Source organism: Pseudoclavibacter sp. RFBG4 (assembly GCF_002931515.1).
Classification (GTDB): Bacteria; Actinomycetota; Actinomycetes; order Actinomycetales; family Microbacteriaceae; genus Pseudoclavibacter.
This window is the reverse complement of record NZ_PSYC01000028.1, coordinates 1-56264: the sequence shown is the minus strand read 5'-3', so window position 1 is coordinate 56264 and position 56264 is coordinate 1. Positions and strand designations below refer to the sequence as shown.

Annotated in this window: 51 protein-coding genes (1 of these 51 running past the window's edge); 31 read left to right on the top strand and 20 right to left on the bottom strand. The window is 69.5% G+C overall.

Annotation, left to right across the window (positions count from 1 at the left end; translation table 11 throughout):
* The 3 genes in view from C5E10_RS10855 to C5E10_RS10845 are tightly spaced (at most 21 nt apart) and all read left to right on the top strand, a layout consistent with a single transcriptional unit that may run on beyond the window.
* Positions 1-901 carry the 3' portion of a PDR/VanB family oxidoreductase gene (locus C5E10_RS10855; RefSeq protein ID WP_104331648.1) on the top strand. 62 nt of this gene lie to the left of the window's left edge, so the window shows 901 of its 963 coding nt (coding positions 63-963); the start codon falls outside the window, past its left edge; its stop codon occupies positions 899-901.
* Positions 898-1929, top strand: coding sequence for a DUF3445 domain-containing protein (locus C5E10_RS10850; protein WP_104331647.1), 1032 nt, complete (start codon positions 898-900; stop codon positions 1927-1929). The genes C5E10_RS10855 and C5E10_RS10850 overlap by 4 nt, the downstream gene beginning before the upstream one ends.
* A gap of 21 nt (positions 1930-1950) precedes the next feature.
* Complete coding sequence (locus tag C5E10_RS10845; RefSeq protein ID WP_104331646.1) at positions 1951-2151, top strand: hypothetical protein; 201 nt, start codon at positions 1951-1953, stop codon at positions 2149-2151.
* Positions 2152-2228: 77 nt separating this feature from the next.
* Here the strand turns inward: C5E10_RS10845 and C5E10_RS10840 are convergent, their stop codons facing one another.
* The 3 genes from C5E10_RS10840 to C5E10_RS10830 all read right to left on the bottom strand — a co-directional run bounded on the left by C5E10_RS10840 (position 2229) and on the right by C5E10_RS10830 (position 4832).
* Positions 2229-2981, bottom strand: a complete 753-nt coding sequence (locus C5E10_RS10840) for a sulfite exporter TauE/SafE family protein (RefSeq protein WP_104331645.1) — start codon at positions 2979-2981, stop codon at positions 2229-2231.
* Positions 2982-3162: 181 nt separating this feature from the next.
* Positions 3163-4218: a carbohydrate kinase gene (locus C5E10_RS10835; RefSeq protein WP_104331644.1), complete on the bottom strand. Its 1056-nt coding sequence runs from the start codon at positions 4216-4218 to the stop codon at positions 3163-3165.
* Entirely contained in the window at positions 4215-4832 is a 618-nt protein-coding gene (locus C5E10_RS10830; protein WP_104331723.1) for a maleylpyruvate isomerase family mycothiol-dependent enzyme, read from the bottom strand. Before C5E10_RS10830 ends, C5E10_RS10835 begins: the two co-directional genes overlap by 4 nt.
* 169 nt (positions 4833-5001) lie before the next feature.
* Between C5E10_RS10830 and C5E10_RS10825 the strand changes: the two genes are divergently transcribed.
* A complete protein-coding gene (locus C5E10_RS10825) occupies positions 5002-6195 on the top strand; it encodes a zinc-dependent alcohol dehydrogenase (RefSeq protein WP_104331643.1) in 1194 nt (397 codons plus the stop codon).
* Between the two features lie 228 nt (positions 6196-6423).
* On the opposite strand, the gene C5E10_RS10820 is transcribed toward C5E10_RS10825, so the two are convergent.
* The 5 genes from C5E10_RS10820 to C5E10_RS10800 all read right to left on the bottom strand — a co-directional run bounded on the left by C5E10_RS10820 (position 6424) and on the right by C5E10_RS10800 (position 11110).
* The gene (locus C5E10_RS10820) at positions 6424-6882 is read right to left on the bottom strand and encodes an SRPBCC domain-containing protein (RefSeq protein WP_104331642.1); all 459 of its coding nucleotides are present in this window, start codon (positions 6880-6882) and stop codon (positions 6424-6426) included.
* A 203-nt stretch (positions 6883-7085) separates the two neighbouring features.
* Positions 7086-7829 (bottom strand): SCO1664 family protein, encoded by a 744-nt coding sequence (locus tag C5E10_RS10815; RefSeq protein ID WP_104331722.1) that lies wholly within the window; start codon positions 7827-7829, stop codon positions 7086-7088.
* 122 nt (positions 7830-7951) lie between these two features.
* Positions 7952-8560, bottom strand: coding sequence for a DUF3090 domain-containing protein (locus tag C5E10_RS10810; protein WP_104241000.1), 609 nt, complete (start codon positions 8558-8560; stop codon positions 7952-7954).
* A 16-nt stretch (positions 8561-8576) separates the two neighbouring features.
* On the bottom strand, positions 8577-9314 hold the full coding sequence (locus tag C5E10_RS10805) for an MSMEG_4193 family putative phosphomutase (RefSeq protein WP_104331641.1): 738 nt from the start codon (positions 9312-9314) through the stop codon (positions 8577-8579).
* Between the two features lie 146 nt (positions 9315-9460).
* Complete coding sequence (locus tag C5E10_RS10800; RefSeq protein ID WP_104331640.1) at positions 9461-11110, bottom strand: ABC-F family ATP-binding cassette domain-containing protein; 1650 nt, start codon at positions 11108-11110, stop codon at positions 9461-9463.
* Between the two features lie 359 nt (positions 11111-11469).
* On the opposite strand from C5E10_RS10800, the gene C5E10_RS10795 reads away from it, so the two are divergent.
* Positions 11470-12660, top strand: coding sequence for an alpha/beta fold hydrolase (locus C5E10_RS10795; protein WP_104331639.1), 1191 nt, complete (start codon positions 11470-11472; stop codon positions 12658-12660).
* A gap of 418 nt (positions 12661-13078) precedes the next feature.
* Positions 13079-13288 (top strand): hypothetical protein, encoded by a 210-nt coding sequence (locus C5E10_RS10790; RefSeq protein WP_104331638.1) that lies wholly within the window; start codon positions 13079-13081, stop codon positions 13286-13288.
* 350 nt (positions 13289-13638) lie between these two features.
* On the opposite strand, the gene C5E10_RS10785 is transcribed toward C5E10_RS10790, so the two are convergent.
* From C5E10_RS10785 to C5E10_RS10750, 8 genes are all read right to left on the bottom strand, one after another.
* Positions 13639-13884 (bottom strand): hypothetical protein, encoded by a 246-nt coding sequence (locus tag C5E10_RS10785; RefSeq protein ID WP_104331637.1) that lies wholly within the window; start codon positions 13882-13884, stop codon positions 13639-13641.
* A 387-nt stretch (positions 13885-14271) separates the two neighbouring features.
* A complete protein-coding gene (locus tag C5E10_RS10780; protein ID WP_104331636.1) occupies positions 14272-15021 on the bottom strand; it encodes an SGNH/GDSL hydrolase family protein in 750 nt (249 codons plus the stop codon).
* Between the two features lie 333 nt (positions 15022-15354).
* On the bottom strand, positions 15355-15666 hold the full coding sequence (locus tag C5E10_RS10775) for a hypothetical protein (RefSeq protein ID WP_104331635.1): 312 nt from the start codon (positions 15664-15666) through the stop codon (positions 15355-15357).
* Positions 15663-16373 (bottom strand): DsbA family oxidoreductase, encoded by a 711-nt coding sequence (locus tag C5E10_RS10770; RefSeq protein WP_104331634.1) that lies wholly within the window; start codon positions 16371-16373, stop codon positions 15663-15665. The genes C5E10_RS10775 and C5E10_RS10770 overlap by 4 nt, the downstream gene beginning before the upstream one ends.
* Positions 16374-16503: 130 nt before the next feature.
* A complete protein-coding gene (locus tag C5E10_RS10765; RefSeq protein WP_104331633.1) occupies positions 16504-17964 on the bottom strand; it encodes an HNH endonuclease signature motif containing protein in 1461 nt (486 codons plus the stop codon).
* A gap of 316 nt (positions 17965-18280) precedes the next feature.
* A complete protein-coding gene (locus C5E10_RS10760; protein WP_104331632.1) occupies positions 18281-18646 on the bottom strand; it encodes a DUF5956 family protein in 366 nt (121 codons plus the stop codon).
* A gap of 45 nt (positions 18647-18691) precedes the next feature.
* Positions 18692-19672 (bottom strand): SDR family NAD(P)-dependent oxidoreductase, encoded by a 981-nt coding sequence (locus C5E10_RS10755; RefSeq protein WP_104331631.1) that lies wholly within the window; start codon positions 19670-19672, stop codon positions 18692-18694.
* Positions 19673-19728: 56 nt separating this feature from the next.
* Complete coding sequence (locus tag C5E10_RS10750; protein WP_104331721.1) at positions 19729-21711, bottom strand: beta-galactosidase; 1983 nt, start codon at positions 21709-21711, stop codon at positions 19729-19731.
* Positions 21712-21801: 90 nt separating this feature from the next.
* Between C5E10_RS10750 and C5E10_RS10745 the strand changes: the two genes are divergently transcribed.
* Complete coding sequence (locus C5E10_RS10745; RefSeq protein WP_104331630.1) at positions 21802-22821, top strand: aldo/keto reductase; 1020 nt, start codon at positions 21802-21804, stop codon at positions 22819-22821.
* A 26-nt stretch (positions 22822-22847) separates the two neighbouring features.
* On the opposite strand, the gene C5E10_RS10740 is transcribed toward C5E10_RS10745, so the two are convergent.
* Complete coding sequence (locus C5E10_RS10740) at positions 22848-23777, bottom strand: LysR substrate-binding domain-containing protein (protein WP_258071090.1); 930 nt, start codon at positions 23775-23777, stop codon at positions 22848-22850.
* Between the two features lie 289 nt (positions 23778-24066).
* Between C5E10_RS10740 and C5E10_RS10735 the strand changes: the two genes are divergently transcribed.
* From C5E10_RS10735 to C5E10_RS10700, 7 genes are all read left to right on the top strand, one after another.
* On the top strand, positions 24067-25365 hold the full coding sequence (locus C5E10_RS10735; protein WP_104331628.1) for an NAD(P)/FAD-dependent oxidoreductase: 1299 nt from the start codon (positions 24067-24069) through the stop codon (positions 25363-25365).
* Entirely contained in the window at positions 25362-25796 is a 435-nt protein-coding gene (locus tag C5E10_RS10730; RefSeq protein ID WP_104331627.1) for a RidA family protein, read from the top strand. The genes C5E10_RS10735 and C5E10_RS10730 overlap by 4 nt, the downstream gene beginning before the upstream one ends.
* Complete coding sequence (locus tag C5E10_RS10725; protein WP_104331626.1) at positions 25793-26464, top strand: DUF1028 domain-containing protein; 672 nt, start codon at positions 25793-25795, stop codon at positions 26462-26464. Before C5E10_RS10730 ends, C5E10_RS10725 begins: the two co-directional genes overlap by 4 nt.
* Positions 26457-27638, top strand: a complete 1182-nt coding sequence (locus C5E10_RS10720) for a M20 family metallopeptidase (RefSeq protein WP_104331625.1) — start codon at positions 26457-26459, stop codon at positions 27636-27638. Before C5E10_RS10725 ends, C5E10_RS10720 begins: the two co-directional genes overlap by 8 nt.
* A gap of 15 nt (positions 27639-27653) precedes the next feature.
* The gene (locus C5E10_RS18860; RefSeq protein ID WP_146080235.1) at positions 27654-28136 is read left to right on the top strand and encodes a hypothetical protein; all 483 of its coding nucleotides are present in this window, start codon (positions 27654-27656) and stop codon (positions 28134-28136) included.
* A gap of 190 nt (positions 28137-28326) precedes the next feature.
* Entirely contained in the window at positions 28327-29820 is a 1494-nt protein-coding gene (locus tag C5E10_RS10705; protein WP_104331622.1) for an aldehyde dehydrogenase family protein, read from the top strand.
* 92 nt (positions 29821-29912) lie between these two features.
* Positions 29913-31919, top strand: coding sequence for a primary-amine oxidase (locus tag C5E10_RS10700; protein ID WP_104331621.1), 2007 nt, complete (start codon positions 29913-29915; stop codon positions 31917-31919).
* 180 nt (positions 31920-32099) lie between these two features.
* Here the strand turns inward: C5E10_RS10700 and C5E10_RS10695 are convergent, their stop codons facing one another.
* A complete protein-coding gene (locus C5E10_RS10695; RefSeq protein ID WP_104331620.1) occupies positions 32100-33536 on the bottom strand; it encodes a cytosine permease in 1437 nt (478 codons plus the stop codon).
* Positions 33537-33905: 369 nt separating this feature from the next.
* Between C5E10_RS10695 and C5E10_RS10690 the strand changes: the two genes are divergently transcribed.
* The 5 genes from C5E10_RS10690 (at position 33906) to C5E10_RS10670 (ending at position 38733) form a co-directional block, all read left to right on the top strand.
* On the top strand, positions 33906-35444 hold the full coding sequence (locus C5E10_RS10690) for a GMC family oxidoreductase (RefSeq protein ID WP_219820353.1): 1539 nt from the start codon (positions 33906-33908) through the stop codon (positions 35442-35444).
* 127 nt (positions 35445-35571) lie between these two features.
* Complete coding sequence (locus tag C5E10_RS10685; RefSeq protein ID WP_104301053.1) at positions 35572-36069, top strand: Asp23/Gls24 family envelope stress response protein; 498 nt, start codon at positions 35572-35574, stop codon at positions 36067-36069.
* Between the two features lie 127 nt (positions 36070-36196).
* Positions 36197-36379: a hypothetical protein gene (locus C5E10_RS10680; RefSeq protein ID WP_104331618.1), complete on the top strand. Its 183-nt coding sequence runs from the start codon at positions 36197-36199 to the stop codon at positions 36377-36379.
* Positions 36380-36583: 204 nt separating this feature from the next.
* Entirely contained in the window at positions 36584-37525 is a 942-nt protein-coding gene (locus C5E10_RS10675) for an alpha/beta hydrolase (RefSeq protein WP_104331617.1), read from the top strand.
* 149 nt (positions 37526-37674) lie between these two features.
* On the top strand, positions 37675-38733 hold the full coding sequence (locus tag C5E10_RS10670; protein ID WP_104331616.1) for a magnesium and cobalt transport protein CorA: 1059 nt from the start codon (positions 37675-37677) through the stop codon (positions 38731-38733).
* A gap of 37 nt (positions 38734-38770) precedes the next feature.
* Here the strand turns inward: C5E10_RS10670 and C5E10_RS10665 are convergent, their stop codons facing one another.
* Positions 38771-39622, bottom strand: coding sequence for a Cof-type HAD-IIB family hydrolase (locus C5E10_RS10665; RefSeq protein ID WP_181062725.1), 852 nt, complete (start codon positions 39620-39622; stop codon positions 38771-38773).
* A gap of 329 nt (positions 39623-39951) precedes the next feature.
* Between C5E10_RS10665 and nirB the strand changes: the two genes are divergently transcribed.
* The 6 genes from nirB (at position 39952) to C5E10_RS10635 (ending at position 47078) form a co-directional block, all read left to right on the top strand.
* Positions 39952-42537: a nitrite reductase large subunit NirB gene (nirB, locus tag C5E10_RS10660; RefSeq protein WP_104331614.1), complete on the top strand. Its 2586-nt coding sequence runs from the start codon at positions 39952-39954 to the stop codon at positions 42535-42537.
* Entirely contained in the window at positions 42534-42923 is a 390-nt protein-coding gene (gene nirD, locus C5E10_RS10655) for a nitrite reductase small subunit NirD (RefSeq protein WP_104331613.1), read from the top strand. The genes nirB and nirD overlap by 4 nt, the downstream gene beginning before the upstream one ends.
* Entirely contained in the window at positions 42920-44155 is a 1236-nt protein-coding gene (cobA, locus tag C5E10_RS10650) for a uroporphyrinogen-III C-methyltransferase (RefSeq protein WP_104331612.1), read from the top strand. Before nirD ends, cobA begins: the two co-directional genes overlap by 4 nt.
* Entirely contained in the window at positions 44152-45333 is a 1182-nt protein-coding gene (locus tag C5E10_RS10645) for a uroporphyrinogen-III synthase (RefSeq protein WP_104331611.1), read from the top strand. Before cobA ends, C5E10_RS10645 begins: the two co-directional genes overlap by 4 nt.
* Before the next feature lie 27 nt (positions 45334-45360).
* Complete coding sequence (locus C5E10_RS10640; RefSeq protein WP_104331720.1) at positions 45361-46074, top strand: sirohydrochlorin chelatase; 714 nt, start codon at positions 45361-45363, stop codon at positions 46072-46074.
* A gap of 149 nt (positions 46075-46223) precedes the next feature.
* Positions 46224-47078, top strand: coding sequence for a formate/nitrite transporter family protein (locus tag C5E10_RS10635; protein ID WP_104331610.1), 855 nt, complete (start codon positions 46224-46226; stop codon positions 47076-47078).
* A 215-nt stretch (positions 47079-47293) separates the two neighbouring features.
* Here the strand turns inward: C5E10_RS10635 and gndA are convergent, their stop codons facing one another.
* On the bottom strand, positions 47294-48766 hold the full coding sequence (gene gndA / locus C5E10_RS10630; protein ID WP_104241661.1) for an NADP-dependent phosphogluconate dehydrogenase: 1473 nt from the start codon (positions 48764-48766) through the stop codon (positions 47294-47296).
* A 212-nt stretch (positions 48767-48978) separates the two neighbouring features.
* Between gndA and C5E10_RS10625 the strand changes: the two genes are divergently transcribed.
* The 6 genes from C5E10_RS10625 (at position 48979) to C5E10_RS19405 (ending at position 56198) form a co-directional block, all read left to right on the top strand.
* Complete coding sequence (locus tag C5E10_RS10625; protein ID WP_104331609.1) at positions 48979-49812, top strand: hypothetical protein; 834 nt, start codon at positions 48979-48981, stop codon at positions 49810-49812.
* Between the two features lie 175 nt (positions 49813-49987).
* Positions 49988-50587 (top strand): 50S ribosomal protein L25/general stress protein Ctc, encoded by a 600-nt coding sequence (locus C5E10_RS10620; RefSeq protein WP_104331608.1) that lies wholly within the window; start codon positions 49988-49990, stop codon positions 50585-50587.
* A 96-nt stretch (positions 50588-50683) separates the two neighbouring features.
* Positions 50684-51277, top strand: a complete 594-nt coding sequence (gene pth / locus C5E10_RS10615; protein ID WP_104331607.1) for an aminoacyl-tRNA hydrolase — start codon at positions 50684-50686, stop codon at positions 51275-51277.
* Entirely contained in the window at positions 51274-51711 is a 438-nt protein-coding gene (gene dtd, locus C5E10_RS10610; protein WP_104331606.1) for a D-aminoacyl-tRNA deacylase, read from the top strand. Before pth ends, dtd begins: the two co-directional genes overlap by 4 nt.
* A gap of 72 nt (positions 51712-51783) precedes the next feature.
* A complete protein-coding gene (gene mfd, locus C5E10_RS10605) occupies positions 51784-55398 on the top strand; it encodes a transcription-repair coupling factor (protein WP_374953502.1) in 3615 nt (1204 codons plus the stop codon).
* 2 nt (positions 55399-55400) lie between these two features.
* Positions 55401-56198 (top strand): MazG nucleotide pyrophosphohydrolase domain-containing protein, encoded by a 798-nt coding sequence (locus C5E10_RS19405; RefSeq protein WP_258071089.1) that lies wholly within the window; start codon positions 55401-55403, stop codon positions 56196-56198.
* Positions 56199-56264: the final 66 nt, after the last annotated feature.

The window sequence follows — 56264 nt, the reverse complement described above, 5'->3', positions numbered from 1 at the left end:
CGCCATCGAGCTGCGGGACGCGGCGGGCCGCGTGCTGCCGTCGTTCGCGCCGGGGAGCAGCATCGCGGTGCGGCTCGGCGACGGGTCGCGCAACTCCTACTCGCTGACCGGCCCCGGTCGCCGCCCCGGCCACTACTCCGTCTCGGTGCGGCTCGACGACCGCGGGCGGGGCGGGTCGCGGTGGATGCACGACCGCAGGATCGGCGACCCCGTCACGGTCAGTGCGCCCTCGAGTGCGTTCCCGCCCGTGCTGTCCGCGCGCCATCACCTGCTCGTCGCGGGCGGCATCGGCGTCACGCCGATCCTGTCCCACGCGAGGGCGGCGGCCGAGTGGGGTCGCTCGTTCGAAGTGGTCTACGCGTTCGGCGCCGGCGGGGGTGCGCACCGTGAGGAGCTCGAGCGCCTCAGCGGCGGGCGTCTCACCGTCTGCGGCAGCAGGACCGCGTTGGGCGAGCACCTTGACCACGCGCTCCTCGACCAGCCCCTCGGCACCCACCTCTACGTGTGCGGGCCGGTGGCCATGATCGACGCCGTCCGCGACGCGGCGCTCACCGCCGGGTGGCCCGAGGCGCGCATCCACGCTGAGGCCTTCACGGCTCCAGAGCTCGAGCCAGGCGAAGCGTTCGACGCGCGGCTCCTCGGCCTCGGTCGGACGATCCGCGTCGAGTCGGGCACGACGCTCCTCGACGCCCTGCTCGCCGAGAACGTTCCGGTGCCGAACCTCTGCAGGCAGGGCGTCTGCGGGGAGTGTCGCGTCGGCGTCAGACCGGCGCGCGGCGCGGAGACGGCCGGCATCGAGCACCGCGACAGCTTCCTCACCGAAGAGGAGAAGGGCCGCGGCGACTGCCTCATGCCGTGCGTCTCCCGCCCGAGAGGCGAGATCCTGGAGCTTGAACTGTGACCGCATTCGCCGCCAGCGAGGTCGACCATTCGGTCGCCGTCGCCGGATTCCCCTTCCCGTTCCCCAAGGAGACCTACCGGTACAGCACGAACGTGGAGCCCGCCTCGGTGCCCCGCGCGACACCGGTCGGCACCTGGGGCGAGCATCCGGTCGATATCGACCATGCCTACCGTGGCGAGCTCGCTGAGCGGGCCCGCATCCTCAGCGCCGACCCCTCGCGGCTGCAGTGCCTGCCGCACATGGTGCCCGCCGCGTGGGATGCGATGTTCGTGCTCATGGAGCGGCTCTCCGAGGCCTACCCCGAGCACATGAGCCTCACGCGTGAGGGCGGTGGCTGGCACTGGCACAACGGACTCCTCGGCATCGACCGCTGCTTCGCGGTCGGTGAGTCCTCCTCGATGCCGGAGGGGCCCCTCGGGTTCATCGGCCAGCAGATGCAGGAGGACGTCGTGCTCCTCGACCAGCGCGACGACGAGCTCTGGGCCGACGCCGGGCTCGTGACGTTCGCCGCGGACTGGTCGTTCGGCTTCGACGTGGGCATGTCGTTCCTCGAGATCCACGGACCGGTGCCTCGCGTGCACGAAGAGGGGGTCATCCCTCGGGCCCAGGCGTTTCTCATGCGGCTCGAGCCTGGACAGAGCTACCGGCGCACGAACTGGACTCTGACCGTGGATGGGAAGCTGGACACGTCGACGGAGACGTACCCCGAGTGGGGGCCGGACAGGACCTCGCTCGTCGATGGGCCGCTCGCGGACGTCGGCACGCGACTCCACCTGCGAACCGAGGTGCAGCACCTCATCCGCCTGGCAGAGTCGAACGCCATCATGTTCCTGATCCGCAGCTACCTGCTGCCGTTCGCGGCGCTCGCGACGGTGCCGGAGTGGGCGGCGCGGACGGCGGATGTGCTCGAGGAGCTCCCGGAGGACATGGCCGAGTACAAGGGCGTCAGTCGCACGCGCGAGGCGGGCATCCGCTGGCTGCGGGAGTTCGGCGGAGCCTGCGATGGCGAGGCCGCAGGGGCTGCCTAGCTGCTGTGTAGCCTTGCCGTCATGGCTGATGCTGACCAGGTCCCATCCGAACTCGCCGACGAGACCGAGCCGCCAGCGCCCACCCAGCAGGAGCGCGCCGAGGCGACACTCCGGTCGATCGTGTCCGGCGGCGACCTGTCCGCCGAGACCATGAAGCTCTCGAACGAGTTCACCGACCGCCACGTGTCACGCTTGAAGGCGCTCTTCCGGCGCTCGCCCTAGCAGGTGCGGGCTGGCGGCCGGAGGCGAGGAGCGATCACCGGCGAACAGCGTTCCCAGCCGACCAGCGATCTCAGACCTCAGACGAGCAGGTAGACGGCGCCGGCGACCGTGAGCACGAGCACGATGCGGTCGAAGACCTTCTGGCTCAGGCGGGGCGCGAGCCAGCGCCCGAGGAAGGCCCCGCCGATGAGGAGCGGCACGAGCAGCAGGTCGAGCACGAGGGTGCCCGGAGTGATGAGCCCGAGGCCGACCGAGAACGGCAGCTTGGCGATGTTGACGATCGCGAAGAACCAGGCGGCCGTCCCCAGGAAGGCCTTCACGGGGAACTTCGCGGCCAGGAAGTACATCGCCATGACCGGCCCGCCGGCGTTGGCGACCATGGTCGTGAACCCGCCGAGGGAGCCGTACCCCGCGCGGGCGATCTTCGCGGCTCGATCGCTCGGCGTCTCCGGGGTGCGGTAGCGGCGCCACACGGTGATCGTGACGAGGATGAGCAGGATGATGCCGATGACACGGCGAACCCAGCTGTCGTCGGCGAACGCGAGGAACGCGGCACCGGCGAGCAGGCCGACGGCGACGGCCGGGATGAGCTTGACGAGGGTCGGCCAGTCGGCGTGGCGGCGGTAGGTCCACAGGGCGAACATGTCGCCGACGATGAGGAGCACGAGCAGCGCCCCGGTCGACTGCTTGGCGGGGAGGACCGCGGCGAACGTCGCGACGGAGAGCGTCGTGACCCCCGGCAGGGCGGTCTTCGAGACGCCGACGGCAAACGCGGCGACGGCGAGCAGCACCCAGGCGAACGTGGGGAGTTGGGGGAGCAGCTCGAGCATCAGAAAAGTCTAGGCCCGAACTCGGTTTTGTCCTGTCGTGACGACAACGGAGCGCTCGGTGCCCATCGGTCGGTGTCTCTTAGCCCGCGCACGCTGCCACGCGCCCGTCGCCGAGCGTCAGAACCTGAGCGCCGGATCCCCGATCACCAGCCTCCACCCCGAGGCTCGGCCCCGGGGCGCCCTAGCCGAGTCGGGGCGCTGGCTCCTCGCCGGCGAGCTCCCGCGGCCAGGGTGGGTTGGCGCCCGCGCGCGCCACGGTGACGGCCGCGCTGCGTGCGGCGGTCGCGAGGGCCGCGTCCGCCCACGCATCTTCATCGAGGCCGTCGACGAGGGCGTGGCGGGTGCTCGCAGCGGAAACCGCGTGCAGGAGTCCGGACATGAAGGCGTCGCCTGCGCCGACGGTGTCGACGACGCGGACCGGCGGAGCCTCCACGGTGAGCTCACGCCGTGACGTGCGCGCGAGTGCGCCTTCGCCGCCGCGGGTCATGACGGCGAGGCTTGCTCCGAGCGTCGTGAAGCGTCGCAGCACCTCCGAGGGGGAGACGCCCGGGTAGAGCCACTCGGCGTCTTCGTCGCTCAGCTTCACGACGTGGCTGAGCGCCACGAGGGCTTCAACGCGCTCGCGCACCGTCTCGCGGTCGCCCATGATGGCCGCGCGCACGTTGGGGTCGTAGCTCGTGAGGATGCCGCCGTGCGCTCTGGCCTCGGCAAAGGACGCACGGACGACGGCGCCGCCAGGGTCGACGACCGCGCCGATCGACCCGGTGTGGAGCACCTCGACGTCGTCGAGGTGCGGCGTCGGCAGCGAGAAGTCGAGGTCGAACTCGTAGCTGGCGCTGCCCTGCGCGTCGAGGGTGGCCTTCGCCGTCGAGGTGCGCTCGCCGTCGAGTGCTCCGTCGACGAGCGCGACGCCGGACTCCTCGAGGTGCGTGAGTACGAGGCGCCCGAGCTGGTCGTCGGCGAGGCGCGCGGCGAGCTGGGAGGGATGGCCGAGACGCGCGAGCCCCACGGCGACGTTCATGGGGGAACCGCCCGGCAGGGCGCGCCCCTCCGGGGAGTCGGCGTCGCCCGGGAGCAGGTCGACGAGGGCTTCACCCAGCACGAGGGTGCTCGCGAGGTGGGTGCTCGTGAGGTGACCTGCGGAGTCGTGGCGTTCGGACCCGCCGTGGCGTTCGGACCCGCCGTGGCGTTCGGAGCTGGACGCTGCGTGCTCGGTGGATGGTTCCCGCTGGTTCATGAGATCGCCTCCGGTGCGACGTCGCGACCGCTCAGCCACAGGAGCAGGTCGATGGCTCTTCCCCTGACAGCCGGCCCGTGGCCGAGCGTCAGCGATCGGTCTGGTGTGGCACCCGCGTCGATCGCGACGAGGGTGCGGTCGGCAGCGAGCTCCCGGCCGCCGCCCATGGCGACGGGGGTCTTGCGCTGGTGGGCGATCGCCTCGAGCACTGCGGCGCGCGGGTACGTGTGGGTGATGCCGAGGGGCCTGCGGATGTCCTCGCCGTGCACGAACGCTTCCACGTAGCGCGTTGCCGCGGGCGTCGGTGCGCTCGAGGTGCGGCCGGCGGCGGCTCGGAAGCGCTCGAGCGTGTCGCGCGGATGCTCCTGCCGCTCGGCCTCCATGCCGCGCTGGTTGAGGGCGTCGAAGTCGAAGCGCGCCGACGCGAGCTGCGCGACGAAGCTGAACGGCGTGGTCTTCGCGTCGTTCACCAGGTGCGCGAGCACGTCGTGCACCGTCCACCCCGTGCAGAGGGAGGGGGTCGCCCATGCGGTGTCATCGAGCCGCTCGAGGTCCGCGATGAGCGCCTCGCGCTCCGCGTGCACGACACTCCAGGGTGCTCCCGATCGACTCACGTGCACGACGCTACCGTTTCGGCGAGCTCCCGGCGAGCCGCAGGTACGGCTGGGAAGTCAACCCCGCGCGGCGCAGAGGCGCCGGTCCGTAGCCTCGGGGCGAACCCCAGGGATCTCCGGGCGCCCGCTCGAGGCAGGCGCCCGTTCTCCCGCGAAGAGAGGAATCCTCATGCGCGCACTCACATGGCAGTCGACCGGCAAGGTGACCGTCGAGACGGTCCCGAAGCCCCTGATCCAAGAGACGGGGGACGCGATCATCCGCGTCACCTCGGCCGCGATCTGCGGCTCCGACCTGCACCTGTACAGCGTCTTCGGGCCGTTCCTCGCGAAGGGCGACATCCTCGGCCACGAGACGATGGGCATCGTCGAGGAGGTCGGCGACGGGGTGACGAAGCTCAGCGTCGGCGACCGGGTAGTCGTGCCGTTCGTGATCGCCTGCGGCGACTGCGTCGCCTGTCATTCCGGCCTCTCCACGCAGTGCGAGGTGACGCAGAACACAGATCAGGGCACCGGTGCTGAGTTGTACGGCTACACGGAGCTCTACGGATCGGTGCCAGGCGGGCAGGCGGAGTACCTGCGCGTGCGCCTCGCGGACAACAACGCCATCAAGGTCGGCCACGAGCTGTCCGACGAGCGGTACCTGTTCCTCAGCGACATCCTCCCCACGGCCTGGCAGGGCGTCCAGTACGCGAACGTCCCGGCGGGCGGAACCCTAGCGGTCCTCGGGCTCGGACCGGTCGGCCAGTTCGCGGCGCGCATCGGGAAGCACCTCGGCTACCGGGTGCTGGGGGTCGACCCGGTGCCCGAGCGTCGCGCGCTCGCGGAGCGCTACGGGGTCGAGGTCTTCGACTACGACTCGCAGACCGCCGAGTCCCTCCGCGCGGCCACCGAGGGGCGAGGCCCCGATTCAGTCGTGGATGCGGTCGGGCTGGAGGCGCACGGTGCCGGTGACGGCAGCGGGTTCGCCGAGATCGCGCAGAAGGGCGCCGGGCTCCTCCCGGATGCGCTCGCCAAGAAGGTCATCGAGACGGTCGGCGTCGACCGTCTCTCCGCCGTCATGCTGGCCATCGACGCGGTGCGCCGCGGCGGGACGGTCTCGCTCAGCGGGGTGTACGCGGGAACGGCCGACCCGATGCCGCTCATGACGATGTTCGACAAGCAGCTGACGCTGCGCATGGGCCAGTGCAACGTGCAGCGGTGGATTCCCGAGCTGCTTCCGCTCGTCGAGGACAGCACCGATCCGCTCGGCACCGAGGACCTCGTCACGCACCGTATGCCGCTCGAGGACGCGCCCCGCATGTACGAGGTGTTCCAGAAGAAGACGGATGGATGCATCAAGGTCGTCCTGAAGCCCCGCGGCTGACGCACGATGGCTGAACCCGTGCGGCTGATGCACGTCGGCTGATGCAGCGAGGCTCACGCACCTCGGCTGGCGGATGAGGGGCTGGCAGATCGCAGGCTGGCAGATCACCGGCTGGCAGAGATCACGGGCTGCCAGCCGCTGCGCGTCTCGCAAGGCCGACCAGGCGACCCGTGCGGGCGCCTGGTCGGCACGCGGAAATCTCCCTCGCGCGCTGCAGCGCTTGATCTGTCAGTGAGCGACGTGGCTGGCGAGGTTCTCGAGGGCCTGGGTCCAGCCGTCGTAGACGTTGTCATCACCCGGCTCGCCCGCGATGCCTCGCACGCGCAGCGCGAGCTCGGTCTCGTCGCCGCTCGCGGTGAAGTCGACGGCCACGACGGGGGACTCAGCGGGGTCGTCGTCGGGGGAGCCCCACGTGAAGACGAGCCGGTCGGGTTCCGCGACGAGGAGGTAGGTGCCCGCCGTCGGATACTCCTCACCGTTCTCGTCGTTCACCATCGTGTACCGGTAGGTGCCGCCCTCGCGCACGTCGACGGCGATGGAGTCCCGCGGCGTCGAGACCCCGGCCGGGTGATGCCAGAGAGTGAGCTCGTCTGGGTCGGTCCACGCGCGCCAGACGCGCTCGCGGGGAGCCCCGACGTTGCTGTGCAGGGTGAATTCGGGGTGGGCGACGGCTTCCGGACTGGTCATGGCTTCTCTCCTCTGCGTCTGTCGACTCGAGGGCAGCTGCAGATTCGTCAGCGTGCGAGCCGAGCTGGCAGCAGGCTGGGCTCCACGGTTTGGAGTCGGCTCAGAGCGTCCAGAGCGCCCAGAGCGTCCGGGTTGTCAAGAGCGTCCTGAGCGTCCGGGCCCGTCAGGTCGTCCTGGCCGGTCGATGCGGCTTGAGCGTGCGATCAGAAGAGCGGCCAGGGGGCGGCGGGCATGTCGCCTTCAGGGGCGGGGAACTCGCCGTCCTGAACCAGTCGGTCGACGCGCGCTGCGAGCGCGTGGAGCTCGACGTCGGAGAGCAGCTTGGCCAACTGCGCCCCGAGCCCGGAGTCGCGTCCGTCGTCGAGCGCGGCCCGGAGCGTTCGGACGCTTGCCAGCTCCTCGCCCGTGAACGCCTCGCCGATCCACCCCCAGAGCACGGTGCGCAGTTTGGGTTCGGCGTGGAAGGAGAGGCCGTGGTCGACGCCGTAGCGGTGGCCGTCTGCCATGGCGAGGACGTGCCCGCCCTTGCGGTCCGCGTTGTTGACGATGGCGTCGAAGATCGCCATGTGGCGCATGGTCTTGGAGTCCTCGTGCACGAGAACGACCTCGCGACCGGTCTCGTCCTCGCCCGTGAGCACGGTCCGCCATCCGGTGTCGGGCACCTCGGAGGCGTCGACGAGGTCGACGGCATCTTGAGCTTCGTCGATGTCCTGCCACAGTTGCAGCGTGCCTGGCCCGAACTGGCCGTCGCCGAGCCAGGTGCGGGGCACGATGTTCCAGCCGAGGCTCTCGGAGACGAGGTAGGCGGCGACCTCTCGCTTCGCGAGGTCGTTGTTCGGGAAATCCCACAGCGGGCGCTCGCCCTGTGAGGGCTTGTAGACGACTTCGACGGGTTCCTCGCCGGGCACCGTGTAGTTCCCGACGAAGGAGGCGTTGGAGGCGCCCATCAGCCTCGCGGTGAGCTCGAGGGTCGGCCCGGACGGTGTTGTCTCGGCCGACGAGGTCCCGTCGTCGGGCGTGTCATCGTGCGCCACGTCTGTGTTCGGTCCTGTGTTCGGTTCCGGGTCGGTCACAGGCCGTCGTCGGCCGGGCAGTCGTGGCCTTCGGGGTCTTTGGGGAGGCCGCAGCGCGGGCAGAGCGATCGGCCGGCGCCCACGATCTCGAGGGTGCGCTTCGCGAAGGCGCGCGCCGAGCCGACGGGGATGCGGACGCGCAGCAGCTCTTCCGGCTCGACGGCTTCGACGAGCTCGTCGAGGCCCGCCATGCGGGCGAGCTCGGCCTCGAGAGCCTCGGTGTCCGCATCCGCGTCGATCTCGAGTTCGACCTCGACCACGGGGATCACCTCGAGGATGACCTGCGCGGTCGCCGGCTCCCAGCCGAGGCCGATGGTTCCCACGCGGAAGCGACCGTCGACGGGCGTGTCGAGCGGTTCCTCGTCGATGAGCTCGATGGGGGTCGAGCTGGGCACGCTGTAGCGGTTCCCGTCTTCGAGCATCAGCTGGTCGAGGATCTCGTCGACCTTCTCGGCGAGCAGCGCCGACTGCTCCTTCTCGAGGATGACGCTGATGACGCGAGCGCCGTCGCGGGCTTGCAGGTAGAAGGTGCGCTCGCCGGGCTTGCCGAGCGTGCCGACGATGAATCGGTCCGGCCAGTCGAATTCGTGCACGAGGGTCGTCATGGTCTCAAGCCTATGCTCAGGACGCTCTGCCCGCGCCGCCGCCGACGGTCGCGTCGCCCGAGTGGGACGCGCCATCCGGGGAAGTCTGGGCCGGGACGAGCCAGGCGAGGTCGCCAGCATCGGAGTTGATGATGGGGACGCTCGGGCGCGCCTTGCCGTAGCTGATGATCGAGGTGGAGGCGGGGCCGACCGCGAGGCGCTGGAACAGGTCGAGGTGCATGCCGAGGGCGTCGGCGAGGATCGACTTGATGATGTCGCCGTGGCTCACGGCGACCCACACGGCGCCGGGGCCGAACTCGCGCTCGACCTCCGCGTCGTGGCGGCGAACGGCGGCGACCGCCCGAGACTGCATGGTGGCCATCGACTCCCCGTCGGGGAAGGTGACGGCGGAGGGCTGCGTCTGCACGCTCGCCCACAGCTCCTCCTTGGCGAGGTCGGCGAGCTTCCGGTTCTGCCAGGCGCCGTAGCCGCACTCGGTGAGGTCGTCGTCGACGAGGTCGAGGGCCGGCTCCAGGTGCGCATCCGTGAACGGCGCGGTCGGCTGCTGGGCGCGAATGGCTGCAGCTGTCTCGAGGCAGCGCTCGAGGGGGCTCGTGACGAGCCGTGCCAGGGGCACCGCGGCGAGGCGAGCCCCGGTCGCTGCGGCCTGTGCTCGGCCGGTCTCGTCGAGAAGGACTCCTGGGGTGCGTCCCGCGAGCAGCCCGCTCGCGTTCGCAGTGGTGCGTCCGTGTCGGACGAGGATGACGGTGGCCATGCGGCACAGCCTAGGACGTGTGCGGCGGCGCGAGCCGTGCGGGCGTCCAGGTCCGAGCCGTGCGCGTCGGGAGGCTCTGTCGGCGGGAGGCTCTGTTGTGGCGAGGCTCCGGCGTTCGGAGGCTCCCGGGTGCGCGGCCGCGACGGTCAGCGTTCCGTGAGCTGACCGCCTTCGACGTGCCAGGCGCGGTTGAGCTGCACGGTCTCGAGCATCCGCCGGTCGTGCGTGACGAGGAGGAGGGTGCCCTCGTAGCTCTCGAGGGCCTGCTCGAGCTGCTCGATGGCGACGAGGTCGAGGTGGTTGGTCGGCTCGTCGAGCACCAGCAGGTTGACGCCCCGGGCTTGGAGGAGCGCGAGCCCTGCCCGGGTTCGTTCGCCGGGGGAGAGCTCGTCGGCGCGGCGTCCGACATGGTCGGCCTTGAGGCCGAACTTGGCGAGCAGGGTGCGCACCTCGGCGGTTGGCCAGTCGGGCACCTGTGCTTCGAACTGCTCCGCGAGCGGTGCTGGCCCGGTGAGGGCGGCCCGTGCCTGGTCGATCTCACCGAGGGCGACGCTGGAGCCGAGGCTCGCGGTTCCCGAGTCCGGCTGGATGTGCCCGAGCAGCAGGCGGAGGAGCGTCGATTTTCCTGCGCCGTTCGGGCCGGTGATGCCGATGCGGTCACCGGCGTCGACCTGCACGGAGACGGGCCCGAACGTGAAGCTCCCGAGGTGCAGCTCGGCGCGGGAGAGCGTCGAGACCACGGAGCTGGAACGTGGAGCCGTGCCGATCGTGAACTGCAGCTGCCACTCCTTGCGCGGCTCCTCGACCTCGTCGAGGCGCGCGATCCGGCTCTCCATCTGACGCACTTTCTGCGCCTGCTTCTCGCTCGACTCCGTGGCCGCTTTCCGCCGGATCTTGTCGTTGTCCGGGGCTTTGCGCATGGCGTTGCGCACGCCCTGGCTCGACCATTCGCGCTGCGTCCTGGCCCGCCCGACGAGGTCCGCCTTCTTGTCCGCGAACTCCTCGTACTCCTCGCGCGCGTGGCGTTTCGCGGTTGCCCGCTCCTCGAGGAACGCCTCGTACCCGCCGCCGTACACGTGGTTGCTGTGCTGGGCGAGGTCGAGTTCCAGCACGCGGGTGACGCTCCTGGCGAGGAACTCGCGGTCGTGGCTCACGAGGACGACGCCACCGCGGAGGCCCTGGATGAAGGCCTCGAGTCGTTCGAGCCCATCGAGGTCGAGGTCGTTGGTCGGCTCGTCGAGGAGCACGATGTCGAAACGGGAGAGCAGGAGGGCGGCGAGGCCGACTCTCGCGGCCTGCCCGCCGGAGAGCGAGGTCATGAGGGCGTCGGTGCTCAGCTCGAGTCCGAGTTCTGCGAGCACGACCGGGAGGCGCTCTTCGAGGTCGGCAGCTCCGCTCGCGAGCCAGCGCTCGAGGGCGACGGCGTACACGTCGCCGGGGTCCGGGGCGCCTGGCTTCGCCTCCTCGGCGAGGGCCTCGGCCGCAGCATCCATCTCCGCGGTGGCCTCGGTGGTGCCGGTGCGGCGGCCGACGTACCGGGCCACGGTCTCTCCGGCGACGCGCTCGTGCTCCTGGGGGAGCCAGCCGATGAAGGCATCGGCCGGCGCGAGCGACACGCTGCCCTCCATGGGCTCGTCGATGCCGGCGAGGAGGCGCAGCAGCGTCGACTTGCCCGCGCCGTTCGCGCCCACGACGCCGACCACGTCGCCGGGGGCGACGACGAGGTCGAGGGACGAGAAGAGCGTGCGGTGGTCGTGGCCACCCGCGAGGTCCTTGGCGACGAGGGTTGCGGTCATTGCTCTATGTTCGCGCACTCTGGGAGCCCGTGCAGACGGCTCGCGGGCTCACGCACCTCCGTTGCGTTCGGCAGTGACTACTTGACCGGGTGCGGGGCCGGGTCGACACTGAACTCGCAGCCGACATACCTTCGCTGGCTGCGTTGCCGCTCGTCTCCGGATGCTTCCGGCTCGCGGGCCGCGGAAGAAGGTTCGGGAGAGGACAGCCAGTGGCAGAGACGCCGTCGAACCCGCCGCAGGAGCCTCCGCGGCGATGGGTGCTGAGGTCTCCTAACCTGGGCCGTGCAGCGTCACGCTCACGCTCACGCTCACGCTCACGCTCACGCTCGCGCTCACCGAGGCGAGTCGTCGCGTTCGTCGTGACGGGGGCGCTCGCGGTCGCCGCGGTTCTCCTCGGTGCCGAGGTGCTGCGGGTGAGCGGCGACACCATCGAGCAGGGGAATCTCGCTGCGTTCTACGTGCAGCTGGACGGGGACGTCCCCTCAGAGCCAGGGACGCTGGTGCGCAGCGAGCAGCTGCTCGGGACCCCGATCGGCTCGCAGGCGTGGCGCATCCTGTACTCGTCGACCGACCTCGATGGGGCTCCGGTGCTCGTGTCCGGGGTCGTCGTCGTCCCGGACGGCGAAGCCCCCGCAGACGGGCGGACGGTGCTCGCGTGGGGCCATCCGACGACCGGCACGGATCCATCGTGTGCGCCGTCGCGAGCCTTCGATCCGTTCATCGGCATCGAGGGGATGCGCCTCATGCTCGACCGCGGCTACGCGGTCGTCGCGACCGACTACCTCGGCATGGGGGTCACCACCGCGGACGGCGCGCAGGCAGGGCAGGACTCCTACCTCGTGGGGGAGACGGCGGCGCGCAGCATGCTCGACTCGGTGCGAGCTGCTCAACAGATCGACCCAGTGCGGGCAGGCGACGACGTCGTGCTCTGGGGGCACTCGCAGGGCGGTCAGGCTGCGCTCTTCGCGGCACAGGAGGCGCCGAGCTATGCGCCGGAGCTCACGATCGCCGCGGTGGCGGTCGCGGCACCCGCCGCTGATCTCACGAAGCTCATGGGGTCGCACCTGGACGACATCTCCGGGGTCACGATCGGCTCGTACGCGTTCCCGGCGTTCGCCGAGGTGTACGCGAGTGTGCCGGGCGCGGAGCTGTCGAGCATCCTCACCCCGGCCGCGATCGACAAGGCTCCGCAGATGAATTCGCTGTGCCTGATGAGCAGCCTCACCGAGCTGCACGACATCGGGCAGCCGCTCGTCGGCGAGTTCACGCTGCACGACCCCACTACTGCAGAGCCGTGGGCAACTCTCCTGCACGACAACTCGGCCGGGGGCAAGAACATCGATGCGCCCCTCTTCGTCGCACAGGGAAGCGCCGACGAGCTTGTGCTCCCCGCCGACACAGCTGCGTTCGTCGCCCACGAGGAATCGATCGGGATCGAAGTGCACGCCGTGACCGTGCCCGGAGCAAGCCACGGAACTATCGCCTACGAGTCACTCCCCGAGCTGGAACGCTGGCTCGAGCAGCACGTGCCGACCAACGGAGGTCCCTGATGCTCGAGGTCCCACGCCCCGCATCCGTCGGTCGTGCGCTCGCCGCGATTCTCGGGCCACCTGTCGCCGTGGGCGGATGCTCGACGCGATCCCCAACGACGTGGACCGCCCGTGGTCCGCGAAGATCACCGATATCGAGGTGCCCGAGGAGCAGCCATCAGGGAGCGGCACACGCACATGGCGGCGTCCTCGGGCGGGTGGCGGTGTCTCGAACGGTGTTGACTGACTCGCCGGGCGGATTGACTTGCCCGTCTGATTGACACGCCGGTGCGGTCACGGTGCATGTGCGGTCGCGCGGATCCGGGGCGAGTCCACGTCTCGCGTGCACGCCGTTCGGAGCCTCGAGTGCTTCCCTGGGATCAGTCGGGCCGCAGTCAGCTGCCCGCGAAGATCCGAGCGCAGTGAGGCGGCGAAGATCATGGGAGTCACCAACATCGAAGAGGGAGTTCCCGAGGGCGAGGAGAGGTGGCGAGACGAAGGCGGCTCCGGTGAAAGCACGCACTTCCACGCGCACGGCTGGCGTCCCGACCCCCTGGTGCCGAACTCGGCGCCATCAGCGGGGGCCGCCCCCGATGGGGTGACGCCGCCCGCCCCGGTGCCGACCGGCGCGGACGAACAGGGCCGCTAGCCCAGGACCGCTCGCTGACAGCGAGACTCGAGGTCGCGTAGGAGGCGACGTGTCCGAGATCGCGTCCGACACGACGCTGATCGGGGCAGCCCGGGACGGGAGCGCCCGGGAGGAAGCAGCCGCACTGGGCCGTCCAGCCGGGTGCGCCGGCTTTGCGACGGGGCCGCTAGGCGGACGCACTTGAAATCCGCCTGCGCCCGCTGCCCGGGTGTGCCCGCTTGCGGGTGGGCCCGCCATCCGGATGCACCCGCGTGCGGCTGGGCCCGCCATTCGGACGCACCACTGTGCAGATGAGCCCGATCTGTAGCTGGGCAGGCGATCTGGCCGCGTCCGCTACTTGTCTGGGTCCGCTACCCGGCTGTGCGGGCGTCGGCCGCAGCGCGGCGTCCGGTCCGGCGGCGCCGGGGACGTGCCGCCGCGACGTCCGACTGGTCGTGCTCGACGGGGAAGAGGGCCTCGGAGAGAGCCTCTTGGGCTTCGTCGAGCGTCCCGTAGTCGCCGATGCTCTGGCCCTGGGGGCCCTGGAGGGTGTGCAGTCCGGTGTCTGCGATCGTGATGAAGCCAGCGAACTCGTCGCTGATGGTTGCCGCGTACACGTCGTCGTCGGCTTGTCGCCAAGAGACTCGAGGTGCGGGCAGGGTGAATGGTATTGCGAGTGTGATGCGATTCTTCGTTTCGTTGCGGCGCAACCCGCCAGCGTTGGCGGGGCGCGTTCTTTCAAGCATGTGTGCGCCGCTGTGGGCGCCTGCTGGTCAGCCGACTCGTGCTCGTGAGCAGTGCGGGCGTCTCGGACTTGGGTCCTGGTGGCCACGGATCCGGTGGCGCGGATGGCGACAGGCAGAATCTGGAATGTCCGCGAGAAGCGGGGTGATCATGCGTCGACTCAACCACTATACGGCACGAAGCCTGAATGAGAAGGTTTTCTCATCAGCGATGACATCGACGGCAGCGTCTGCGGGCCGCCTCTTTCGCTGACGGCGCTGCTAGTCGGTGGCGACCGGGTCGAGCGTCGGGTACTTCGGCGTGCGCGAGTCGCCTGACGACTTGCCGGTGAGTCGACGACCGATCCAGGGAAGCACGTACTCCCGCCAGTACTCGGAGTTGCGGGGGCGCTGGATGCTGGGGGTCTGGGGCCCGAAGTCAGGTGCGGGCACGTCGAGGGCGGTGAGGACGTTCGCGGCGACCCTCCGGTGGCCGCTCACCCCCATGTGGAGGCGGTCGCGTGACCAGTAGTCGAGGTGGCGCAGCTCAGGGTCCGCCCAGTTGTCGACGAAGGTGATGCCGGCTTGCGGCGGCATCTTGGCGTGCACAGCGGCGGCGAGCGCGTCTCCGCGTGCCGCGATGCGCTTGCCCATGGGGAGGTGGTCCGAAGGGTTCGCGCCCGAGAGGAGGATGACGTGGATGCCGGCATCGCGTGCCTGCTTGGCGCCGTCGACGAGCCGCTGGGCGACGTCATCGATGGAGACGCGGGGGCGGAGGATGTCGTTGCCGCCGCCGTTGAGACTCATGAGCTGCGGCTTGAGCGCGATCGCGGCGGGAAGCTGCTCTTCGAGGATCGCGTCGAGAAGTCGCCCCCGGATGGCGAGGTTCGCGTAGGTGACGGGCTCCGGCGACGAGACGGCGAGACCCTGCGCGACGAGGTCAGCCCAGCCGCGCACCCGGCCATCCGGCAGCTCATCGCCCACGCCCTCGGTGAAGCTGTCACCTACGGCGACGAAACTCGTGAATTCCATGGGGAGAGTCCATCACACCGGAGCACCCGCGCCGCTCAGGAGCGGAGACGCGCGCCGGAGCTCCCTCGGCTCCTCGTGCAGGCTCGGCGGCGGATGCGACTCAGCGCGGAGCTGCTCTGTTCCATTCTGCCCTGCTGAGCTCGCGTCAGCACGGCTCGGCTCACGTCAGCTGAGCTCAGCTCAGCTCAGCTCAGACCTGCGTCTCACATCAGATCGGGACAGCCCGGACAGGCGGCTCAGATCAAACTCGGCAGGCAATTCTGACCTCACCTGACCCGACCTCACCTCACCTGGTTTGACCTGACCTGACGAGATCAGACCTGTCTGATCTGATCAGATCAGGCAGGCGTCGCCCTCGCAGGCGATGCCGGCATCCCCCAGCATCGTGAAGCCCCCTGCCTGAGGAGAACCCGGAGCGGCGTCCGAGTCCGCGTCCAGGGCACCTGGGGTCACGCTTGAAGCGCTCAGGGTGCCCGTGCTCACGCTCGAAGTGCCCATGCCCATGCCCATGCTTGTACCCGCAGTAGCGGTTGCATCCGCAGTTGCACCTGGAGTCGCCGTCGCCTTCTCCGGCGCCGCCGCAGCGGGGGCGGCGGCCGTGGCGGTGGTGGATTCGTTCACGCCGTTGATCAAGTGGTCGGTCACGCGGTCGTGTTGTCGCGGTCGGTGGTGACCTTGTTCAGGACATCCGCGAAGGTCGCCGCTTCCTGGGCGCCGGAGACGCCGTACTTGCCGTCGATGACGAAGAAGGGGACGCCTTGGATGCCGTACGCCTGCGCCTGCTGCTGGTCGGCGAGGACGTCGTCGTGGTGCACTCGCTCTTCGAGCGCGTGCACGGCAGCGGCGCGGTCGAGGCCGAGCTCTTCGGCGAGGTCGGCGAGCACTTCGATGTCGCTGAGGTCGCGTCCTTCGACGAAGTAGGCCTTGAGGAGGCGCTCCTTCGCGTCGAGCTGGCGGCCGTTGGCCTTCGCGAAGTGGATGAGCTCGTGCGCGCGCACGGTGTTGACGTGCTGGACGGAGTCGAAGTCGTAGTCGAGGCCGACGTCCTTCGCGATGCCGGTGACCCGGTCGAGCATCTGCTCGACCTGCACGACGGGGAGGCCCTTGCGCTCGGCGAGGTACTCGGTGGTCGAGCCGTGGAAGTCGATGGGCGTGTCGGGGGACAGCTCGTAGCTGTGGTACTCGATCTCCACGGCCGGGGCGTCAGCCGACGCTGCGAACTGCTCGATGCCGCTCTCCAGTTTCCGCTTGCCGATGTAGCACCAAGGGCAGGCGATGTCCGACCAGATGTCGATGCGGATCGGAGCCTGGCTCGATGCTGCCTGAGATGTGTTCTGCGTTGCTGTCGTCACACGCAATGCAACAGGGCCACTTTCTTGCCTATTCCCAAGTAAAGCCGGCGGGCCGGCGGGCCGGCGGGCCGACGGCCCAAACGCCACGCCGACTGACCCCTCCTCGACGCTCGAGTCGAGTCGAGTCGAGTCAGAAGGGTGGCTCGGGAGGGGTGCTGGGCGCCGCGGGCGGAGGATCCTCGTCTTCTTCACACGGTGGAATGCTGCCTCGCCGCCAGGGCAGTTGATCGGTGGGTGTGAAGGTGGGGCCGTGGGGTTCGGGGTGGTCTGTGTAGGTTTTTCCGCTTGGGGTGGTCCATTGGAGGGTGCCGCCGTCGTGTTGGGTGACGGTCCAGGCTGTGTGGTGCTTGATGATGTGGTGGTTTTTGCAGAAGTCGCTGAGGTTCCAGGTGGCGGTTGTGCCGCCGTATTGGTGGTCGATGGTGTGGTCGAGTTCGCAGTTCGTGGCGGGTTGGCGGCAGCCGATGAAGCGGCAGTGGATGTCGCGGGCTTTCAGGAAGGCGCGCATGGCCGCGGTGGGGGTGTAGGAGTCGACGGCTTGGAGTGCTCCGGTGATGGGGTGGGTGAGGAGGCGGATGAAGGCGGGTGCGGTCGCGGCGAGGCGTTTCGCGTCTTCGATGGGCATGGGGGACATGCCCTCGAGCAGCGCCGGGGCTCGACCCGGCCGGGTCGGGTCGGGGAAGAGTGTCGTGATGGGGATGCTGAGCTGGACGGTGGCTTGAATGCCGTTCGCGGCGCTCGAGACGGTGGGGTCGCTCGTGAGGAGCAGGTCGGCGATGACGTCCGCCATGACCTGGTCGAGGGTGCGCTCGTCGGGCGCGACCGGGTCTTCGGTCGTCTCGGTCGTGCTGCTCTCGGGGGTGTCGGGGGAGTGGGTGGCTGGCTTGGGGCGGGCTTTGATGATGGCCTTGCTCTGCTTGCGCGCTCGGTCGCGGATCGCGTGCGCGAGGAACGAGTCCATCAGTACCCGCAGCACGCTCATCCCGTCGCCGAGATCTTCGACCGTGACGCGGCGGTGCTTTTTCGCGCGTTCGTGGCGTTGCTCGATGGACTCTCCGGTCAGCTCTTCCGCGACGCGCTCGGCTGCGTTCTGCAGCGCTCTGGGCGGCAATGGCTCCTGGCGGACCCGCTCCAGCATGACCTGGACGAACTCGCCCCGCCGGTGGGTCTGCTCGGCCGGGTCGTCGTGGTTGACCTTCAGGCCGACCTCGACGAGCGTGTGCACCTGCGCGGGGGTCGCGACATTGCTCTCGAGTGCAACCGCGAGGGTCGGGAACTCGCGCAGCGTCACCGACGCCGACGCGAGGTGCCCCTGGGCGGTGCCGGCGGCGAGCTTCACGAGCAGAGCGACCTCGTTCGCGATCGATCGCACGTGCATGGCCGATTCCGCGCACCCCTCGGCCACATCGAGGGCGTGCCCGAAGTCGTAGGCGGCGGCGTGGGCTCGCAGCTGCAGGGCGGCGCCGGCCGCGAGCATCGCCGCGGCAGCTTCCTCCATCGCGAGAATCTCCGAGCGACGAGCTGCGACAGAAGCCGGGTCCAAAGGGTCGAACCCCGGATCGGCCGCGTCGTTGCTGCGGTGCTGTTGCATGGACCCAAGTCTACCGGACCGGTCCGATTCTCGGGAGGGTCGTGCATAACTTTTTTAGGCTCCCGAAGCCATATGCGGGCGTTCACGGGAGATATCCCCAGAAGTGGCAGGCACTCGGCATGGTCGATATTCGTAGCTGTGTGCGATTAGTAGCCCGGCATGACAGTGAAATGCTGTTCACAAAATTCTAGCGACGCCGAAGCTGGTCCCGAGGGAAATGCCCACGAAGACCACGCGACCCGCCGACGCCCCGACCCGCGCCATCACGGGCTCGCGCGCCCACCTCGCGCGCCCACCTCCGTGCCGACTTCCGCGCCTACTCCCGTGCCGGTTCGGCCAGCAGCTCTCGGAGCGCGGTCAGCATTCGCTGGGCCGCGAGGCGTCCGTTGTTCGGGTCGATCGCGTGGTGGGCAGCCATGCACGCGCCGTTCAGCCTGCCCTCGTCGACGCCTGCGGGCAGGCTGATCTCCCAGTCGACGCCGAAAGGCTGCTCGGGAACACCTGCATGGGCGAGGTATTCGGCGGTCATCTCGTGGATGATCGCGCGGATCTCTTCCGTAGCGGGCTCCAATGGGTGCCCGTCTGGGCTGTGCGTCGGGTACGTCGCGGGCCGCTGGCACACGTACTCGGGGCCAGCCAGGTAGGCGATGAGTGCCGTCCATCCGTTCAGGTCGAGGTGCACACGCGTTCCGGCTCGGGGGCTCTCCGTCGGGAAGTCGCTCCAGGTTCAGGTCGGAAGCTCTGGCTCGGCGGGCCTGGAGGCCTCGTCCGCGAGGAGTGACTCTGAGAGCTCCCAGAGCCTGCCAGCGGCATCAGCGTCGAGAGCGTGGGCGACGACGCCGTGGACGCCGTCGGTGACCTCCTCGACCAGCTGCGCCGGGTGGCAGTCCTCGTAGTAGGCCGGTGTGCCGGGTCCGAGCTCGGCGCGGGTTGCGACGAACACGGACGTCGCGGCGCCCTGCTCGGGGGTCTTGCTCGGGAAGCGTTCTTTCATGTCGGCGAGCACCTCTGGATCCCAGTGTCGCTGCAGGTTCGTCCAGATCCCGCCGGGCATGAGCGCCGCGGCCGTGATGCCGCGGTCGGCCCAGCGCCGCGTAGCCTCGAGCGCGAAGAGCACGTTCGCGGTCTTCGACTGCCCGTATGCGAGTCCGGAGTCGTAGTCGTCCCTGACGAAGAAGGGGTCGTCGAAGCGGATGCCGCTCGAGGCGTGCCCGCTCGAGCTCACGACCACGACGCGCGCGTTCCCCGCCTCGGTGAGGGCGGGCAGCAGCGCATTGGCGAGCGCGAAGTGCCCGAGGTGGTTGACGGCGAACTGCAGCTCCCAGCCGCCCGGGGTTCTGAGTTCCGGGGTGTGCATGATGCCGGCGTTGTTTACGAGGAGGTGCAGGGGCCCGATCCAGGCCTGGGCGAGCCTCTGCACGGTCGCGAGGTCGGCGAGGTCCAGGTGCTCGACGCGCACGTCCGGGTTGCCGGTGGATGCGCGAATGTCGGCCGCGGTGCGCTCGCCAGCGTCGAGGTCGCGGACGGCGAGCGTCACCGCCGCACCCGCCGAGGCGAGCGCGCGGGCCGTCTCGACGCCGATGCCGGAGCTCGCTCCCGTCACGAGCGCGGTCCTGCCGGTGAGGTCGATGCCCTCGACGACGTCGAGGGCCGTCGAGCTCGCACCGAACTGGGGCGTGCCGAACGCGGGTGTCGTCTGGGGTGTCATGACTCGTTCATATCAGCGCGCCGTGACGAGACCCTGACCGTTTCCGAGTGCGCCCGTCAGTCGTCGGCGCGCGGAACGGCGACGACGCGGACGCTCCCACCCGCGACGGTGTCGTCGGAGCTCACCGCCCTGTCGGCGAGGAGGTCGTGCCCGGCGATGCCCGCGCCCGCATCCAGCGCCCCGTGGTTGATCTGGAATACGTAGTCGGTGCCCTCGCCGTGGCGCACGACGGTCTCGAGGTCGCTGATCGGTGAGTATGCGGTGTCGGCGCTGTCGAGCACGGCCGTGACGAACCCGTCGAGGTCTGCACCGTCGAGCGCGGTGGAGAGGTACCAGGCGGTGCCCTCGCCGAAGCTGTTCCGTGTGATCGCCGGTCGGCCCGCGCCGGGCCCGTCGGCGAAGTCGGTGACGCTGTGTGCGCCCTGGAGCTCGATGTCGTCGCTCCAGACGCGGCCTATCGATCCGTCGGCGAGCGTCGTCCGCTCCCCGGCGCGCAGGGGAAGGAACTCCTCGATGACAAGTCCGAGCACGTCGCGGAGCTGCCCCGGGTATGGGCCGGTCGGCACGTCGTCGTTGCTCGAGACGATGCCGGAGAAGTAGGAGAAGGCGAGTGTGCCGCCTCCTGAGGCGTAGTCGCGGAGGTTGGCGGCGGCGGCGTCCTCGATGAGGTACAGGGACGGGGCGAACACGACGTCGTAAGCGGTGACGTCGGCGGCGGGGTGGACGAAGTCGACCGTCACGCCGCGGCGCCAGAGTGCCGAGTAGAACGCCTCGACCCGTTCCCGGTGGTCGAGGTCGACGGACGGCCGCCAGTCGAGGTCCTGCGCCCAGAAGGAGGTCCAGTCCCAGGCGATCGCGACCCGAGCGTGCACTCGGGACCCGAGGATCGGGGCGAGGGCGGTCAGGTCGGCTCCGAGCGCGACCGACTCGCGCCACTTCCGCGATGCCTCGCCGGCCTGGGGGATGAGGGCGGAGTGGAACTTCTCTGCGCCCTTCTGCCCTGCACGCACCTGGAAGAACAGCACCGCGTCGGCGCCGCGGGCCGCGTGCGCGAGGCTGTTGCGCCGCATCTCGCCCGGGCGCTTGGCGATGTTGCGGGGCTGCCAGTTCACGGCGGAGGTCGAGTGCTCCATGAGGATCCACGGCTTGCCTCGGGCGAGCGAGCGCGTCAGGTCGGCGGCGCGTGAGAGCTGGATGTGGTTGTCGTCCTGCTCGGCGGTGAGGTAGTGGTCGTTGGCGACGATGTCGACCTCGTCGGCCCACTGCCACAGGTCGACGCTCGGGCAGATGCCTGCCATGAAGTTCGTGGTGATCGGCTGCGGGGCGTGCTCGCGGATCACGTCGCGTTCGGCCTTGAAGCACTCGAGCAGCGCCGCCGAGCTGAAGCGATGGAAGTCGAGGCGGTGGGCGGGGTTGCTCGCCGTTCCCGAGGTGCGAGGGGCGTCGATCTCGTCCCAGGAGCCGTAGCGCTGTCCCCAGAAGTTCGTGCCCCAGGCCGCGTTGAGGGTGTCGAGTGTGGCGTAGCGGTCCTGCAGCCAGACACGGAACGCGGTGACGGAGGCGTCGTCGTAGCTCTCCGTGATCGGGGCGCCGTACTCGTTGTGCACATGCCAGAGCACGACTGCCGGGTGCTGCGCGTATCGTTCTGCGAGCTTCGCCGCGATGGCCGTCGCCGCGAGGCGGTACTCCGGGGAGCTCGGGCTGACGATGCCGCGCGAGCCGAAGGCCAGGGGGATGCCGTCGCGAGTGACGGCCCTCGTGTGCGGATACTTCCGGTAGAACCAGGCGGGCGGGGAGGCGGTCGGCGTCGCGAGGTCGACGTCGATGCCGGCGGCGTGGAGCAGCCCGATGATCTCGTCGAGCACCGTGAAGTCGTAGACGCCCTCCTCTGGCTCGATGAGGGCCCACGAGAAGATGCCGATGCTGACGAGGTTGATGCCGGCGTCGCGCATGAGGCGGATGTCCTCGTCCCACACTTCACGAGGCCACTGCTCGGGGTTGTAGTCGCCGCCGAAGCGGATCTTCTGGGGGCCGGGCATCCACGTCGATGTGTTCACCCGAGAGAGCTTACGTCATCGTAAATCAGACGCGCCATTGACTTACGAAAGTGAAAGTGGCTGAATCGGTGCATGACCGACGAATCGCGCCCCGCCTACGAGGCTGCCCCAGACCGGTACGAGCGGATGCGCTACAGCCGTTCCGGGAGGAGCGGGCTGAAGCTCCCGGAGCTCTCCCTCGGCCTCTGGCACAACTTCGGGCGGGAGCGGCCCCTCGAGACGCAGCGGGCGACCCTGCGCCGGGCGTTCGACCTCGGCATCACCCATTTCGACCTGGCGAACAACTACGGCCCGCCGCCTGGCTCGGCCGAGGAGAACTTCGGCCGGATCTTCGCCCAGGACCTCGCCGCCCACCGCGACGAGATCCTCGTCTCCTCGAAGGCGGGCTACGCCATGTGGTCGGGGCCATACGGAGAGTGGGGGTCGCGCAAGAGCGTGCTCGCCTCGCTCGACCAGTCGCTCGGGCGCCTGGGCCTCGACTACGTCGACATCTTCTACTCGCACCGATTCGACCCGGAGACGCCGCTCGAGGAGACGATGGGCGCACTCGCCACGGCGGTCGACTCCGGGCGGGCGCTGTACGTCGGCGTCTCGAACTACGACCCCGCCCAGACGCGCGAGGCGGCGCGCCTCCTCGCGGGACACGGCATCCCGCTCACCATCCACCAGCCCAGGTACTCGATGTTCGACCGCCACATCGAGCGGGGCCTGCTGCCGGTGCTGGATGAGGTCGGGGCTGGCGGGATCGTGTTCTCGCCGCTCGCGCAGGGGCTCCTCACCGACCGCTACCTCGGCGGTGACGTGCCGGAGACCTCGCGGGCCGCGACGTCCAGGTTCCTGTCTGCCGATGGAATCGACGCCGAGTACCTCGCCCGGGCCCGCGCGCTGAACGACATCGCGGCGGGGCGCGGGCAGACGCTGGCGCAGCTCGCGTTGAGCTGGGTGCTCCGGCACCCGCAGGTGACGAGCGCGCTCATCGGCGCGTCGAGCGTCGGGCAGCTCGAGCAGAACGTGGCCGCGCTGGAGGCGCCGGCGCTGACCGAGGACGAGCTCGCCGCGATCGAGCCCTTCGCTGTGGATGGCTCCATCTAGCGTCTGGCCGAACGCCGGGGCTCGCTTCAGCTGGCGTCGGCTGTCGTCCCGAAGAGCTCGCGTGCGAGCTTCGCGATGACACGGACCTTGGCGCTCGGCTTGACTTCGGAGAGGCGCACGAAGCAGACGTCGAGGGGCGCGACCGTCTCGGCGATCGGCACCGAGACGAGTTCGCCCCCGTCGTAGGTCTGCGGCATCTCCGGGCGGTGGTTGAGGATCGAGAACCCGTGCCCGCGCGCGACGAGCGAGCGAACCGTCTCGTAGCTCCTGGAGCTGTAGCGCACGGCGGGGTGCACGCCCGCGTCGGCAAGCATGCCGAGGAAGTAGTCGCGGGAGTGGGCGATGTCGAGGAGGATCAGGTCCTCCTCGGCGAGCTCTGCCAGCTTGATCCGCTTCCGCTGCGCGAGGTGATGATCGACGGGCAGGATGATGTGCGGCGGCGACGCGTAGAGGTGGTCGAACGTGAGGTCGTGCACCGCCCCGAAGTCGTAGGCGATGGCACCCTCAACCGAGCCGTTGAGGAGGAGCTCCACCGTGCCGTCGACATCGGCCTCGATGATCTCGATCTGCAGCTCGGGGTGCTCCTCCTTGACTCGGGAGATGAGCCTTGGGAGCACGAAGGGGGCCAGCGTGACGAAGCAGGCGAGGCGCAGGGTTCCACGCACGGAGGTGTGGTGACCGCGCACGTTATCGGCGACCTCGTCAACCTGGGCGAGGAGCGGCTGCGCGTCGCGGAGCAGCTGCGTGCCCGCATCCGTCAGTGCGAGTCCCTTGCTGCGCTGGCGGATGAAGAGCTGCACGCCGAGCGACCGCTCGAGCTGGGCGATGGCGGTCGAGACGGCGGACTGCGCGACGTGCAGGTCGAGGGATGCCTCGGTCATCGACTGCTTGGTCGCGGCGGCGACGAAGTACTGGAGCTGGGTGAGGGTCATATCGAAGCGGCTGGATCTTGCCATGGACGGATGGTATCTCGACTGATGATGCGGGTGGCGCTGCAGTTCACGAATTCTGATGCGGTTCTGGAAGGCCGAGAAGCCCTCGTGCCCCGAGATTCCCGGCGACGACGGACCCACATCAAGAGATTCGATGGACTGCCTCGGCAACGCATATTTGCCGCCACTTCCGCGGTGGGGTTTGGTGGGAGTCACTCGGGGCGGACGACGTGGCCGCCCAGCGATCAGGTGCTTCCGGCTTCGGCCGGGGTGTGGCTCGCGAGCGAGTTTCTTCGCCAGCATGGAGGTTCGTATGTCGTTCCAGGAGACGGAAGTGCTCGTCGTGGGTGCCGGCCAGGCCGGAGTCGCGATGAGCGAGCACCTGACGAGACGTGGGGTGCCGCACCTCGTGATCGAGCGGGAGCGTGTCGCCGAGCGGTGGCGGACGGGCCGCTGGGATTCGCTCGTCGCCAACGGGCCGGCCTGGCACGACCGGTTCCCGTCGATGGAGATCGAGGGCGTCGCGCCTGACGCGTTCGCGACCAAGGACCAGATGGCCGACTACTTCGAGCAGTACGCGGAGCGCTTCGGCGCCCCGGTCCGCTGCGGAGTCGAGGTCGCCGAGGTGCGCAGGCGCGAGGGCGTTCCCGGCTTCCACGTGCAGACGAGCGAAGGCCAGATCGATGCGCGCTACGTCGTGGCCGCCACCGGGCCATTCCAGCGCCCCGTCTTCCCGGCGATCGTGCCGGCCGAGACCGGCATCGAGCAGCTCCACTCGAGCGCGTACCGCAACCCGGAGCAGCTGGCAGACGGCGCGGTCCTCGTGGTCGGCGCAGGCTCCTCCGGCGTGCAGATCGCCGATGAGCTGCGCCGCTCCGGCCGGGAGGTCTTCCTCTCCGTCGGCCCCCACGACCGCCCGCCGCGCGCCTACCGGGATCGCGACTTCGTCTGGTGGCTCGGCGTGCTCGGCAAGTGGGAGGCCTCGGCGCCGCCTCGCGGGGCGGAGCACGTGACGATCGCCGTCAGCGGCGCGAGAGGCGGGCACACGGTCGACTTCCGTGCGCTCGCGGCGAGCGGCATCACGCTTGTCGGTCGCACGAACAGCTGCGAGGGCGGGGTCATCAGCTTCGGGCCGGACCTGGCGAAGAACATCGCCGATGGCGACGCCAACTACCTGTCCGTCCTCGACGAGGCGGATGCGTTCATCGCGCGCAACGGGATGGACCTTCCGGAGGAGCCGGAAGCGCGCGTCTTCGGTCCCATTCCGGAGTGCGTCGAGCATCCGCTCGAGCAGCTCGACCTGGCTGAGGCAGGCATCACCTCGATCATCTGGGCGACCGGCTTCGCCGTCGACTACAGCTGGCTGCCGGTCGAGGCCGTGGACGAGCGCGGTCGCCCCAAGCAGCAGCGTGGCGTCTCGACGGAACCCGGCATCTACTTCCTCGGCCTGCCGTGGCAGTCCCGGCGCGGCTCGAGCTTCATCTGGGGCGTCTGGCACGACGCGAGCTACGTCGCCGACCAGATCATGATCCAGCGCGGCTACGCCGACTACCGCACGGAACCGAGCACCAGCAGCACCCACGTCCCCGCCTCGATCGGAGCTTCGCGATGACCACGCACACCCGCATCCGCCCCTTCAACACGAAGGTGACCTATCCCGAGCAGAACCTCGACAACGATCTCTGTCAGGCGGTCGTGGCCGGCGGAGTCGTCTACCTGCGCGGGCAGATCGGCCAGGACCTGGAGTCGCGCGAGTCCGTCGGGATCGGCGATGTCGAGGCGCAGGCGGAGAAGGCGATGGCGAACATCGCCATGCTGCTCGACGAGGCAGGCTCATCGCTCGACGACATCGTGAAGGTGATCGTCTACATCATCGACCCGCGCTACCGGGAGCCCGTCTATCGCGTCATGGGGCGGTGGTTGAAGGGCGTGCACCCCGTGTCGACCGGCATCGTGGTGAGCGCCCTCGCGCGCCCCGAGTGGCTCGTCGAGATCGACGCGACGGCCGTCATCAGCACGCCGGCGGACGGGGATGCCCAGTGACGTTCTCCATCGTGGCCAGAGACGAGACGGGAGCCCTCGGCTCAGCGATCTGCTCGTCGTCGCCCGCCGTGGCCGCGCGATGCGCGCACCTCGCCGATGGCGTCGGTGCCGTCAACTCGCAGAACGTGACCGACCCGAGGCTCGGACCGATCCTGCTCGAGGCGCTGCGCACGGGCGCGTCGGCTCAGGAGGCGCTCGACACCGTGACCGCGCAGACGGAGCACATCGAGTACCGGCAGCTGCTGGTCGTGGATGCGGCTGGCGGGTCTGCCGTCTACTCGGGCGGTCGGGCGCTCGGCATCTTCGGCGACAGCCAGGGCCACGGGGTCGCCGCGGGCGGGAACATGCTCGCAGCTGCCACGATTCCGGACCTCATGGTGGCCGCCTTCTGCAGCGCCGAGGGCGAGCTGGAGGAGCGGCTGCTCGCTGCGCTGCGGGCTGCCATCGCGGCCGGCGGCGAGGCTGGGCCCGTGCACTCGGCGGGGCTCTCCGTGGTTCGGGCCGCTGGCTGGCGGGTGACCGACCTGCGGGTCGACTGGACGGACGCCGACCCCGTCGCCGAGCTCGCCGATCTCCTCGAGGTCTGGCTGCCGCAGCGCGACGACTACGTCTCCCGCGGCATCGACCCGACGGCCGCTCCCTCCTATGGGGTGCCCGGAGATGAGTGACCTCACCGTGGAGGATGCCAAGCGCCGCGCAGACGAGCGCGTCTCGGAGGCGGCGCCGTCGCTCATCGCGCTCTCCGAGCGACTGCACGCCAACCCGGAGACCGCGTGGCAGGAACACCAGGCTGCCGCGTGGGTCGCGACGGCGCTGGAGGATGCGGGCTTCGCGGTGCAGCGCGCCTATCTCGGCTTCGCGACGGCCATCCTCGCCGAGTACGGCACTGGGCCGCTCAAGATCGGCATCATGGCCGAGTACGACGCCCTCCCGGGACTCGGGCACGCGTGCGGCCACAACCTGATCGCGGCCTCCGCAGTCGGGGCGGGCCTCGCGCTCCTCCCGCTCGCCGAGGAGCTCGGCGTGACGGTGCGCGTCTACGGGACACCCGCGGAAGAAGGCGGCGGAGGAAAGATCGAGCTCATCGAGGCCGGAGCGTTCGCCGACCTCGACCTCGCGCTCATGGTGCATCCTGCCCCCGTCGACGTCGCCGAGGCCAGGCCGTTCGCGGTCTCCCACAGCCACATCACCTACGAGGGGGTCTCGGCGCACGCCGCGGCGTATCCGGACGAGGGCGTCAACGCGAACGACGCGTTCCTCATCGCGCAGCTCGCGCTCGGGCTGCTCCGGCAGCAGCTGCCCGCCGACACGCGCGTGCACGGGATCCAGACGGTCGGCGGGTTCGCGCCGAACGCGATCCCCGAGCACACGGAGGGACGCTGGTACGTGCGCGCCAACACGCTCGAGGAGCTGCACCGGCTCGAGGAGCGCGTGAACCGCTGCTTCGAGGCGGGGGCGCTGGCGAGCGGCAGCACGCTGCGCATCGAGCCGGAGAGCAAGCCATACGCGGAGTTCCGGACCGACGAGCAGGCGCTCGCGGCGTACACGGCCAACGCGATCGCCCGCGGGCGGGTCTTCGCCGACCCGTCGACCGCCGGCCGCATGAACCGCGCCTCCACCGACATGGGCAACGTCTCGCAGCTCGTCCCCGCGATCCACCCGTACATCGGCGTCGACTCGCTGCCCTTCGCCAACCACCAGAAGGAATTCGCAGCGGCCTGCGTCGGCCCTGCCGCCGAGCGTGCGCTGGTGGATGCGTCGGTGCTGATCGCCTGGACGGTCATCGATGTCGCATCCGCCGCAGCATCCGCGTCCCGCGCGGACGGCCACGGCGGGGGCTGACGCCCCGCCTCGCTCATGAGCACCATGGTGAGGGGCCTCCCGCGGACCGAGGGGCAGCGACCGGGAGCCTCCTGGTGGGTGCACCACGCGGTCATGCTCGTCGCGATGATCCCGTGCCTCGTGAGTGCGCACGAGCCGATGCTGCACGTCGGGGGAGCGGTGCTGGTCTACCTGCTCTGCATGGCGACCGCCCGTCGATGCCGGAGGGACGGCCAGCACCTGCCGGCCCTCGTGGATGAGCTGGCCATGCTCGCGCTGCTCGTGGCCGGCTTCCTCGCGGGCCACGCCGGCGAGGCGACGCTGGCAACGTCGCACCACGGGGGCCAGGGGAGCGTGCAGCTCGCGCACCTCATCGCCGCCGCGACGGCGTTCGCCTGGCTGACGGCACGCGGGCTGCTGTGGCGAGACCTCGCCATGGGTCCGAGGCTCGGGCAGGTGTCGTTCGCCGTCAACGCGACGATGGTGGCCTGGATGCTCGTGGCGACGCTCGCCGGGTGAGCCTGCCTGCGACACGTCGGCATCGAAGATGCAGATGCAGTAGATCGAAATCGTGTGCTTGGTAGATGTGCCGACGTGACGCAGTGTGGATGCACCACCGACAGCGATGTCGCTCGGCCACGCGCGGGTCGACGACACCGCTGAGCATTCCAGAGCACGACCCGAGTGCCCCCGACGAATGGAGACGCAGATGGAAGAGCCCACCTCGATCGACTGGCACGCCCGCGCCCAGTCCCTCACGCCAGACGGGCGCCTCTTCATCGCCGGCGTCCGCGCCCACGCGTCGGACGGCGCCGTCGTCTCCAGCATCAACCCCGCGACGGCCCAGGCGTTCGCCGCAATCGCCGCCGGGACCGCGCACGACACCGAGCGAGCCGTCGCGGCGGCCAGGGCCTCGTTCGAGGCCGGCACGTGGAGCGGCCTCGCCGCCGCAGACCGGGGCCTGATCATGCAGCGCTGGGCGGACCTCGTCGAGCTCCGCGCCGAAGAGTTCGCCCTCCTCGAGACCCTCGATATGGGCAAGCCGATCGGGCAGTCCATGACCGTGGATGTTCCCGGTTCCGTCGCGACCATCCGCTGGTACGCGGAACTCGCCGACAAGCTCGGCGACGAGGTGCCCTCGACGCCCCCTGGATCGACCGCCGTCGTCTCGCGCGTGCCGCTCGGCGTCGTCGCCGCCATCACGCCGTGGAACTACCCCATGGAGATCGCCTGCTGGAAGATCGCGCCCGCGCTCGCGGTCGGGAACAGCGTCGTCCTGAAGCCGGCTTCCGAGTCGTCGCTGACCGCGCTCCTGCTCGCCGAGCTCGCCGTCGAGGCAGGGGTGCCCGCCGGTGTCCTGAACGTCGTCACGGGCTCCGGCCGCGTCGTCGGCGAGGCCCTCGCACGGCACCGTGGTGTCGACGCCCTGACCTTCACCGGCTCCACTGCGGTCTCGAAGCGCCTGCTCGTGGCGTCCGGCGAGAGCAACATGAAGCGCCTCTCGCTCGAAGCCGGCGGCAAGAGCGCGAACCTCGTGTTCGCCGACGTCGAGTCGGTCGAGCTCGCCGCCGAGAAGGCGGCCTTCGGCGCCTTCTACAACCAGGGCGAGGTGTGCTCGGCGAACTCCCGCATCTACGTGCAGCGCCCCGTGCTCGACGCCTTCATCTCCGCCTTCCAGCTCGCCGCTGGCTCCTACGCTCCCGGGGACCCCCTCGACTGGTCGACCGGCGGCGGCGCGCTCGTGAACGAGTCCCACACGGACGACATCGAACGTGCCGTGGATGCTGGACGTGCCGCTGGCGACATCCTCTTCGGCGGCGAGCGCATCGAGCGCGGAGCGTCGCGGGCGTTCTACGCGCCCACTGCGGTGGCAGGCCTCGACGCGAAGCACCCACTGGTCGTCGACGAGCTCTTCGGTCCCGTCGCCACCATCATCGCCTTCGACGACGAGGACGACGCCGTCCGCCAGGCGAACGACTCCGCCTACGGCCTCGCGGCCTCGGTCTGGACCTCGAACTTCGCCAGGGCGCACCGTGTCGCCGGCCGGCTCGTCGCAGGAACGGTCTCGGTCAACACCGTCGACGCGCTCGGCCTCACGACGCCGTTCGGCGGCTTCCGCGAGTCAGGGTTCGGGCGCGACCTGTCCCGCCACGCGATCGACAACTACGTCGGACTCAAGACCACCTGGTTCCAGCACGGCTGAACCGCGTGCCGCACCCCGACCGCGCAACGGTCGAGCGGTGCTCCCGATCTCCGACGGGGAGAGTCCCCGTCGTTCCGCGCGAGGAGGCGCTCATGACCACAACAGAACCCCTGCACACCACGGGTCAGCGGGTGTCGCACCTCGACGAGGTCCGGCATCCGCTCGACCCGCTCACCGCCACCGAGATCGAACGAGGCCGTTCCATCCTCGAGGCCGAAGGGCTCCTCACCGAGCAGAGCCGGTTCCCGAGCGTCATGCCCATCGAGCCGGACAAGGAGTTCGTCCGCGGCTTCACCGAGGGTGGCCCGCTGCGCCGCCGCATCGAGTACGTCGTGCTCGAGACGGACACCGGCGTCTCCACCGAATACGTCGTCGACCTGGACGCCGGCGTCATCGCATCCCGTGATGTGGTGGCAAGCGGGGAGTTCCCCTACGGGCAGCCCGCCTACCTCTTCGAGGAGTACGACCGCGCGATGGAGATCGCCAAGTCGAGCGAGGAATGGCAGGCCGCGATGCGGCGCCGCGGCCTCGAGGATCGCATCGAAGACGCGTTCTGCTCCCCGCTGGCCCCCGGCTACTTCGGCTACGAGGACGAGATCGGGCGACGCATGATCCGCTCCCTCACCTTCCTTCGCGACCACCCGGACGACGTCGCCTGGGCGCACCCCGTCGAGGGCCTGCTCGTGACGATCGACCTCACGACCGGGAAGGTCGTGAGCGTCTTCGACGAGGGCGACGTCGTCACCGCTGCGACCTCAGGGCGCTACGACGACGAGCACGTGGGGCCGGCGCGATCCACCCTCAAGCCGATCGAGATCACGCAGCCGGAAGGCCCGAGCTTCGCCGTCGACGGCTCCCTCGTGGACTGGGAGGGGTGGCAGTTCCGCGTCGGCTTCAACGCGCGGGAAGGGCTCGTCCTCAACCAGCTCAGCTTCCTCGACGGCGAGGAACGCCGACCGATCATGTACCGCGGATCCGTTCCCGAGATGATCGTGCCCTACGGCGACACCTCCCGGAACCGGTACTGGATCAGCTACTTCGATGCTGGCGAGTACTACCTCGGCAAGAGCGCCAACTCGCTTGCGCTCGGCTGCGACTGCCTCGGCGTCATCCACTACTTCGACGGCATGAGCCACGACGACCACGGACACGCCATGCGCGTGCCCCAGGCGGTCTGCATGCACGAGGAGGACGCGTCGATCCTCTACAAGCACACCGAGTTCGGCTACGGAACGGATGTGCGTCGGCAGCGGCGCCTCGTCATCTCCTACATCGCCACGGTCGGCAACTACGACTACGGCTTCTACTGGCACCTGTACCTCGACGGCACCATCGAGGTCGAGGCGAAGGCTACCGGGCTCGTGTTCAACGGCTCGGGCGTGCCAGGGGCGACCGAGGCGCACCGGCTGGAGATCGCGCCGGGGCTGTTCGCGCCGGTGCACCAGCACATCTTCTGCGCGCGGCTCGACATGGAAGTCGACGGGCCGGACAACTACGTCGACAGGTCGGAGGTGCGACGCATCCCGATGGGGGAGCAGAACCCCTACGGCAACGCCTTCACGTGGGCTCGCGAGCGGATCGAGACCGAGGGCGGCTTCGACGATGACCGCTCGGTGCGACGGACCTGGCACATCGGGTCGAACGCGCGCCGCAACGCGATCGGCAAGTCGACCGAGTACGAGCTGCTCGGCGAAGGGTGGCCGACGCTGCTCGCCGACCCCGAATCGAGCGTCTACCAGCGAGCGACCTTCGCCGCCCACAACACGTGGGTCACGAAGTACCACGAGGACGAGCGCTGGCCGGCCGGCAAGTACCCGAACCAGCACGCGGGCGGCGCGGGGCTTCCCGCGTATGTCGACGATGCCGAGTCCGTCGACGGCGGGGACATCGTCGTCTGGCACTCCTTCGGTCCCACGCACCTGCCGCGCCCGGAGGACTTCCCGATCATGCCCGTCGACATCTACCGCCTCCAGCTGAAGCCGTACGGCTTCTTCGACCGCAACCCGGCGCTGGATGTGCCCGACTGGGCGACACGAGGCGCTGGCTCCTGCTGCTCGCACAGCGCGGAGCGCAGGTACGGTCGCATGCCCGCCGAGTAGCCCAGGAGCGACCCGAAGGTGCGCCGCGCGGAGATCCGCGCGGCGCACTCTCCTGTGTGCGCTGAGGGTCGGGGCCGACGCCGAACGTCGGGCCTGACACCGAGAATCGGCGCTGACATCGAGAAGCGGGCCCGGAGCGAGTGAACTCGCACCGGGCCCGATGTCCTTCCCCGTGCGGGGCTAGCCCTTGGCGACGGCCCCTGGAACGGTGGAGTCCACCGCGACGGGCGCGCTCACGAGGTCGCCATCGTCCCGCTTCGTCACCTTGACGAGCACCAGGTAGGCGACCGCGCTGACGACGAAGCCCACGATCCACGCGACATCCACGTTCCCGAGGGGAGCCGCGAGCGGGCCCGTGTAGAACGCGGAGATCATGAACGGTGCCTGCGCGACAAGGCCGAGCGCGTAGGTGCCGAGGCCGATGGCGTTCCAGCGACCGTAGCGCCCGCCGTCGCGCTGGAAGAGCTCATCGACGGCGTAGTCGCCCTTTCGGACGATGAAGTAGTCGACGAGGTTGATGGCGGACCAGGGGATGAGCACGTAGAGCAGCAGCGCGACGAAGCCCTGGAAGACGACCATGAAGTCGGAGTCGCCGGCCATCGCGCCCAGCGTGGCGATGACGCCGCAGATGATCGTCGCCGTCACACGGGTGCGGCTCGTGATCGTGATGCGGCTGAAGCTCGACTGCGCCGCGGTGAGCGCGCACATCACACCCGAGTACAGCTCGGCGGCGTTGATGACGGCGGCGGTCAGGCCGAAGATCAGCAGCACGACGATGCCGACGGGACCGAGCAGCTCGGCGAGCGCACCGAGCGGGTTCTCCGGGTTGGCGGCGCCGAGCAGCACGCCGAGGACCATGACGAACACGCTGCTCAGGACGAGCCCGAGGTAGGTCGCCCAGAAGGCCGCCGCGGGGCCTGTCTTCTTGGGGAGGTACCGGGAATAGTCGGAGACGTACGGGGCGTAGGCGAGCTGCCAGACGATGCCGATGGCGAGCATCCCGAAGAAGCCCTCCGTCGTGAAGCCAGCCTCGGCGCGCTGCGAGGTGACCGCCGGGTTCATGAGCAGCCCGACCATCGCGACGATGACGGCGACCGCGATGAGGGTCGAGAGCACCTTCATGATCTTCTGCAGCAGGTCGTAGCCGACGATCGCGATGACGATGCCGATGACGGCCAGCACGGGGATGGTCAGCGAGCCGGGGAGCCAAGGGAAGACGGCGACGAGGCTGTCCTTCGCGACCACGAGGATGCTCGCGAAGAAGCCGAGGAACATGAGCAGCGCGATGGCCGCCAGCAGGCTGCCGCCCAGGTAGCCGAACTGGGCACGGGCCTGGAGCATCTGCGGGATCCCGAGGTGCGGGCCCTGGGAGGCGTGGAGGGCCGCGCCGAACGCGCCGATGAGGTTGCCCGTCAGGATTGCGACGATGCTCCAGCCTATCGAGAGGCCGAATCCGCCGCTGGCGAGTGCCCCGGTGACGACGGTGAGGGGCAGCATGTTGATGCCGACCCAGATCGCGAAGAGCGACCAGACGGATCCGGTCCGCTCGTTCTCGGGAATGGGAAGGATGTGTCTGGTCTCGAATTGGACCACGGATGTTGCGGGTGTTTCGGGCATGGCGAACTCCAGGGGTCGGCGTCGTTGCCGCGTCGCAGTCCTGGCCTCAGATCTGGCGGAAGGAGTGCGGTTGCGTGCTTCGAACCTAGCCGCGCGGCGGCGCTCGGTGGATAGCGATTGGCGATCAGCCGCATCGCTTCGCGAGATGCGCCGCGGTTGCGGATCGCGGCGTTCATCGCGCGGCATCCACCGGAGAGCCCAGGATGGAGCCCCGACGTTTCCCATTCGTTTCAGGAATGTTGAGGCGACTTTGCATCATGGAAAGCGATGCACGTCTTCAGGCTTCCGTATTTGCGTCGCCACGGTCGAAGCTCGGATGCTGGGAGAGAGCCCGAGTCGCAGACCGGCATTAACCGAGCGGAGTGGCACGTGAACGCAGAAGTCCAGCAGCTGTTCGACTACGTCGTCGTCGGCGGCGGAACAGCGGGGAGCATCGTCGCGTCGCGCTTGAGCGAGGATCCGAGCGTCTCCGTCGCGCTCATCGAGGCTGGGCCCAGCGACGTCGACGAGCCGCGAGCCGGCAGCATCCGTCGCTGGGCCGAGATGCTCGAGGGCGAATACGACCTCGACTACCGCAGCGTCCCGCAGGCCCGCGGCAACTCGTTCATCCGTCAGGCCAGGCTGCGCATCCTCGGAGGCTGCTCGACCGCGAACACCATGATCAGCTGGCGCCCCCTGCGCGGCGACCTTGAGGAGTGGGCGGCGGCGGGAGTCGAGGGGTGGGGCTACGAGGAGGTGAGCCGGGCCTTCGACCGGATCGCTGCGCCGATGGTTCCGGTCGCGGATGCGGACCGCAATCCGTACATCCAGGATGCGGTGACCTCCGCCGCCGCGGCGCTCGACCTGCCGCAGCGACGCCGGTGGAATGCCGAGGAGTTCGTCGAGGGCGCTGGCTTCTTCGAGATCGGCTACTACCCGGAGAGCAACGACCGAGCCTCGAGCTCGCGCGCCTACCTCCACGACAACCTCGACCGGCCGAACCTGACGGTCGTGCTGAGCTCCATCGTCGAGCGACTGACCATCGAGGGCGGCCGTGTCACGGGCGTCCTCGTGCGGCCCGAGCGCGGCGAAGCGCACCAGATCACGGCGCGGCGCGAGGTCGTCCTGAGCTGCGGCGCCATCGACACCCCGGCGCTCCTGCAGCGATCCGGAATCGGCCCAGCCGAGGTGCTGCGAGCTGCCGGCGTTGAGCCCATACTCGACCTGGCCGGGGTCGGCGAGAACCTCCAGGATCACGCGGAGGGCCTCGTCGTCTGGGAGGCGAGAGGAGAGCGCTCGGAGGTGTGCGCGACGGGCTGGGATGCCGGCTACGTCGTGCGCGTCGACCCAGAGAGCGCCGTCCCCGACATCTCGACGCACATCCCGCTCCACTCCTGGACGGTGCACGCCGAGCGGTTCGGCGCGGACATCCCGGCCAACAACGTGTCGCTCGCGCCGAACGTCGCGAAACCGCGCAGTCGCGGACGCGTGTGGATCACGTCCCCGTCGCCCGACGTGGCCCCGTCCATCGACTACGGGTACTTCACCGATGCGGCCGGCCGCGACGAGGCCATGCTCGTCGAGGGTGCCAAGCTCGCGCGCCGAGTCGCGCAGCAGGAGCCGTTCGCCTCGCACCTGGTGCGGGAGGTGTTCCCCGGCCCCGACGTCGTGTCCGACGAGGAGCTCTCCGAAGTGCTCCGCGCGACGCACCAGACCGTCTACCACGTGTCCTGCACGGCACGGATGGGCGTGGCAGGGGATGCGCTCGCGGTGGTCGACTCGAGGCTGCGCGTGCACGGCATCGAGGGCCTGCGCATCGCCGACGCGTCGGTCTTCCCGACGATCCCGGCGCTGAACCCGGTCGGCACGGTCATGACGGTTGCGGAGCGCGCCGTCGACTTCATCCGCGAGGACGCCGGGGCGCGCTGAACTCCTCCCTGAGTGTTCGCCGAGAGGCTCGAGAACTTTGTGACGCAATGGCGGTGGACCACGTCTCCCTTGTAACGCCCCACAGCGGTGCACCGGCACCAGGGCTCGAAACCAAGGAGAGCATCCCATGACGAACGTCACCCCCAACGCTTCCGCCACCCCCAGCACCGTGGCAGCGCCGAAGACGGACGCGGCCTCGAAGAGCGTCGTGACGTCCGGCCACGCGGGCACTGAGCTCGCCTCCACCCACGGCACGACGACCGTCGTCGACAGTGTCGTCGCCCGTGTCGCCGGCATCGCTGCCCGCGAAGCCCGCGGCGTCTACGACCTCGGTGGCGGCGCGGCCCGCGCGATCGGCGCCATCCGCAATGCGCTCAACGCGAGCGACCAGAGCCAGGGCGTGAGCGTCGAGGTCGGCGAGAAGCAGGTCGCCGTCGACATCACGATCGTCGCCGAGTACCCGGTCTCGCTGCAGGATGTCGCCGACGGCGTCCGGGCCGACGTCATCCGCGCCGTCGAGTCGATCGTCGGCCTCGAGGTCACCGAGGTGAACGTCACCATCAACGACGTGCACCTGCCGAGCGACGACAACCAGGAAGAGCCCGCGGAAGCGCGCGTCCAGTAGTCCGCAGCACGAAGCCAGCGCGCCTCTGAGCGGGCGCCTGGCCCCGGAAACCATCACCTCAGCCGGCCTGGCCGCCGATCGGCGGCCAGGCCGCGCCCGTTAACTCACCCCCGAAAGCGAGTCACCCATGTTCCTGCGAATCGTCACCTTCGTGCTCGGAATCGTCGTCAAGAAGCGCAGCGCCAAGAAGAAGCGCCAGCAGCAGGCGGACGCCCGCGCCAAGCACACCGCGAAGTCCAAGAAGCCCGGCAAAGCAAAGCACGGTGCCCGCTCGAAGCGGAGCTCGAGCAGCCGCGGCCGTCGACGCTGATCCTGCCCGTGCATAAAGCCCGCCCGTTCCCGTGGCCGAGCCTGGCCGCCGTCGCAGAGGCCGTCGCGGTCGCCGCTCGCTCGGTCCACGCCTGAGGACGCCATCGGCTGAAGGCCAGAACTCACGCCTTCGGCCGATGTGCTCGGCCAGTGCGAGCGGAAGACTCATCTGGTCGGCGCGTGGTGCGCCGCAGGAGAGGCGTGCGTGAAGAAGTTCGTGAAGAGGGCACTGCTCGGGGTTGCGGCGGTATGCACGGTGGTTGCGCTCGCGTTGGTGTCGACGACGGTCGTGCACGCGGTGGCGTCTGGGATCGAGAGCGGCCGGATCGAGCAGTACGGGCAGAAGGTCGACGTCGACGGTCGCCAGATGAACGTCCTCGTCGCGGGCGACGCCGCCGACACGATCGTGCTGCTCCCCGGCTCCGGCACGGCGTCCCCGGTCCTCGACTTCCAGCCCCTGGTCGACCACCTGGCGCAGGATCACCGCGTCATCGTCGTCGAGCCGTTCGGATACGGGCTCAGCGATGGCACGGATCGAGCGCGCACGACGGAGAACGTCGTCGCGGAGGTTCACGCGGCGCTGCAGGAGCTCGGCGTCGATCGCTACATCCTCATGGGCCACTCCATCGCCGGCATCTACGGGCTCGAGTTCGCCGAGCGCTACCCCGACGAGATGACGGCGTTCGTGGGCATCGACACCAGCGTCCCCGGTCAGCCGGGCATGGACGAGGAGTTCCCGACGGGACTCTTCGCAGCGGTCAGGAACCTCGGCCTCATGCGACTCATCACCGCCGTCGGGGGAGTCGGCTACGAGGAGCCCGTCTACACCGATGAAGCTCGCGAGCAGATCACGCTCATCAGCAACCGGAACTCGCTCAGCCCGACCTACCTCGATGAGATGGACCACTTCGGGAGCAACTTCGGGAACGCGCTCGGCACGAGCTTCCCGGAGCAGCTGCCGCTCCTCCTCTTCGTGGAGGCCGACAACGCGAACAACGGCGACTGGATGGGCCTCCACGAGCGGCAGGCCGCCGAGGTCAGCGACGGCACGGTCATTCCCGTGGATGGGGAGCACTACCTCCACCACACGCACGCCGCCGAAATCGCGCAGGACTTCCGGGACTGGCAGCTGGCGCGTTCCCTCTGAGGTCTCTCCCTCGCCGGTGGATGCATCGGCGGCTGGTTGTCGACGTGCGAGGAAGTAGTGTCAGTCGGCGGGGCGGCACCATGGTCCGCGGCTGATCGCTCAGCTGCCGTGGAAGCCCCACCGACATCCGACGTGCTAGGAGGGCAGCCATGGCCTTGATCGACAATGGGATCTACGTGAAGGGGCGTCGCTGCTTCACCCCGGTGACGCTCGACGAGACGTTCGAGAAGCTGCGCGAGCACGCTGGAATGGCCTGGATCGGCCTGTTCCAGCCGAGCAACGAGGAGCTCGACGCGGTCGCCAAGGAGTTCGATCTGCATCCGCTCGCCGTCGAGGATGCACGGGTCGGGCACCAGCGGCCGAAGATCGAACGCTACGGCAGCACCCTCTTCGTGGTGCTCCGACCCGCCTGGTACGTCGATGCCACCGAGACGGTGCACTTCGGCGAGATCCACCTGTTCGTCGGCCCCGAGTTCGTCGTCACGGTCAGGCACGCGGCACGCCCGGAGCTGGGAGACGTCCGGCACCGGATGGAGCAGAGTCCCGCCCTTTTGAGCCTCGGCCCCGAGGCTGTCCTCTACTCGGTGCTCGACCAGGTCGTCGACGGATACGCCCCAGTGACCGCCGGCCTCGAGAACGACATCGACGAGATCGAGGATCAGCTCTTCGCGGGCGACGAACGCGTCACGCGCCGCATCTACGAGCTCCTCGGCGAGGTCATCAACTTCCAGCGAGCGACGAGTCCACTGCGAACCATCCTCGAGGCGCTCCTGCGGGGCGCCGAGAAGTACAACACCAGCGAGGAGCTCCGCGCCCGCTACCGCGACGTCCTCGACCATTCGCTGCGCATCGCGGAGCGCGCCGACTCCTTCCGAGTGCTGCTGGAGAACGCCCTGACCGTGCACAGCACGCTCGTCACGCAGCAGCAGAACGAGGCCATGAGGGAACTCTCCGAGGCCAGCCTCGCGCAGAGCGAGGAGACGAAGAAGCTCTCCGAGCAGAGCATCGCCCAGAACGAGGAGATCAAGAAGATCACCAGCTGGGCGGCGATCCTCTTCGCCCCGAGCCTCGTCGGCACGGTCTACGGCATGAACTTCACGAACATGCCGGAGCTCGAGGCCGAATGGGGGTACCCGCTCGCGCTCTTCGGGATGGTGGCGCTCGGCGTCGTCCTCTGGTCGGTCTTCAAATGGAAGAAGTGGCTCTAGGCCGTATCCGACGAGGTCTCGCCGACCGCCGGTGAGCTCACCGGCCTGCGTGCTCCTCGATCAGCCCGAGACGCACGAACGCCGCGTGGAGTCCGCCCTCGTCCACCGCCCCGGTGACGAGGTCGGCGGCGGCCTTGGCCTCGGCGGTCCCGTTGCCCATCGCGACGCCGACGCCGCACGCCACCAGCATCTCGAGGTCGTTGCCGCTGTCTCCGACGGCGATCGTGTCCTCCAGGCCGAGGCCGAGCACGGGGAGCAGGGCCTCGATCGCCGCCGCCTTGTGGACTCCGCGCATCGAGATCTCGCCCCCGCCGTTGCCGAGGCCCGGCATGGTGCCGCCGACGATCGCGTAGGCGCTCCCGAGTCGGGCCTGCACTCGATCGAAGGAGGCCTCGTCGTCGCTGCTGAACACGACCTTGGCGGTCTGGTCGAACTTCATCGGGCCGGAGTCGACGACGTGGTGCCGCAGGCCCGAGTTCTCGATGTCCGTGTAGCCGAACCCCGTGAGCAGGCGGCGCATGCGCGAACGGTGCCCCTCGGTCGTGTGCATCCCGTGTCGCCCCTGCAGGCTGTAGTCGATGCCGAGATCGTCCAGCTCCGCGGCCAGCGAGCGGGCGTCCGCCTCATCCAGGTGCAGGTCCACGAGCCAGGTGCCCGCGTGCTGCACGTAGGCGCCCGCGCCCGCGACCATGCCGTCGAAGCCGATCTCCTCCACACGGGGGTCGATCTCGAGCGGGCTCCGCCCGGTCGCGAGGAAGACGAGGTGGCCCCGAGACTGAGCCGCGTGGATGGCCGCCGCCGCTGAGGGCGGCACGTTGCCGAGTTCGTCCGTGAGGGTTCCGTCGATGTCGAGGAACACGGCCCGCCGAGAACTGCTGCTGATCGTCACCTGCCTATTGTCCAGCCTGACGGGCCGAGCGCGCGACACCGGCCACGGCCGAGGGGAGGCCACCGACGCCGCCAGCGCGGTTTCCCATTTCTCACTTCTCACACCCTCCGCGAGCGCGCGTGCCAAGGAAGTTGCCTCGGCGAAACAGCAGCACGCACGTCGCGAAACATGCGGTTTCTACGCTCTGACCATGTCAGCGACCACCCGTCGCCGTTCATCCACGGAGGAGCCACGATGCGCGCACCCACTCGAGCACACCGAGACGAGCTGTGATGACCCCGAAACAATCGCCGTACGGTGACGAAACATCCCAGACCTACGCTCACGACATGCCCACCCCCGCGCCCCGCTCTCGCCACGTCGTGGTGATCGGCGCTGGCATGGTCGCGCACCGATTCATCGAGTCGCTGCGATCGCAGGACTCCGATGGGGTCTGGGCGATCACCGTCATCGGCGACGAGCCGTGGCGCCCCTACGACCGGGTGCAGCTCACGAGCACCTTCTCGGGCGTCGACCCGGCCGCGCTCGAGCTGGGCAGACCGCTCATGTGGTCGCACCCCAACGTGACGCTCCGCACCGCCGAGACCGTGACGAGCATCCACCCGGAGACCCGCACCCTCGTCACCTCCCTCGGCGCGACCGAGCACTACGACGAGCTCGTCATCGCCACCGGGTCCGCCGCCGCGAAGCCCCCGATCGCGGGAGTGGACGCGCCAGGCGTGCACGTGTACCGCACGGTCCACGACGTGGTCGCGCTCAAGGCGGAGGTTGCGGAGTTGTCACAGCGACTCGGCCGAACCGTCCGCGGCGCGGTCGTCGGCGGGGGACTCCTCGGCCTCGAGGCCGCAGGCGCCATGGTCGCCCTCGGCGCCGAGTGCACCGTCGTCCAATCGTCCGGCCACCTCATGTCCGCCCAGCTCGACGCGGGTGGCGGCGAGGCCCTCCGTCTCCTCATCGAGCACCTCGGCGTGGATGTGCGCACCGGTTCACGAGCCAGCGCTGTCGTCCTCGACGCCGAGGGCCGCGCGGCGGGCCTCGACTTCCCGAACGGCGAACCCGAGCTCGCCGACCTCGTCGTCTTCGCCGTCGGCATCCGGCCCCGCGACGAGCTCGCCCGCGACGCCGGGCTCGCGCTCGGCGCTCGCGGTGGCATTGAGGTCGACGACTCCTGCCGCGCATCCGCCGCCAACATCTTCGCGATCGGCGAGGTCGCCTCCATCGACGGTGAGTGCTTCGGGCTCGTCGCCCCCGGATATTCCATGGCAGAGGTCGTCGCGAACCGCCTCACCGGGGGAGAAGCGACCTTCCCCGGAGTCGACCTCTCGACGAAGCTGAAGCTGACGGGCGTCGACGTGGCGAGCTTCGGCGATGCCTTCGCCGAGTCACCAGGCGCGCTGGAGGTCACCTACGCCGACCCCGTCGGCGGCGTCTACAAGAAGCTCGTCATGTCCGACGACGGGAAGGTGCTGCTCGGCGGCATGCTCGTCGGCGACGCCTCCGCCTACACCTCCCTGCGCCCGATGGTCGGGCGCGAGCTCGGCACCGACCCGGCCGCGTACCTGCTGCCGGCCGACGGCATGCCGGAGGTCGGCGGCGACCTGCCGGACGACGCCACCGTCTGCTCCTGCAACAACGTCTCGGTCGGCGCCGTGCGCGGCGCCGTCACCGACCACGCTTGCACCGACCTCGCGGGTGTCAAGGCCTGCACCAATGCAGGCACCGCGTGCGGCTCCTGCGTGCCGCTCGTGAAGAAGATCTTCTCCACGGAGCTCGCGAAGACCGGCGTCGAGGTGAGCAACGCGCTCTGCGAGCACTTCGCGATGTCCCGCGCCGGGCTCTTCGACGCCGTCCGCGTCACGGGCCTCCACACCTTCACGGGCATCATCGAGCGACACGGCAACGGTGGCCGCGGCTGCGACATCTGCCGCCCGGTCGTCGCCTCGATCCTCGCCTCGCTCGGCAACGGGCACATCCTCAAGGGCGAGCAGGCAGCCCTGCAGGACACCAACGACCACGTCATGGCGAACATGCAGAAGGACGGCACCTACTCGGTCGTCCCACGCATCCCCGGCGGCGAGGTCACCCCGGACGGGCTCATCGCGATCGGCGCCGTCGCCAAGGAGTACGGCCTCTACACGAAGATCACCGGCGGCCAGCGCATCGACCTCTTCGGCGCCCGCATCGAGCAGCTGCCCGAGATCTGGAAGAAGCTCATCGACGCCGGGTTCGAGTCAGGGCAGGCGTACGGCAAGGCGCTGCGCAACGTGAAGTCGTGCGTCGGCTCCACCTGGTGCCGGTACGGCGTGCAGGACTCGGTGGCCATGGCCATCTTCCTCGAGCTGCGCTTCCGCGGCCTCCGCTCGCCGCACAAGCTGAAATTCGGCGTCTCGGGATGCGCACGCGAATGCGCCGAGGCGCGCGCGAAGGACGTGGGTGTCATCGCCACGGAGAAGGGCTGGAACCTCTACGTCGGCGGCAACGGCGGCTTCACGCCACGCCACGCGGAGCTCCTCGTCGAGGACCTCGACGACGAGCAGCTCATCACCGCCATCGACCGCTTCATCGGCTACTACATCCGCACCGCGGACCGGATGCAGCGCACGGCCCGCTGGATCGAGGACCTCGACGGCGGCATCGACACCCTCCGCGCCGTCGTCCTCGAGGACAGCCTCGGCATCGCGGCGGACCTCGACGCCATGGTCGCGAACCACGTCGACAACTACAAGGACGAATGGCAGGAGGCGCTCAACGACCCCGAGGTCATGGAGCGGTTCGTCTCCTTCGTCAACGCCCCCACCACGCCGGACCCCTCGCTCGGCTACGTGCCAGAGCGAGGGCAGCTCCGCCCGGCAAACGACACCGACCGCAGCGCCGGCACGGTCATCGCAGGAACGACCTTGGAGGTCCGACGATGAGCATCGCCATCGACACGCAGGCGGCCGACGCCGTGGCCGCGCAGACGCAGTGGGTCGCCGTCTGCCCGCTGAGCGCCCTCCACCCGGAACGTGGGGTCGCCGCCATCCTCGACGGAACGCAGATCGCGCTCTTCCGCCTCGGCGACGAGTCGGTGTTCGCCGTGCAGCAATCCGACCCGTACTCCGGCTCGCAGGTCATGAGCCGTGGCCTCGTCGGCACTCGCGGCGGACGGCTCACCGTCGCCTCGCCCATGTTCAAGCAGGTCTTCGACCTCGCCACAGGCGAATGCCTCGACAGCGTCGGCAAAGAGGAGCGCACCCTCCTCACCTACCCCGTGCGCATCGAGCACGGGACCGTGCTCGTCGACCTCGGAGGCACACGATGAGCACGCTCATGGCACTCGACTTCACCGGCCGGGACGTCGTCATCGTCGGCGCGGGCGCCGTCTCCGCGAGACGCGCCCAGAAGTTCGTCACGGCCGGCGCATCCGTCACCATCGTCGCCCCCGAACTCGGCGGCACGATCGGCGGGCTCGTCGCCGACGGGCTCGTCACCTGGCTCGCCGAGCCCGTCCGCGCAGACCACCTCGACGGTGCCTGGTTCGTCCACACCGCCACCGGCGACAGGACCACCGACCTGCTCGTCGCCGAATGGGCCAATGAGCGACGCGTCTGGTGCGTGAACGCGAGCGACGCATCCGCCGGCAGCGCCAAGACCCCCGCCACTTCCGACGCAGGGGCCGTCGAGATCGGCGTCGTCTCGAAGCAGGGCGCCGACCCGCGCCGCAGCCGCCTCATCTGCGACCAGCTCGCCGAGAACCTGCGCGCCGGAGACATCGACCTGCGCCGCCACCGTGCAGGCACAGGTCGGGTCGTGCTCGTCGGCGGGGGACCCGGCGACGCCGACCTCATGACGCTCCGCGGACGACGCGCCCTCGCGGAGGCCGACGTCGTCGTCACCGACCGCCTCGGGCCGCGCTCGGTGCTCGCCGAGCTGCCCGCCGACGTCGAGATCATCGACGTGGGCAAGCAGCCTGGGCACCACCCCGTGCCGCAGGACGAGATCAACCGCATCCTCGTCGAGAAGGCCAAGCAGGGGCTCGTCGTCGTGCGCCTCAAAGGCGGAGACCCCTTCGTCTACGGGCGGGGTGGCGAGGAGGTGCTCGCCTGCAACGAAGCGGGCATCGATGTCGAGGTCGTCCCCGGCATCAGCAGCGCCATCTCCGTCCCGGCCGCCGCAGGCATCCCGGTCACGCACCGCGGCGTCGCCAACTCATTCCAGGTCGTGACCGGCCACCAGCGACTCGGAGCCGAACTCCTCCGATCGGTGAAGGGCGACACGTGCACCCTCGTGGTGCTCATGGGAGTCTCCGCCCTCGGCCGCATCTGCGACGAGCTCGTCGACGCCGGAGTCCGAGACGACATGCCCGTCGCCATCGTCGAGAACGGACACACACCCCGCCAGCGCGTCACGCGCGGCAGCCTCCGCACGATCGACGCCACAGCGCGCAGCGTCGGCGTCGCCAACCCCGCCATCATCGTCATCGGCGAAGTCGCCCAGTTCGGCCTCCTGCAGGCCACTCGTTCGCTCCAGGAACAGGACGCACTGTCAGCATGAGCCTCCCACCAGCGAGCGGTGCACGCACCCGCCCTCCCCAGGAACAGCACCTGGCAGGCGTCGTCGTCGTCGTGACAAGCGACCGCCGCTCCGGTGAGCTCGCGACCGCCCTCGAACGACGCGGGGCGATCATCCGCCACTCTCCCTCGCTCACCATGACCGCCGTCGAAGACGACGCCGACCTGCTCGACGCGACGAAGCGCGTCATCGCGAACCCTCCGGACATCGTCGTCGCCACCACCGGCGTCGGCTTCCGAGGGTGGATCGACGCAGCGGATGCGCACGGGCTCGCGGAGGACCTCGTCGCGGTGCTCTCCCACGCGCGCATCGTCGCGAGGGGACCGAAGGCACGCGGGGCGATCCAAGCGGCCGGGCTCAACGCCGACTGGGTGGCCGAGTCGGAGACCTCCGCCGAGCTCGCCCAGTTCCTGCTCGCAGAAGGCGTCGAGGGTGCGCGCATCGCGCTCCAGCACCATGGCTCGGGAGCCGACGGACTCGACGAGGAGTTCCTCGCCGCGGGGGCCGACGTCGAGAGCCTCATCGTGTACCGGTGGGGGCCACCCGCCGACCCGGCGCTGCTCTCCCGGTGGGCCTTCAAGGCGGCGGACGGCGAGGTCGACGCGATCGTGTTCACGTCGGCGCCGGGTGTCTCCGCCTGGCTCGAGTCGTTCTCCGGCGATGCTGACGCGGACGACGCCGAGAAGACCGGCGGCGCGCTCGACCGCATCCGTCAGCGCTGCCGCGACGGGTCGCTCGTGACCGTCGCGGTCGGCCCCATCACCGCCGCCCCGCTCCGCTCGGTCGGCATCGAACCCGTCGTCCCGAAGCGCGGACGGCTCGGCGCGCTCATCCGCGAGCTCATCGAGCACTACGCGCAGCGCGCTGCCGAAGGCATCGAGACCGAAGCGGGACGCCTCTTCCTCCGCTCCAGCTGCGCCGTCATCGGCGACGACGTCATCGAGCTCTCCCCGGGTGCCCTGCGAGTCCTGCGCCTCCTCGCCGGCAACCCGGGCGGTGTCGTCACGAGGGAGCAGATCCTCGCCAGGCTGCCGGGCAGCCCGACGACCACCCATGCGGCCGACGTCGCCGTCGCCCGCCTCCGCGAATCCTTCGGCGACCGAGCGATCGTGCAGACCGTCGTGAAGCGCGGCTACCGACTGCGCATCCGCACGAGCTGAACCCAGGCCAAGAGAGTGAGCACGGAGATGAACGAGCAGCCCCCGCGTCCCACGATCCTCGTGGGTGCATCCCACGGGACGGACAACACCGACGGGCAGGCCGTCATCCGCGAGCTGCTGCGTCGCGCCCAGCAGCTGCGGCCCGACGTGCAGGTCGTCGAGGCGTTCGTCGACGTCCAGCAGCCGAGCCTCGTCGAGGTGCTCGCGGGGCTCCCGGAGGACGCCGACGTCGTGGTCGTGCCCGTGCTGCTCACAGTCGGCTTCCACACGCAGGTCGACATCGCCGAAGCCGTGGCCGCACGCCCCGGCACCTCCGTGGCCGCCCCGCTCGGCCCCGACGCGCGCCTCTCGCAGCTGCTCTGGGAGCGTCTCCTCGAGGCTGGCGGCGGTGCCGAAGACGGAGTCGTCATCGCCGTCGCGGGTTCCACCGCCGCCGTCGCCGTGCCCCGCTTCCACGAGCTGCGCGAGCAGTTCAACGGCATCGGCGGTGCGGATGCGCTCCTCGGCTACGGCGCGGCGCTCGACCCTCGCGTGCCGGCCGCCGTCGATATCGCCAGGCGCCAGCGACCCGGCGCGAGCGTCAGCATCGCCAGCTACCTCCTCACCCCGGGCTTCTTCCACGACCGGGTGTCGGAGGCGGGAGCCGACATCGTGGCGGCGCCCCTCGGCGTGGACGACCGCATCGCGGAGATCATCCTCGAGCGGTTCGACGCCGTCGTCACCATGGCAGCACTCGTCTGACGGCGCTTCTCACAGCGCGCGGACGGAGGCGAGAGGGAACGGAAACCAGACCGCACCGCACGAGCCACGGGGCCGAAACTGCACGCGAATAGCGTGTGGACACCGGGCCGAACTCGGCCACAGAGCACCGCCAGAGCGAAAGGGAACCTGTGTCCTACGTCAAGCCGAACGACCTCGTCACCACCATGATCGATGCCGGCGAGAGCAAGATCTTCCTCTCGACCCGCGACACCATCATCCGCTCCACGATGGGAGGTGCCTTCCTCACCATCGCCGCGGCCTTCGCCGTCACCGTCAGCGTGACGACCGGCGTCCCGCTCCTCGGCGCCCTGCTCTTCCCCGTCGGCTTCATCATGCTGTACCTGCTCGGCTACGACCTCCTCACGGGAGTCTTCGTGCTCGGCCCGCTCGCCTGGCTCGACAAGCGGCCCGGTGTCACCCTCCGCGGCGTGCTCCGCAACTGGGGGCTCGTGTTCGTCGGCAACTTCATCGGCGCCTTCACCATCGCCGTCCTCATGGCCATCGTCGTCACGAACGGCTTCGCGACGCCCCCGAACGAGGTGGGCGAGGCCATCGGCCACATCGGCGAAGGCCGAACCGTCGGCTATGCCGAACACGGTGCCTCCGGGATGCTCACGCTGTTCGTCCGCGCGGTGCTCTGCAACGCCATGGTCGCGACCGGAGTTGCACTCGCCATGATCTCGAAGAGCGTCTCCGGCAAGGTCATCGCCATGTGGATGCCCATCATGCTGTTCTTCTTCATGGGCTTCGAGCACTCCATCGTGAACATGTTCCTGTTCCCGTCTGGCCTGCTCCTCGGCGCAGACTTCACGCTCCTGGACTACCTCATCTGGAACGAGATCCCGACGGTCGTCGGCAACCTCGTCGGCGGACTGCTCTTCGTCGGCCTGCCGCTCTACTTCACCTACGGCCGCACCGGTTCGCCTCGAGCGGTGGCCGCCAAGCTCGCTGCGACCGAGGCGAAGGCCCCCGCCGCGGTCTGAGCTGCCCGCTTCAACAGCTCACCCGGCTGACCCGGCTGACCCGGCTCACCCGGCTGCACCGGGCGGAAGAGTCAGCCAGATGCATCCTCCTTCGTAAGGGAGCCTGCTTCTGGCTGACTCTTCTCGGGGTTCTGCATGTAAGAGGCCCCGGCCCTCAGGCGATTGCCTGAAGGTCGGGGCCTCGCGCGCGTTGCTTCTGCGTCTCGCCGAGCTCGCTACGCGTTGTGCTCGGTGCGGTCGCCGGACCAGTCGGTGTGGAACACGCCGTCGCGGTCGACGCGCTTGTAGGTGTGGGCGCCGAAGAAGTCGCGCTGCCCCTGGATGAGGGCGGCGGGGAGGCGCTCGGCGCGGAGCCCGTCGTAGTAGGACAGCGACGAGGAGAACGCGGGGGCGGGGATGCCGGCCTGCGCTGCCTGCACGACGACGCGGCGCCATGCTGCCTGCGCGGTGTCGACGGCCTCGCGGAAGAACGGTGCGGTGACGAGGGCGACGAGCTCGGGGTTCTCGGCGTAGGCCTCGGTGATGCGGTTCAGGAAGCGGGCGCGGATGATGCAGCCTGCACGCCAGATCGCGGCGATGTCGCCCTTCTTGATGTCCCAGCCGTACTGCTCGGCGCCGGCGATGATGGCGTCGAAGCCCTGCGAGTAGGCGATGATCTTGGACGCGTAGAGCGCGAGGCGCACGTCCTCGACGAAGCCGTCTGCGTCTTCGACCTGGAAGCCGTCGGGGCCGGGGAGGGTGCGGGATGCGGCGCGCTGCTCGAGCTTGGAGGAGACGGAGCGGGCGAACACGGCTTCGGCGATGCCGGAGACGGGCACGCCGAGGTCAAGCGCGGTCTGCACGGTCCAGGCGCCGGTGCCCTTGGCGCCGGCGGCGTCGAGGATGACGTCGACGAGCGGGAGCTGCGTGTCGGCGTCGACCTGGCGGAGCACCTCTGCGGTGATCTCGATGAGGTACGACTCGAGCTCGCCCTTGTTCCACTCGGCGAAGATCTCGGCGATCTCGGCGGGGGACTTGCCGGTGCCGCGGCGGATGAGGTCGTAGGCCTCTGCGATGAGCTGCATGTCGGCGTACTCGATGCCGTTGTGGATCATCTTCACGAAGTGGCCGGCGCCGTCGGTGCCGACGTGGGTGACGCAGGGCTCGCCCTCGGCGACCGCGGCGATGGTGCGCAGGATCGGGCCGAGGGTCTCGTACGACTCGACGGTGCCGCCCGGCATGAGGGAGGGGCCGTTGAGGGCTCCCTCTTCGCCGCCGGAGATGCCGCAGCCCACGAAGTGGATGCCCGTGGAGCGCACGGCTGCCTCGCGGCGGCGGGTGTCGGTGAAGAGGGCGTTGCCGCCATCCACGATGATGTCGCCAGGCTCGAATGCCTCGACGAGCTGGTTGATGACCGCGTCGGTGCCGGCGCCCGCCTGCACCATGATGATCGCCGTGCGGGGCTTCTGGAGGGAAGCCGCGAAGTCGGCGACCGACTCGGAGGGCACGAACCCGGCCTCGGGGTGCTCCGCGACGAGCGTGCGGGTGCGCTCGGGCGAGCGGTTGTACACGGCGACGGTGTTGCCCTCGCGGCTCGCGAGGTTGCGTGCGAGGTTGGAGCCCATGACGGCCATGCCGACGACGCCGATGTTCGCGCTTGGGGACGAGCCGGTTTCCGAGGAGATCGAGGGGGCAGCGTCAGTGGTCATAGATGCGTCTCTTTCAAAGTGGATGCGAGCTCCCGTCAGGGCGATGCACGGGACACTCCACGGTATTGCACGACGGGCAGTCGTACCCTGACTTGTGGCACGAGCGAGGCAACCATTTCCGATCATGACGAAACGGCGCCGGATTCGGCACACAGCCAGGACGATAGCTGGCTGCATGCGTGACCGCGAGCACCAAGACAGGAGACACTCCAGTGGCTGACCATGACGCCCGCACGAGAGCCTATGATTTCGGGCGCCCAGACGATGACGGCGACGCCATCACCGATGAGCAGCCCACGACGGCGATGCCGCGGACACGCGCGACGCCGTCCACCTCTCGGGCGTCGTCATCCAGCCTGTACGAGGGAAGCGACGAGTCGACCCGCGTCATCCCGCAGCAGGCGCCGCCGCCGGCTCCCGTGTCCGCGCCCGCGGCACCTGGTCGTCCGGCAGCGGCGGCTCGGCCGCCGCGCGCTGGTCAGCAGTCCGGTCTCGCGGATGCGCGTGGCAGCGAGGCGCGGAGCGGCCGCGCCCGCGAGTCGGCGAGCCCGAGCGTGTGGGCGCGCATCGGCTCGGTCTTCCTCGCCGTCCCGCTCTACGTGATCTGCGTGGTCGCGTTCAGCGCCATCCCCGTGCTGATCATCGTCTCGGGCGTCTCCTCGTCGGCGGGCAGCTTCTTGGGTGACGGTGTGGGTGTCTCGCCGGTGTGGACGATGCTCGTCACGATGCTCGCGGCCGTCGGCTTCTTCCTCATGGCGCTCACGATGCGGCTCTCCGGCACGGGCTCGGTCGTCTCCGGGGCGCTGTCGGTGCTCGCGGGACTCGGCTGCTTCCTCCTGCACGCGCAGATCACGGCCGCGCTCGTCGCGGCTCCGCTCTGGCAGGAGGAGCTCTCGACGTTCCAGCTGTTCGCGGGTCCGGCATCAGGCATGGCGGTCTCGCTGCTCGCCGCCGAACTCGTCGTCTTCGGGTTCGCGATGCTGGGGGCAGGAGCTGCTGTCAGCAGCGCCAGACGCCACGGCTGGCGCAAGGCCGTCGGCTTCTAGCAGCTCGTTCCGGCGGTTTCGAGGAACGGCACCACGCGGCGCCCGTCATGGCGTAAAGTGGGGGGCTGAACTTCGGCGAGGGGCCGTAAGGCCCGTGATCGACGCGGTGATGTGTCCTTGAATGGGCCTCCACACGCTTCCTCAGTCTGTCGAGAACCACCATCAAGGAGACAACATGGCAGAGACCAACAAGCTCAGTGTCGAACTGCGCGAATCGTTCGGCAAGGGTGCAGCGCGCAAGATCCGCGCCGCCGGCAAGATCCCCGCGGTCCTCTACGGCCACGGCACCGAGCCCCGCCACCTGACCCTCCCGGGTCACGAGACGATGCTGCTCATCCGCAAGGCGAACGCGCTCATCGAGCTCGACATCGAGGGTGACAAGCAGCTCGCGCTCGTCCGCGACGTCCAGCGTGACCCGGTGCGCCAGATCATCGAGCACCTCGACCTCGCGGTCATCCGCAAGGGCGAGCGCGTCGAGGTCGACGTGCCGCTGCACCTCATCGGCGAGCCCTTCCCGGGCACGATCGCCGTCCAGGACGCGACGACGATCCTCGTCGCCGCCGACGCGACGGCCATCCCGAGCTTCATCGAGGTCTCGGTCGAGGGCCTCGAGGATGGCACGCTCATCCACCGCGAAGACCTCAAGCTCCCCGAGGGCACCGTCCTCGTCGAGCTCGCTGAGGACGCCGAAGAGGTCGCTCTCGTCTCGATCCAGACGCCTCGTGGCGAAGACGAGGACGAGGACGACGAGGAAGAAGCAGCCGCGGCCGAGTAGTTCCTCGTCTGGCGTCGTCGACTCGACGTATCTTCGGAAGGCGGGTGGCTTCGGCTGCCCGCCTTTCGCGTCCCGTCTCATGAAAGGCTTTGCAGCATGGCAGCAGACACCTGGCTCGTCGTCGGACTCGGCAATCCCGGCGAGAAGTACGCGAGGAACCGTCACAACGTCGGGCAGTTCGTCGTGGATGAGCTCGCGAAGCGCATCGGGGCCAGCTTCTCGCGGCACACCAAGGCGAACGCTCGTGTGGCAGAGGGGCGCACGGCTCCCGGCGGCCCGAAGCTCGTGCTGGCGAAGTCGAACGGCTACATGAACACCTCGGGCGGCCCCGTCTCGCAGCTCGTCGACTACTACGGGGTCGATGTCGACCACGTCATCGTCGTGCACGACGAGCTCGATCTGCCCTTCGACACGTTGAAGCTCAAGGTCGGCGGCGGCCACGGCGGTCACAACGGCCTGCGCGACATCAGCGCGGCACTGGGCGATCCCGGGTACCTGCGTGTGCGCGTCGGCATCGGGCGCCCGCCTGGACGTCAGGACGCCGCGGACTTCGTGCTGAAGGACTTCGCGGGCAGCGAGCGGGACGTGCTCCCTGTCCTCGTCGGCGACGCGGCAGACGCGGTCGAGCTCATCGCTCTCGAGGGCATGCAGGCCGCGCAGCTTCGAGTGCACACGGCAGCTGGCGCGTGAAGCTCGTCATCCAGCGCGTCACCGAGGCGAGCGTCACGGTCGGCGATCGCACGGTCGGCCGCATCGACGAAGCCGGGCTCCTCGTCCTCGTCGGCGTGACCCACGCGGATACCGAGGCGGATGCGGCCAAGCTCGCCCGCAAGCTGCTCGGTCTGCGCATCCTGAACGACGAGAAGTCCGTCCTCGACACGGGCTCGCCGCTGCTCGTCGTCAGCCAGTTCACGCTGTACGGGGATGCACGCAAGGGGCGGCGGCCGTCCTGGTCGCTCGCGAGCGGTCGCGAGCATTCCGAGCCGCTGGTGGAGGCTTTCGTCTCGGACCTCCGCGCCGGTGGAGTGCGAGTGGAGACCGGCGAGTTCGGCGCCATGATGAAGGTCGCGAGCGTCAACGACGGACCGTTCACCGTGCTGCTCGAATCGGCTGAACTCGCGTAGCTCGCTCTCAGCGCAGAAGAGAGCCTGGGGACTGTAGGAAGTATCTTCCCCTCGGCGCGTACAATTCCCCGAGTGACTCTGCACGGCTTCGTACGCTCCATCCAGTCCACCCCTTCGTTCGAGCGCGCCATGGGGCGCGCCGGTCGCGACACCGACTTCTCGCTCGTCGATGGGGCAAGGGCCCCGCTCATCGCGAACCTCCTCGCCGCGCGCCAGGCCGAGCTCGGCGCCGCCCCGATGCTGTTCGTGCTCACCGCGACGAGCCGTGAGACCGAGCAGTTCGGCGCCGACCTGCAGACGTTCGTGCCGGACGCGCACATCGCCGAGTTCCCAGCGTGGGAGACGCTCCCGCACGAGCGGCTGAGCCCCTCCGTCGAGACCACCGGTCGCCGACTTCGTGCCATGCGCGAGCTCACCGACTGGAAGGCGGGGGAGCGCACCGCGCCGTTCGTGCTGCTCGCCTCCGTGCGCGCCGCCCTCCAGCCGCTCCTGCCCGGTCTCGACGCGGCCACGACCATCCGCCTCGAGCGCGGCTCTCGTGGCAACGACCTCTCGAGCCTGGCCCTGCAACTCGTCGACCTCGCCTACTCGCGGGTCGACATGGTCACGCGACGCGGCGAGTTCGCCGTCCGCGGCGGGATCCTCGACGTGTTCCCACCGGACGCGTCGCACGCCCTCCGCATCGACTTCTTCGGCGACGAGGTCGACGAGATCCGCGTGTTCTCGGTCGCGGATCAGCGCTCGCTCGAGTCCGAGGTCACCGAAGCCCTCATCACGCCGGCCCGGGAGCTGCTGCTCACCGAGAGCGTGCGCCAGCGCGCACGCGAGATGCAACACGAGTTCCCGAACCTGCAGCAGATGCTCGCGAAGATCGCAGAGGGCATCCCCTCAGAGGGCATGGAATCGCTCGCCCCGGCGCTCGTGAGCGAGCTCGTCCCGATCACGAGCTACCTGCCGGAGGATGCCGCCATGGCGGTGCTCTCGCCCGAACGAGTCGCGACCCGCGCCGTGCACCTCTCCGAGACGAATCACGAGTTCCTCGAGGCCGCCTGGAGTGCCGCGACCGCCGGTGCGGATGCCCCCATCGACCTCAGCTCCGGCGACTTCCTCAGCGTCTCCGGCCTCCGCGACGCTCGCGGTGCCCGGCCGTGGTGGTCGCTCTCGCCGTTCCAGTCGCTGGAGATCCCGGAGGAGCAGCTCGACGCGAGCGAGATCCTCGCCGTGAAGATCGAGGGCGACGCGGTGCCCAGCTTCGCCGGCAACGCCGACGGCGCGATCGAGCACGTCTCGGCGCTCCTCAAGGAGGGCTGGCGCGTCGTCGTCACGAGCCAGGGGCCCGGCCTCGTGGAGCGTGCCAGCCAGCTGCTCTCCGAGCATGGCGATGCTGCGAGGCTCGTCGACGAGCTGCCCGACGAGCTCGAGACCGGCGTCGCCTACCTCACCCAGTCACCCGTCTCCACAGGCGTCCAGGTGCCCGGCCAGAAGCTCGCGCTCGTCACCGAGACCGACTTCTTCGGACGCGCCGTCGGATACGACTCGCGCCAGCCGAAGAAGCTCGCCAGACGACGCGCCAACTCGGTCGTCGACCCGCTGCAGCTCAAAGCCGGCGACTTCGTCGTGCACGAGACGCACGGCATCGGCAAGTTCATCGAGCTGCGCCAGCGAGAGGTCCAGGCTGGCGGCAGGAACGCCCCCAAGACCGTGCGCGAGTACCTCCTCATCGAGTACGCGCCGTCCAAACGCGGCCAGCCAGGTGACAAGCTGTTCATCCCGACCGAGCAGCTCGACCAGCTCACGAAGTACGTCGGCGGCGAGGCGCCCGCCCTCTCGAAGATGGGCGGCTCCGACTGGTCGGCCGCGAAGGGCAAGGCCCGCAAGGCCGTGCGTGACATCGCCGTGGAGCTCGTGAAGCTCTACAGCACCCGCATGGCCTCGAAGGGGTACGCGTTCGGGCCCGACACGCCCTGGCAGCACGAGCTCGAGGAGGCGTTCCCGTTCGTCGAGACGCCCGACCAGCTGCAGACCGTCGACGAGATCAAGCGCGACATGGAGCGACCCATTCCCATGGACCGCCTCGTCTCGGGCGACGTGGGCTTCGGCAAGACCGAGGTCGCCGTGCGTGCCGCGTTCAAGGCGGTGCAGGACGGCAAGCAGGTCGTCATCCTCGTACCCACGACGCTGCTCGTCCGCCAGCACCACGAGACCTTCTCGGAGCGGATGGCGGGGTTCCCCGTCACCATCAAGCCGCTCAGCCGGTTCCAGTCGAAGAAGGAGTCGGAGGAGACGATCCGCGGCCTCGCCGACGGCTCCGTCGACATCGTCATCGGAACGCATCGCCTCCTCACCGACACCATCGCGTACAAGGACGTCGGCCTCATCGTCATCGACGAGGAGCAGCGGTTCGGGGTCGAGCACAAGGACGCGCTCAAGAAGCTCAAGGCCAACGTCGACATCCTCGCGATGAGCGCGACGCCCATCCCTCGAACGCTCGAGATGGCGGTGACGGGGATCCGCGAGATGTCGACCCTCGCGACCCCACCGGAAGACCGGCACCCGATCCTCACGTTCGTGGGCGCCAAGTCCGAGCGCCAGGTCGCCGCCGCGATCCGCCGCGAGCTGCTGCGCGAGGGGCAGGTGTTCTACGTGCACAACCGCACCGCATCCATCAACCGGGTGGCGGCGGAGATCGCCGAACTGGTGCCGGAAGCGCGGGTCGCGGTCGCGCACGGCAAGCTCAGCGAAGCGCGGCTCGAGCAGATCATCGTCGACTTCTGGGAACGCAAGTTCGACGTGCTCGTCTCGACCACCATCGTCGAGACCGGCCTCGACATCGCCAACGCGAACACGCTCATCATCGACGATGCCGAGCGCTACGGGCTCAGCCAGCTGCACCAGCTGCGCGGACGTGTGGGCCGCGGACGCGAGCGCGCCTACGCCTACCTGCTGTACGACGGAACGCGCCCGCTCACGGAGACCGCGACCGACCGCCTCGAGACGATCGCGGCCAACAACGAGCTCGGCTCCGGCATGCAGGTGGCCCTCAAGGACCTCGAGATCCGCGGCGCGGGGAACCTGCTCGGCGGCGAGCAGTCCGGTCACATCGCCGGCGTCGGCTTCGATCTGTACCTGCGCATGATCGGCGAGGCCGTCAACACCTTCCGCGGCGAGGTCGCGGAGGGGCAGACGGAGCTGCGGCTCGAGATCCCCGTGGATGCCCGTGTGCCCGAGGACTACGTCGCGAGCGAGCGACTGCGGCTCGAGGCCTACCAGAAGCTGTCGAGTGCCTCCAGCCCGAACGCGAAGCCGGGCCAGATCGGGCTCGTCCTCGAGGAGCTGCAGGACCGCTACGGGGAGCCGCCCATCGAGGTGCAGCGCCTCATCGAGGTCTCGAAGCTGCGCCGCCTCGCCGTCAAGGCTGGACTCGGCGAGCTCGTCGTGTTCGGCAAGACGCTGCGCATCGGACCCGCCGAGTTGAGCGACTCCAAGCAGATGCGCCTGCGCCGCATGTACCCGGGGTCGAAGATCGTCGATGCCACGAACTCGCTCGCGATCCCCATCCTCGAGGGCCGCGACGGCAACCCGCCGAGCGACGAGGAGATGCTCATCTGGGTGCGCAGCATCCTCAAGGCCATCTTCGAGGTGGAGGACGAGGTCGTCGAGGTCCCCAGCGACACGGAGGCCAAGTAGCCGTGGGGGAGGCGAGCGATCGTCCCGAGCTGCTCCGGCTGCTCAGCGTCGTGGAGGCGTTCCGCGGAGAGGCCGGATGCGCCTGGTACGAGGAGCAGACCCACGCAACGCTCGTGAAGTACCTCACGGAGGAGTCCGCGGAGCTCGTCGAGGCGCTCGAGAGCGACGACCCCACCGACATCCGCGAAGAGCTCGGCGACGTGCTCTTCCAGGTGCTCTTCCACTCGGACATCGCCGCCCAGCGGGCGCAGGGCGCCTTCACGCTCGAGGACGTCGCTCGTGAGCAGGCCGACAAGCTCGTGCGCCGGAACCCGCACGTCTTCGGGCCGACGCCCACCCGCGACGTCGACGAGATCATCCGCCTCTGGCAGGAGGCCAAAGCCATCGAGAAGCGCGACCGCACGAGCGTGCTCGACGGCGTGCCCCGAGGGATGTCGGCGCTTGCGCTCGCGCAGAAGCTGCTTGGCAAGGAGCGCCAGGTCGGCTCGTCACCGCAGACCGTTGCCGCCGCACCTGCCACCACCACCGACTCGGGATGGGTAAATCACTTCGAGATGGAAAACGAACCATCCGGAAGTGAAGCAGTCATCCCGAAACTTGGGGTGGTGGAGGTGGCGGCAGCCACCGGGGACACTCCTGACGCGGAACTGGCGCTCGGGCGAACGCTGCTGGCGCTCGTGCGAGACGCGGATGCGCGGGGGGTCGATGCCGAGCGCGCGATGCGGCTCGCCAACCGCGAACTCGAGGCGCGCATCCGCTCGGCCGAAGCCGAAGCCGAAGCCGAAGCGCGAGACCCCTGAACTGCGTGATCGCTGCCCGTTGAATACCCCTTTGGGGCAAGGGTTGGAGGGCGAATCGCCGGGCAG

What these genes read in the sequence shown, in the direction of transcription:
- C5E10_RS10750 (WP_104331721.1), bottom strand. Translation starts at nt 21,711, where the DNA reads ATGCCCGGCCCCCAGAAGATCCGCTTCGGCGGCGACTACAACCCCGAG.
- C5E10_RS10780 (WP_104331636.1), bottom strand. Translation starts at nt 15,021, where the DNA reads ATGGAATTCACGAGTTTCGTCGCCGTAGGTGACAGCTTCACCGAGGGC.
- C5E10_RS10620 (WP_104331608.1), top strand. Translation starts at nt 49,988, where the DNA reads ATGGCAGAGACCAACAAGCTCAGTGTCGAACTGCGCGAATCGTTCGGC.
- C5E10_RS10765 (WP_104331633.1), bottom strand. Translation starts at nt 17,964, where the DNA reads ATGCAACAGCACCGCAGCAACGACGCGGCCGATCCGGGGTTCGACCCT.
- C5E10_RS10810 (WP_104241000.1), bottom strand. Translation starts at nt 8,560, where the DNA reads ATGACGACCCTCGTGCACGAATTCGACTGGCCGGACCGATTCATCGTC.
- C5E10_RS10640 (WP_104331720.1), top strand. Translation starts at nt 45,361, where the DNA reads ATGAACGAGCAGCCCCCGCGTCCCACGATCCTCGTGGGTGCATCCCAC.
- C5E10_RS10745 (WP_104331630.1), top strand. Translation starts at nt 21,802, where the DNA reads ATGACCGACGAATCGCGCCCCGCCTACGAGGCTGCCCCAGACCGGTAC.
- C5E10_RS10815 (WP_104331722.1), bottom strand. Translation starts at nt 7,829, where the DNA reads ATGGGCGCCTCCAACGCCTCCTTCGTCGGGAACTACACGGTGCCCGGC.
- C5E10_RS10730 (WP_104331627.1), top strand. Translation starts at nt 25,362, where the DNA reads ATGACCACGCACACCCGCATCCGCCCCTTCAACACGAAGGTGACCTAT.
- C5E10_RS10705 (WP_104331622.1), top strand. Translation starts at nt 28,327, where the DNA reads ATGGAAGAGCCCACCTCGATCGACTGGCACGCCCGCGCCCAGTCCCTC.
- C5E10_RS10825 (WP_104331643.1), top strand. Translation starts at nt 5,002, where the DNA reads ATGCGCGCACTCACATGGCAGTCGACCGGCAAGGTGACCGTCGAGACG.
- C5E10_RS10820 (WP_104331642.1), bottom strand. Translation starts at nt 6,882, where the DNA reads ATGACCAGTCCGGAAGCCGTCGCCCACCCCGAATTCACCCTGCACAGC.
- C5E10_RS10755 (WP_104331631.1), bottom strand. Translation starts at nt 19,672, where the DNA reads ATGACACCCCAGACGACACCCGCGTTCGGCACGCCCCAGTTCGGTGCG.
- nirB (WP_104331614.1), top strand. Translation starts at nt 39,952, where the DNA reads ATGCCCACCCCCGCGCCCCGCTCTCGCCACGTCGTGGTGATCGGCGCT.
- C5E10_RS10735 (WP_104331628.1), top strand. Translation starts at nt 24,067, where the DNA reads ATGTCGTTCCAGGAGACGGAAGTGCTCGTCGTGGGTGCCGGCCAGGCC.
- C5E10_RS10740 (WP_258071090.1), bottom strand. Translation starts at nt 23,777, where the DNA reads ATGGCAAGATCCAGCCGCTTCGATATGACCCTCACCCAGCTCCAGTAC.
- C5E10_RS10720 (WP_104331625.1), top strand. Translation starts at nt 26,457, where the DNA reads ATGAGTGACCTCACCGTGGAGGATGCCAAGCGCCGCGCAGACGAGCGC.
- nirD (WP_104331613.1), top strand. Translation starts at nt 42,534, where the DNA reads ATGAGCATCGCCATCGACACGCAGGCGGCCGACGCCGTGGCCGCGCAG.
- C5E10_RS10700 (WP_104331621.1), top strand. Translation starts at nt 29,913, where the DNA reads ATGACCACAACAGAACCCCTGCACACCACGGGTCAGCGGGTGTCGCAC.
- C5E10_RS10645 (WP_104331611.1), top strand. Translation starts at nt 44,152, where the DNA reads ATGAGCCTCCCACCAGCGAGCGGTGCACGCACCCGCCCTCCCCAGGAA.
- C5E10_RS10845 (WP_104331646.1), top strand. Translation starts at nt 1,951, where the DNA reads ATGGCTGATGCTGACCAGGTCCCATCCGAACTCGCCGACGAGACCGAG.
- C5E10_RS10695 (WP_104331620.1), bottom strand. Translation starts at nt 33,536, where the DNA reads ATGCCCGAAACACCCGCAACATCCGTGGTCCAATTCGAGACCAGACAC.
- C5E10_RS10680 (WP_104331618.1), top strand. Translation starts at nt 36,197, where the DNA reads ATGTTCCTGCGAATCGTCACCTTCGTGCTCGGAATCGTCGTCAAGAAG.
- C5E10_RS18860 (WP_146080235.1), top strand. Translation starts at nt 27,654, where the DNA reads ATGAGCACCATGGTGAGGGGCCTCCCGCGGACCGAGGGGCAGCGACCG.
- C5E10_RS10800 (WP_104331640.1), bottom strand. Translation starts at nt 11,110, where the DNA reads ATGACCGCAACCCTCGTCGCCAAGGACCTCGCGGGTGGCCACGACCAC.
- C5E10_RS10805 (WP_104331641.1), bottom strand. Translation starts at nt 9,314, where the DNA reads ATGGCCACCGTCATCCTCGTCCGACACGGACGCACCACTGCGAACGCG.
- C5E10_RS10840 (WP_104331645.1), bottom strand. Translation starts at nt 2,981, where the DNA reads ATGCTCGAGCTGCTCCCCCAACTCCCCACGTTCGCCTGGGTGCTGCTC.
- gndA (WP_104241661.1), bottom strand. Translation starts at nt 48,766, where the DNA reads ATGACCACTGACGCTGCCCCCTCGATCTCCTCGGAAACCGGCTCGTCC.
- cobA (WP_104331612.1), top strand. Translation starts at nt 42,920, where the DNA reads ATGAGCACGCTCATGGCACTCGACTTCACCGGCCGGGACGTCGTCATC.
- C5E10_RS10685 (WP_104301053.1), top strand. Translation starts at nt 35,572, where the DNA reads ATGACGAACGTCACCCCCAACGCTTCCGCCACCCCCAGCACCGTGGCA.
- C5E10_RS10670 (WP_104331616.1), top strand. Translation starts at nt 37,675, where the DNA reads ATGGCCTTGATCGACAATGGGATCTACGTGAAGGGGCGTCGCTGCTTC.
- C5E10_RS10790 (WP_104331638.1), top strand. Translation starts at nt 13,079, where the DNA reads ATGGGAGTCACCAACATCGAAGAGGGAGTTCCCGAGGGCGAGGAGAGG.
- C5E10_RS10835 (WP_104331644.1), bottom strand. Translation starts at nt 4,218, where the DNA reads ATGAACCAGCGGGAACCATCCACCGAGCACGCAGCGTCCAGCTCCGAA.
- pth (WP_104331607.1), top strand. Translation starts at nt 50,684, where the DNA reads ATGGCAGCAGACACCTGGCTCGTCGTCGGACTCGGCAATCCCGGCGAG.